At 70.5% G+C, this 57,671-nt stretch carries 44 protein-coding genes and 1 pseudogene (1 of these 45 running past the window's edge); 30 read left to right on the top strand and 15 right to left on the bottom strand.

The features are described from left to right. The 6 genes in view from AB0C20_RS06775 to AB0C20_RS06750 are tightly spaced (at most 41 nt apart) and all read right to left on the bottom strand, a layout consistent with a single transcriptional unit that may run on beyond the window. Positions 1-392, bottom strand: partial view of a TetR family transcriptional regulator gene (locus AB0C20_RS06775; RefSeq protein WP_357180068.1) — the 5' portion only. 229 nt of this gene lie to the left of the window's left edge; 392 of the gene's 621 nt are visible here — the first part of the coding sequence; it begins with the start codon at positions 390-392; the stop codon falls past the left edge of the window. Between the two features lie 41 nt (positions 393-433). Then, positions 434-1,294: an alpha/beta fold hydrolase gene (locus AB0C20_RS06770; RefSeq protein ID WP_357180071.1), complete on the bottom strand. Its 861-nt coding sequence runs from the start codon at positions 1,292-1,294 to the stop codon at positions 434-436. Next, positions 1,291-2,163 (bottom strand): SDR family oxidoreductase, encoded by an 873-nt coding sequence (locus AB0C20_RS06765; RefSeq protein WP_357180074.1) that lies wholly within the window; start codon positions 2,161-2,163, stop codon positions 1,291-1,293. Before AB0C20_RS06765 ends, AB0C20_RS06770 begins: the two co-directional genes overlap by 4 nt. After that, positions 2,153-3,646 carry an NAD(P)/FAD-dependent oxidoreductase gene (locus AB0C20_RS06760; protein ID WP_357180076.1) on the bottom strand — a complete coding sequence of 498 codons (1,494 nt, stop codon included), beginning with the start codon at positions 3,644-3,646 and terminating at the stop codon, positions 2,153-2,155. Before AB0C20_RS06760 ends, AB0C20_RS06765 begins: the two co-directional genes overlap by 11 nt. Beyond that, positions 3,647-3,946 carry a DUF4873 domain-containing protein gene (locus AB0C20_RS06755; RefSeq protein WP_357180079.1) on the bottom strand — a complete coding sequence of 100 codons (300 nt, stop codon included), beginning with the start codon at positions 3,944-3,946 and terminating at the stop codon, positions 3,647-3,649. Continuing rightward, the gene (locus AB0C20_RS06750; protein WP_357180082.1) at positions 3,943-4,671 is read right to left on the bottom strand and encodes a TetR/AcrR family transcriptional regulator; all 729 of its coding nucleotides are present in this window, start codon (positions 4,669-4,671) and stop codon (positions 3,943-3,945) included. Before AB0C20_RS06750 ends, AB0C20_RS06755 begins: the two co-directional genes overlap by 4 nt. 48 nt (positions 4,672-4,719) lie before the next feature. On the opposite strand from AB0C20_RS06750, the gene AB0C20_RS06745 reads away from it, so the two are divergent. After that, positions 4,720-5,610, top strand: a complete 891-nt coding sequence (locus AB0C20_RS06745) for a diiron oxygenase (RefSeq protein ID WP_357180085.1) — start codon at positions 4,720-4,722, stop codon at positions 5,608-5,610. A 69-nt stretch (positions 5,611-5,679) separates the two neighbouring features. Here the strand turns inward: AB0C20_RS06745 and AB0C20_RS06740 are convergent, their stop codons facing one another. Beyond that, positions 5,680-6,186, bottom strand: a complete 507-nt coding sequence (locus AB0C20_RS06740) for a VOC family protein (RefSeq protein ID WP_357567544.1) — start codon at positions 6,184-6,186, stop codon at positions 5,680-5,682. Positions 6,187-6,278: 92 nt separating this feature from the next. Further along, a complete protein-coding gene (locus tag AB0C20_RS06735; RefSeq protein WP_238682553.1) occupies positions 6,279-6,803 on the bottom strand; it encodes a winged helix-turn-helix domain-containing protein in 525 nt (174 codons plus the stop codon). Positions 6,804-7,044: 241 nt separating this feature from the next. On the opposite strand from AB0C20_RS06735, the gene AB0C20_RS06730 reads away from it, so the two are divergent. Beyond that, complete coding sequence (locus tag AB0C20_RS06730) at positions 7,045-11,469, top strand: S8 family serine peptidase (RefSeq protein ID WP_357567543.1); 4,425 nt, start codon at positions 7,045-7,047, stop codon at positions 11,467-11,469. A gap of 73 nt (positions 11,470-11,542) precedes the next feature. Here AB0C20_RS06730 and AB0C20_RS06725 read toward each other — a convergent pair whose 3' ends face one another. Further along, positions 11,543-12,049, bottom strand: a complete 507-nt coding sequence (locus AB0C20_RS06725) for a winged helix-turn-helix domain-containing protein (protein WP_357180093.1) — start codon at positions 12,047-12,049, stop codon at positions 11,543-11,545. Positions 12,050-12,318: 269 nt separating this feature from the next. Between AB0C20_RS06725 and AB0C20_RS06720 the strand changes: the two genes are divergently transcribed. Genes AB0C20_RS06720 through AB0C20_RS06705 form a run of 4 tightly spaced genes read left to right on the top strand, consistent with a single transcriptional unit; the run spans position 12,319 to position 15,962 of the window. Next, positions 12,319-13,296: a phosphatase PAP2 family protein gene (locus AB0C20_RS06720; RefSeq protein ID WP_357567542.1), complete on the top strand. Its 978-nt coding sequence runs from the start codon at positions 12,319-12,321 to the stop codon at positions 13,294-13,296. 16 nt (positions 13,297-13,312) lie between these two features. After that, the gene (locus AB0C20_RS06715) at positions 13,313-14,005 is read left to right on the top strand and encodes a response regulator transcription factor (protein ID WP_357567541.1); all 693 of its coding nucleotides are present in this window, start codon (positions 13,313-13,315) and stop codon (positions 14,003-14,005) included. Continuing rightward, entirely contained in the window at positions 14,002-15,462 is a 1,461-nt protein-coding gene (locus AB0C20_RS06710) for an ATP-binding protein (protein ID WP_357567540.1), read from the top strand. Before AB0C20_RS06715 ends, AB0C20_RS06710 begins: the two co-directional genes overlap by 4 nt. Further along, entirely contained in the window at positions 15,459-15,962 is a 504-nt protein-coding gene (locus tag AB0C20_RS06705) for a hypothetical protein (protein ID WP_357567539.1), read from the top strand. Before AB0C20_RS06710 ends, AB0C20_RS06705 begins: the two co-directional genes overlap by 4 nt. 18 nt (positions 15,963-15,980) lie before the next feature. Here AB0C20_RS06705 and AB0C20_RS06700 read toward each other — a convergent pair whose 3' ends face one another. The 3 genes from AB0C20_RS06700 to AB0C20_RS06690 are packed head-to-tail and all read right to left on the bottom strand — an operon-like array spanning position 15,981 to position 19,305. Then, a complete protein-coding gene (locus tag AB0C20_RS06700) occupies positions 15,981-17,006 on the bottom strand; it encodes a D-alanine--D-alanine ligase family protein (RefSeq protein WP_357180105.1) in 1,026 nt (341 codons plus the stop codon). After that, entirely contained in the window at positions 17,003-18,145 is a 1,143-nt protein-coding gene (alr, locus tag AB0C20_RS06695) for an alanine racemase (RefSeq protein ID WP_357567538.1), read from the bottom strand. Before alr ends, AB0C20_RS06700 begins: the two co-directional genes overlap by 4 nt. After that, complete coding sequence (locus AB0C20_RS06690) at positions 18,142-19,305, bottom strand: acyltransferase (protein WP_357567537.1); 1,164 nt, start codon at positions 19,303-19,305, stop codon at positions 18,142-18,144. The genes alr and AB0C20_RS06690 overlap by 4 nt, the downstream gene beginning before the upstream one ends. A gap of 149 nt (positions 19,306-19,454) precedes the next feature. On the opposite strand from AB0C20_RS06690, the gene AB0C20_RS06685 reads away from it, so the two are divergent. Both AB0C20_RS06685 and AB0C20_RS06680 read left to right on the top strand, forming a co-directional pair. Further along, positions 19,455-20,327 (top strand): LLM class F420-dependent oxidoreductase, encoded by an 873-nt coding sequence (locus tag AB0C20_RS06685; RefSeq protein ID WP_357180114.1) that lies wholly within the window; start codon positions 19,455-19,457, stop codon positions 20,325-20,327. A gap of 192 nt (positions 20,328-20,519) precedes the next feature. Continuing rightward, positions 20,520-22,556, top strand: a complete 2,037-nt coding sequence (locus AB0C20_RS06680; protein ID WP_357180715.1) for a serine/threonine protein kinase — start codon at positions 20,520-20,522, stop codon at positions 22,554-22,556. 65 nt (positions 22,557-22,621) lie between these two features. On the opposite strand, the gene AB0C20_RS06675 is transcribed toward AB0C20_RS06680, so the two are convergent. Next, positions 22,622-24,883, bottom strand: coding sequence for a catalase (locus AB0C20_RS06675; RefSeq protein ID WP_357180117.1), 2,262 nt, complete (start codon positions 24,881-24,883; stop codon positions 22,622-22,624). Between the two features lie 184 nt (positions 24,884-25,067). On the opposite strand from AB0C20_RS06675, the gene AB0C20_RS06670 reads away from it, so the two are divergent. From AB0C20_RS06670 to AB0C20_RS06610, 13 genes and pseudogenes are all read left to right on the top strand, one after another. Then, positions 25,068-25,967, top strand: coding sequence for an alpha/beta hydrolase (locus AB0C20_RS06670; RefSeq protein ID WP_357180120.1), 900 nt, complete (start codon positions 25,068-25,070; stop codon positions 25,965-25,967). 137 nt (positions 25,968-26,104) lie between these two features. Beyond that, positions 26,105-26,893 (top strand): ATP-binding cassette domain-containing protein, encoded by a 789-nt coding sequence (locus tag AB0C20_RS06665; RefSeq protein ID WP_357180123.1) that lies wholly within the window; start codon positions 26,105-26,107, stop codon positions 26,891-26,893. Further along, positions 26,890-27,612: an ABC transporter ATP-binding protein gene (locus AB0C20_RS06660; protein WP_238682540.1), complete on the top strand. Its 723-nt coding sequence runs from the start codon at positions 26,890-26,892 to the stop codon at positions 27,610-27,612. Before AB0C20_RS06665 ends, AB0C20_RS06660 begins: the two co-directional genes overlap by 4 nt. 30 nt (positions 27,613-27,642) lie before the next feature. Next, entirely contained in the window at positions 27,643-28,521 is an 879-nt protein-coding gene (locus AB0C20_RS06655; RefSeq protein WP_357180127.1) for a branched-chain amino acid ABC transporter permease, read from the top strand. Further along, positions 28,518-29,630: a branched-chain amino acid ABC transporter permease gene (locus AB0C20_RS06650; RefSeq protein WP_357180130.1), complete on the top strand. Its 1,113-nt coding sequence runs from the start codon at positions 28,518-28,520 to the stop codon at positions 29,628-29,630. The genes AB0C20_RS06655 and AB0C20_RS06650 overlap by 4 nt, the downstream gene beginning before the upstream one ends. Before the next feature lie 85 nt (positions 29,631-29,715). Continuing rightward, the gene (locus tag AB0C20_RS06645; protein ID WP_357180133.1) at positions 29,716-31,002 is read left to right on the top strand and encodes an ABC transporter substrate-binding protein; all 1,287 of its coding nucleotides are present in this window, start codon (positions 29,716-29,718) and stop codon (positions 31,000-31,002) included. A gap of 145 nt (positions 31,003-31,147) precedes the next feature. Continuing rightward, positions 31,148-31,915, top strand: a complete 768-nt coding sequence (locus tag AB0C20_RS06640; RefSeq protein WP_357180137.1) for an SDR family oxidoreductase — start codon at positions 31,148-31,150, stop codon at positions 31,913-31,915. A 94-nt stretch (positions 31,916-32,009) separates the two neighbouring features. Next, complete coding sequence (locus tag AB0C20_RS06635) at positions 32,010-32,621, top strand: TetR/AcrR family transcriptional regulator (RefSeq protein ID WP_357180140.1); 612 nt, start codon at positions 32,010-32,012, stop codon at positions 32,619-32,621. A 64-nt stretch (positions 32,622-32,685) separates the two neighbouring features. After that, positions 32,686-35,511, top strand: coding sequence for an AAA family ATPase (locus tag AB0C20_RS06630; RefSeq protein ID WP_357180143.1), 2,826 nt, complete (start codon positions 32,686-32,688; stop codon positions 35,509-35,511). A 46-nt stretch (positions 35,512-35,557) separates the two neighbouring features. Then, positions 35,558-36,025, top strand: a pseudogene (locus AB0C20_RS06625) (acyl-CoA dehydrogenase family protein); the annotation flags it as partial. An 85-nt stretch (positions 36,026-36,110) separates the two neighbouring features. Continuing rightward, on the top strand, positions 36,111-36,707 hold the full coding sequence (locus AB0C20_RS06620; protein WP_357567536.1) for an acyl-CoA dehydrogenase family protein: 597 nt from the start codon (positions 36,111-36,113) through the stop codon (positions 36,705-36,707). A gap of 20 nt (positions 36,708-36,727) precedes the next feature. Continuing rightward, entirely contained in the window at positions 36,728-37,192 is a 465-nt protein-coding gene (locus AB0C20_RS06615) for a MaoC family dehydratase (RefSeq protein WP_357180149.1), read from the top strand. A 432-nt stretch (positions 37,193-37,624) separates the two neighbouring features. Continuing rightward, positions 37,625-41,269, top strand: a complete 3,645-nt coding sequence (locus AB0C20_RS06610; protein ID WP_357567535.1) for a hypothetical protein — start codon at positions 37,625-37,627, stop codon at positions 41,267-41,269. A 19-nt stretch (positions 41,270-41,288) separates the two neighbouring features. Here the strand turns inward: AB0C20_RS06610 and AB0C20_RS06605 are convergent, their stop codons facing one another. After that, positions 41,289-42,287: an acetylxylan esterase gene (locus AB0C20_RS06605; protein ID WP_357567534.1), complete on the bottom strand. Its 999-nt coding sequence runs from the start codon at positions 42,285-42,287 to the stop codon at positions 41,289-41,291. Positions 42,288-42,308: 21 nt separating this feature from the next. After that, positions 42,309-43,346, bottom strand: coding sequence for a LacI family DNA-binding transcriptional regulator (locus tag AB0C20_RS06600; RefSeq protein WP_112698181.1), 1,038 nt, complete (start codon positions 43,344-43,346; stop codon positions 42,309-42,311). Between the two features lie 319 nt (positions 43,347-43,665). Here AB0C20_RS06600 and AB0C20_RS06595 point away from each other — a divergent pair, with 319 nt between their 5' ends. The 9 genes from AB0C20_RS06595 (at position 43,666) to AB0C20_RS06555 (ending at position 57,651) form a co-directional block, all read left to right on the top strand. Next, positions 43,666-46,029, top strand: a complete 2,364-nt coding sequence (locus AB0C20_RS06595; protein WP_357567533.1) for a glycoside hydrolase family 3 N-terminal domain-containing protein — start codon at positions 43,666-43,668, stop codon at positions 46,027-46,029. A 10-nt stretch (positions 46,030-46,039) separates the two neighbouring features. Continuing rightward, a complete protein-coding gene (locus AB0C20_RS06590) occupies positions 46,040-47,029 on the top strand; it encodes an ABC transporter permease subunit (protein ID WP_357180163.1) in 990 nt (329 codons plus the stop codon). Further along, positions 47,026-47,934 carry a carbohydrate ABC transporter permease gene (locus AB0C20_RS06585; RefSeq protein ID WP_357180166.1) on the top strand — a complete coding sequence of 303 codons (909 nt, stop codon included), beginning with the start codon at positions 47,026-47,028 and terminating at the stop codon, positions 47,932-47,934. The genes AB0C20_RS06590 and AB0C20_RS06585 overlap by 4 nt, the downstream gene beginning before the upstream one ends. Positions 47,935-47,987: 53 nt before the next feature. Further along, positions 47,988-49,625 carry an extracellular solute-binding protein gene (locus AB0C20_RS06580; protein WP_357567532.1) on the top strand — a complete coding sequence of 546 codons (1,638 nt, stop codon included), beginning with the start codon at positions 47,988-47,990 and terminating at the stop codon, positions 49,623-49,625. An 86-nt stretch (positions 49,626-49,711) separates the two neighbouring features. Continuing rightward, on the top strand, positions 49,712-50,401 hold the full coding sequence (locus AB0C20_RS06575) for a DUF624 domain-containing protein (RefSeq protein ID WP_357180172.1): 690 nt from the start codon (positions 49,712-49,714) through the stop codon (positions 50,399-50,401). Beyond that, positions 50,398-52,431 carry a beta-galactosidase gene (locus AB0C20_RS06570; RefSeq protein WP_357567531.1) on the top strand — a complete coding sequence of 678 codons (2,034 nt, stop codon included), beginning with the start codon at positions 50,398-50,400 and terminating at the stop codon, positions 52,429-52,431. Before AB0C20_RS06575 ends, AB0C20_RS06570 begins: the two co-directional genes overlap by 4 nt. Continuing rightward, the gene (locus tag AB0C20_RS06565; RefSeq protein WP_357180179.1) at positions 52,428-54,566 is read left to right on the top strand and encodes an alpha-glucuronidase; all 2,139 of its coding nucleotides are present in this window, start codon (positions 52,428-52,430) and stop codon (positions 54,564-54,566) included. The genes AB0C20_RS06570 and AB0C20_RS06565 overlap by 4 nt, the downstream gene beginning before the upstream one ends. Positions 54,567-54,875: 309 nt before the next feature. Further along, positions 54,876-56,216 (top strand): PHB depolymerase family esterase, encoded by a 1,341-nt coding sequence (locus tag AB0C20_RS06560; RefSeq protein WP_357567530.1) that lies wholly within the window; start codon positions 54,876-54,878, stop codon positions 56,214-56,216. Positions 56,217-56,256: 40 nt separating this feature from the next. Continuing rightward, positions 56,257-57,651 (top strand): endo-1,4-beta-xylanase, encoded by a 1,395-nt coding sequence (locus AB0C20_RS06555; protein ID WP_357180187.1) that lies wholly within the window; start codon positions 56,257-56,259, stop codon positions 57,649-57,651. Positions 57,652-57,671 lie beyond the last annotated feature (20 nt).

Below are 57,671 nucleotides of genomic sequence, written 5' to 3'. Positions count from 1 at the left end.
GCCACCAGCCGGGGCAGCAGTGCGGGGTTCTGGGCGATGACAGTCAGTCGCAGCCGCCACAACTCCCGGTCGGCCTGGATCGAGTCGATCGACTCGTCGAGGGCGACCCGCACCGCCTGCAACGCCGACACCTGCGCCGGGGCGGCTGCCAGTCGCGCCACGACCGGGTTGCCGTCGAGTGCAGGGTCGTCGGTGAGGGCCTCGTCCTTGCAGGTGAAGTAGTTGAAGAAGGTCCGTGAGGACACGTCCGCGGCCTCGCTGATCTCTTCCACAGTGACGTGCTCCAGGCCGCGTTCGGCGACCAGCCGCAGCGCGGCGGCGGTCAGCGCGGCCCGCGTCTGCGCCTTCTTGCGGTCGCGACGTCCGGGCGCAGCGTGGTCGGTGTCGGTCACGCCGGCGAGATTAGGAGCGAACTTGCACAGCCTGCAAGTTTTTAGAGTGTGAAGTGATCTTCCTGACTCGTGACCTGGACGCGTACCGACTGGTCCGGTCGCTCGGTGCGGGGCACGGCGCCGGTGGTCTCCAGGATGAGCGCGGCGACCAGGTCCGGGTCGTCGCTCATCGGCACGTGCCCGCAACGGGGAAGCGTCACGACCCGCGCCGCCGGCAGGCCGGCCCGGGCGCGCTCGGCCTGGTGGACGCCGAATATCCGGTCGCAGTCCCCCCAGCCGATGGTCACCGGCACCGTCGCGTCGGACAGCCGAGGGCAGTCGAAGCGATAGTCGCGGGCGGCCCGGGCCACGGCGTTGAAGCCGACGCCGCGTCGCAGGGCGAGCGCGTCGCCCAGCGCGCGCTCGACATCCAGCAGCGTCGGGCGGGCCATCAGCGGCGCGAAGCACAACGCCCGTAGGTACGCCGAGCGCAGTGCGACCCGCATGACCGTGGTGGGCAGGTGCGAGTTGGCCCGCAGCAGCCGGAGGATGGCCAGCGCCCGTCGGCGCTCCGCCGGTGTGAAGAAGCCGGCGGGGGAGAAGGCGGTGGCCGAGGCGACAGCCCCGGTGGCGGCAAGCTCCAGGGCGATCGCCCCGCCGAGGCTGTAGCCGGCGACGTGCGGACGCTCCAGCCCCCACTCGGTCAGCGCCGGCAGGACCCCGGCCACTGTGGCGGCCATGTCGGCGGGCATGCCGGTGCCGGGCACCGGGGAGTTCCCGAAGCCGGGCAGGTCCAGCGCGAACACCTCGTGGTGGGCGGTGAGCCGGTCGAACACCGGCTCCCACGCCTGATGGCGGTGACCGATGCCGTGGATGAGCACGAGCGGCTCTCCGCTGCCCGCACGTCGGAAATGAATGCTCATGACCGCTCTCCCACCGACGTCCTGCCAAAGGAACGCCCGAGCTGGCGTACCTCGTCTTCCATCTGGCCGACCATGGTCTGGCCGCCGAACCGGGTGATCAACGCGTCCGAGAGGCCGCTCAGCACCACCGGCCGCAGCGCCTGGACCAGGGCGAGCGACCGCGGCACGTACACCTTGCGCTTGCGGCGCTCGATGCCGCGGAGCAGGGCCTCGACGCACTGCTCGACGGGCACGACTGTGGACAGCGGCCACGGCAACCGGCGCAGCGCGGTGCGGAACGACGCCAGGTCGTCACGGATGTCGCGGACCAGGTCGGTGTCGATCCAGATCGGATGCACCGTGCCGACTGTGACGCCGCGTGAGCGTGTCTCCAGGCGCAGCACGTTGGCGAACTGCTCCACGCCGGCCTTGGACGCGCAGTAGGCGGCCATCCCGGGCATCGCCGTGAAAGCGGCAGCCGACGAGACGATCAGGACGTGGCCACGGGCGGCGGTGACGTGAGGCAGCGCCGCGCTGACAGTGCGGATCGCGCCACAGAGGTTCACCTCGACGGTACGGACCAGCGCGTCGACCGGCCCCACCGCGACGGTGCCGAGGTTCGCGATGCCCGCGTTGGCCACGACGACGTCGATGCCACCGAGATGGTCCACAGTGGAGGCGACAGCGGCATCCAACGCCGTTTGATCGGTGACGTCACACTCGTACCAGTGCGCGTCGAGGTCGGCGCTGAGCTGTTCGAGCAGCTCGCCCTCCAGACCGACGAGGGCGACCCGGGCCCCGCGGGCGACGGCCTCGCGGGCCAGTTGCGCCCCGATGCCGCGCGCCGCGCCGGTGATGAGCATGGTCTTGCCCGCCAGGTCATACCGCATCGGCGTGCTCCCGCTCCGATTCGTTGGGCGTGCTGCCGGTCGAGGCGATCTGATAGTCGGCCGGGCGGAACCGGCGTAGCCGCATGCGGAAACTGGTGGCGAAGCCCGGCCAGATGGTGGTGTTGCGGCCGGTGGCGTCGAGGTACCAGCTCGAACAGCCGGTCTGCCATACGGTTCCGGCCATCTTCTGGTCGACCCGCTCGGTCCAGCGTCGTTGCGCCCGCGCGGTGGGCTCGATGGCCTGGATGCCAGTGGCCCGCATGTGACGCAGGGCCGCGAGCACCAGATGCAGCTGCGCCTCGATCATCAGCACCACCGAGGTGTGCCCGAGCCCGGTGTTCGGGCCGAGCAGGAAGAACAGGTTGGGGAAGCCGGCGATGGTAGTGCCCCGGTACGCGTGCATGCTGGGGGTCCACGCGTCGCCCAGGCTACGCCCGCCCCGACCGTGGATGCGCCGTACGACGGGGGAGTCGGTGACGTGGAAGCCGGTTCCGAGGATGATCGTGTCCGCTCGGTGGTGGACGTCGTCGTCGGTGACGAGACCGTCCGGCACGATCCGGGCGATGCCGGCGGTGACCACGTCGACGTTCGCTCGGGTGAGCGACGGCCAGTAGTCGTTGGAGATCAACACCCGCTTGCAGCCCATCGCGTAGCGGGGGGTGAGCTTGTCCCGCAGGATCGGGTCGGGGACCTGACGCCGCAGCGTACGAACTGACAGGCGCGAGGCGAGGCGGTTGACCGCGGGGTGCAGGAAGCCCAGGCCCATGCTTTCGCGTACCAGATAGAGCCCCGCCCGGGCGGCCCGCTGCGCACCGGGCACGGTGCGGAACGCGGCCTGCTCGACAGCGCTGATCCGGCGCGACATCCTCGGCATGATCCAGGCGGGGGTGCGCTGGAAGAGCATCAGCTTCTCGACCGTCGGCTGAATCTGTGGCACGAACTGGATGGCTGATGCGCCGGTGCCGATCACCGCGACGCGCCGGTCGGTCAGGTCGTGGTCGTGCCGCCATCGGGCGGAGTGGAACACGGTGCCGGCGAACTCGTCGATCCCGGGCAGGTCGGGGACGGCCGGGTCGCTGAGCGGGCCGGCGGCACAGATCAGGACCCGGGCGCTGTGGTCGCCGCCCGAGGTGCGCAACAGCCAGCGTTGGCGCTGGTCGTCCCACAGCGCCTGCCGCACCTCGTGGCGCAACCGCAACCTCGGACGTATCCCGAAGCGGTCGACGCAGCCGCGTAGGTAGTCCCAGATCTCCGGCTGGCTGGAGAACGTGTTCGACCAGCCGGGGTTGGGGGCGAAGGAGAACGAGTAGAGGTGCGACGGGACATCGCAGGCGCAGCCCGGGTAGCTGTTGTCACGCCAGGTGCCGCCGACGTCCTCACCCCGGTCGAACACGAGGAAGTCGGTGAAGCCGGCCCGCTGGAGGCGGATGGCGGCGCCCAGGCCACCGAAGCCGGCGCCGATGATGGCAACGTCTGTCTCCATTCACTCCTCCGTGAAGTCGGGCGCGCGAGTCGTGTCGGCCACCGGCGGCCAGGGTGGATCGCCCACGCCGGTGATTCGTACGCCGCCCCACGGATCGACCTCGGCCAGTCGGGCCGCCCGGACGCGGTCGGCGATGCGCACCTCGACGTCGCGCCGGCCGGAGCGCAGCAGGTGGGCCACCCGTGGCTCGGGCTCGATTCGCCCGCCCCAGTGGAAGCGACCGTCGACCGGCTCCCACCGCCCGCTGAGGTGCACCCGGACTGCGCTGCCCTCGATACCCGCCGGGCCGTGGTAGCTCACGGCACGATCCGCTCGTGGGCGCGGGTGAGCTCGTGCGGCAGGTCGGCGCTGGCCCGCACCCCCTCGATGCCGCTCCACAGCAGGGCGGTCAGGTAGTCGGTGAGGGCGGCCCGGCTGATCGGCTGGCCGTGCGTGGTCCACCAGTCGCCGACCGCCTGCACGAAACCCACAAGGCCGTACGCCCAGGGCTCGGCGGGACCGGCGTCCAGGCCCAACGTGCGTAGTCGGTCGCCGATCACCCGGGCGAGCCCGGCGGCCACCTGCCGGCTGGTGCCGGCGATCACCTGGTGGATGCCGGGGTCGCCGGACTGGTGTATCAGGAACCGGTAGAGCCTCGGCTCCGACTCGATCACGCCCAGGTAGGCGTCGATCGTCGCTTCGACCAGGCCACGTTCTTCGCGGACCTGTTCGATCGCGGGCGCGATGGTGTCGACCATCCGGGCCGCCACCACCTCGCTGACCGCTACCCAGAGCTGCGACTTGTCGGCGAAGTAGCGGTACAGGACCGGTTTGCTGACGCCCGCGGCGGCGGCCACCTGTTCCATGTCGACCTCCGGCCCGTGCCGCAGCAGCGCCTGCACGGCGGCACCGACCAACTGCTGCCGTCGTTGCTCACGATGGTCTGCCCAGCGGTCTCGGCGGCCGTTGCCCTTCGCCTTCGGACTGCCGTCGGGGGGCGTGGCCGGCGGATCGGGCGCATTGACATCGGTGAGCGGCGATTGCATGCTACTACTCGTAACAGTTACTGGTCGTCACGTCAATATGGAGGAGCCATGGAGGCGGCGGAAACCGGGCGCGCGGCGGTCGCCGAGCGACTACTCACGTCCTCACTGCGGACCAGCTACGACCCCACCGTCGAGATCGACTGGAACGCCCCGCACACCCCCGGCGCCTACTGGCTCCCGCCAGAGCGCAGCAGCCTCTACGGCACGTCACTGTGGGAGCAGCTCAGCGAGGAGCAGCGCGTCGAGCTGACCAAGCAGGAGGTGGCCAGCGCGGCCAGCGCCGGGCTGTGGTTCGAGACGATCCTCATGCAGATGCTGATCCGTGAGTACTACCGCGCCGACCCGACCAGCAGGCAGGCCCAGTACGCGTTGACCGAGGTCGCCGACGAGTGCCGGCACTCCATCATGTTCGGCCGGCTCATCGAGGCGATGGGTTGTCCGGTGTACCGCGCCAGCACTGTGGACCACCACCTCGGACGCTTCCTCAAGGCCACTGCCAGCGGCCCTCGGATGTACGCCGCGATCCTCATCGCGGAGGAGATCCTCGACGCGTTCCAGCGCGAGATCATGGCGGACGAGTCGCTCCAGCCGCTCATCCGGATGGTCTCCCGCATCCACGTGGTGGAGGAGGCGCGACATGTCCGGTTCGCCCGCGAGGAACTGACCGCCGCGGTCGCGGCCACCGGTCCGGTGGGCATGGCGTACGCCCGGCTGTTGGTCGGTCGCGCCGCCTCCACGATCGCCAACCGCCTGATCCATCCCGACGTGTACACGGCGGTGGGCATTCCGCCCGCGGTCGGTCGGGCCGCTGCCCGCGCCAACCCGCACTGGCGTGCCACCCTCCGCTGGTCCGCGGCACGGGTACACGCCAACCTGGCGCACGTTGGCCTGGTGGCTGGGCCGGGGCGTCTGCTGTGGGCCCGCGCCGGGCTGATCTGACCCGTTGCCCCTCAGGGGGCGGCATGGGGTGGGCCGATCCCGGCCGGACCCCACGCCGCCCGTGTGGGCTCACTCGCTGCGGGCGAAGCCACCCTTCGGCGCGATGATCTCCAGGTTCGTCCCGTCCGGGTCGTTGAAGTACGCGACAGCGGTGCCGACCGCCGCCGGCGGCTCCACCTCGCCGGACGCGAACGTGTACGGCTGTCCGAGGAACTCGAACCCGGCCTCGCTCATCCGGTCGTAGACGGCGCGCACGTCGTCCACGTGGAAGCACAGGTGCATCGAGCCGGGCCGGTTGGCAGCCACCTGGGCGGCGTCGCCGACCGGCTCCTGGAACTGGATCAGGTCGATCCCGAGGTTGTCGAGGTTGAACGTGGCGTACCGCAGCTTCGTCGTCGGCAATCCCTGTGACTGCGCGAAACCGGCACCGTGCATGCTTTCGTCCCGAACGACCGGTTCCGCGCCGAGCAGGGCCTGATAGAACGCGACCGAGCGGTCGAGGTCACTCACCGCGATCCCGACGTGCGCGGCCCTCTTCAGCCCGATGGACACGGTCGAGGGATTGGGGAATGCCATCCTGACTCTCCTTACCAGCGCTCTTTGTCGCCTGTGTTGATGCTGATCTTCCTGGCGTACCCAGGGCGAGATCAGTTCATGCGACGTCGCCGTCAGGCCCGTTCGACCCGCGCCTGCTGGTGATCGGTCAGCCGCAGCCCCACGCCGCGCACGACATCGATGGTGGCCCCGGTGCCCAGGTCGTGCAGCTTGCGGCGCAGCCGCTTGACCAGCGACTGAACGTCCGCCTTGCGTTCGCGCCCCTCATCACCCCAGACCGACCGGTGCAGCTCGGCGTAGCTCCAGACCCGTGCCGGCTCGGTGATCAGGCAGGTCAGCAGGTCGTGTTCCAGGCGGGTGAGGTCGATCTCACGTTCCCCGCAGCGGGCGCTGGAGCGGGCCGAGTCGATCACCAGGGCGGCGACCGGCGTCGGTTCGGACGGGACGGCTACCTGCTGCGGGGCGGCGATCAGCCGGCGCAGCTCGTCGAGGTCGGCGACCAGCAGCAGCGGTGCGATGCCGTCGAGAAGCTCCGCGAGCCGGATGCGCTCGGCCGGCGACGGGGTCACCGCGATCAGCAGTGGGAACGGCTCGTCGGCCGGATCACCCCTGTTCACCGTTGCCTCGTCCTCGGCCACCGCACCACCCGGGATCGATGGGCATCCCTGCCCAGCTCTCGTCACGGTTCTGACAATGATTGGCAAGCGTGCCGCCAGCCAGGGCAACTCTTAGCGACAAGTTGCTCACGGCAAGTTCTTGATCGTCCGTTCTTCTCGATCATAGTGTCCACTCGGGCAACCGGCGTGACCCGCGCGGTGCATGGGGGAGGTCTCACCATGGCCCATTACACCCTGGGTCGTTCTGAGGGAGGCAGCACCGATGTTCAGACGTCCACAATGGCGGCGCGCGGCCAGATCACTGGTGAGCGCCGGCGCGGCGACGATCCTCGCCGCGACATGCTTGGCCACGATCAGCTCGGGCGCGCAGGCCGCGCCGGGCGGTGCGATGGGGGCGGGCGCCCAGACCGGGGACAAGATCCGACCGGAGCTCGCCAAGCAGCTCCAGGCCAAGAGTGAAGGGGACTTCTGGATTCGGTTCAAGGACCGGGCGGACCTGAGCAAGGCCAGCGCCATCACTGACTGGTCGAAGCGTGGTACGGCGGTGGCGGACGCGCTGCGCAAGACCGCCGCCGCGAGCCAGGGCAAGATCCGGGCCGACCTCGACAGCTCGGGCACCAAGTACCAGACCTTCTGGGCCACCAACGCCATCAAGGTGAACAGCGGTTCGCTGGCGATGGCCAAGAAGTTCGCCGGGCACTCGGAGGTCGAGGGCCTCTACGCGCCGGTCGCGTACAAGGTGCCGGAGACGACCAAGGGCACCGACGAGAAGACGGTGAACGCCTTGGAGTGGGGCATCGCCAACATCAACGCCGACGACGTCTGGTCCCAGTACGGCGTCAAGGGCGAGGGCATCACCGTCGCGAACATCGACACCGGGGTGCAGTTCAACCACCCGGCGCTGGTGAACTCCTACCGGGGCAACAACGGCGACGGGACGTTCGACCACAACTACAACTGGTTCAACGCCGCCAACGCCACCGGGGCCTGCGCCACCGCCCCCTGTGACGACGATGGCCACGGTACGCACACGATGGGCACCATGGCCGGCTCCGACGGCGCGAACCAGATCGGTGTCGCCCCCGGGGTCAAGTGGATCGCGGCGAACGGTTGCTGCCCCAGTGACGCCGCTCTGGTCGAATCCGGTCAGTGGATGCTCGAACCGCTGGACCTCAACGGTCAGAACGCGGACGCGAGCAAGCGCCCCAACGTCATCAACAACTCCTGGGGCACCCAGGACCCGTCCAACGAGCCGTTCATGGAGGACGTGACGAACGCCTGGGCCGCGTCCGGGATATTCGGCGCCTGGTCCAACGGCAACAGCGGGCCGGCCTGCCAGACCAGTGGCTCGCCGGGCAGCCTCGTCAGCAACTACTCGACCGGCGCGTACGACAGCAACAACAACGTCGCCGGCTTCTCCTCGCGCGGCGCCGGTCAGAACGGCGAGATCAAGCCCAACATCTCGGCCCCGGGCGTGAACGTCCGGTCGAGCATCCCGGGCAGCGCCTACGGCAGCATCAGCGGCACCTCGATGGCCTCACCGCACCTCGCGGGCGCGATCGCGCTGCTGTACTCGGCGGCACCGTCGCTGGTCGGCGACGTCAACGCGACCCGCGCGCTGCTCAACGGCGCCGCGATCGACAAGGCCGACGACCAGTGTGGTGGCACCGCCGCCGACAACAACGTCTACGGCGAAGGCCGACTGGACGCCCTCGCGTTGCTCAACGCCGCCCCGACCGGCGACATCGGCACGCTGGCCGGCACTGTCACCGACGCGACCTCCGGCGCCCCGATCGCCGGCGCGACACTGACGCTGACCGGCGCGTCCGATCGTGAGCTGACCACCGGTGCCGACGGCACGTTCTCCACCCAACTGCCCGTCGGCGACTACCAGGTCGCCGTCGCGGCGTTCGGGTACGCCAGCACCACCAGGACGGCAACGGTCGCGAAGGGTGCCACCACGACGCTCAACGTCGCCCTCACGGCGGTGCCGAGTGTCACCGTCAGCGGAGCGGTCACCGACGGCTCCGGCCACGGCTGGCCGTTGTACGCGAAGGTGACAGTGACGGGCGTGTCCGGTGTCTACGACTACACCACCCCGTCGAACGGTCGCTACAGCATCAAGCTGCCGGCCGGCCAGACGTACACCCTGAAGTACGAGCCGCAGTACCCGGGCTACCAGACCGTCACCAAGGAGGTCGTTGTCGGCTCGGGCAACGCCACCGCCAATGTCGCGGTGCCGGTGGACAGCAGCGTCTGCACCACCGCGCCGGGGTACACGACCGGCTCCGACGGTGAGTACGAGACCTTCGACGCCACTACCACGCCGGCCGGCTGGACCGTCGTTGACAACGCGGGCAGCGGTCAGGTCTGGAAGTTCACCGACGACGGCGACCGGGGCAACCTGACCGGCGGCACCGGCAACTTCGCGATGATCGACAGCGACAACTACGGTGCCGGCACCAGCCAGGACACCTCCCTGGTCAGCCCGGTGGTCGACCTGACCAGCGTCACGGCCCCGGTCATCCGGTTCAACCAGGACTTCAACCAGCTCAACGACGACACCGCCGACGTGGATCTGAGCATCGACGGCGGTGCCACCTGGACCAACGTGCTCCGGCAGGAGACCGACGTCCGGGGACCTAAGCTGACCGAGATTCCGATCCCGCAGGCGGCCGGCCAGGCGCAGGTGCAGGTTCGGTTCCACTACTACGACGCCTCGTACGAGTGGTGGTGGGAGGTCGACAACGTCCTGATCGGCAGCCAGGTCACCTGCGTGCCGGTCGACGGCGGTCTGGTCGTCGGCAACGTCCGCGACAAGAACGACGACAGCTACGTCAACGGCGCTACCGTCACCAGCAAGGACCGGCCCGCCGAGAAGGCCGTCACAGTGGCGACCCCGGACGACCCGGGGCTGGCGGACGGCTTCTACTGGCTCTACTCGTCGCTGACCGGCGAGCACCCGTTCACGGCGACCGCCGGCAACTACGTCAGCCAGACCAAGCCTGTCGACGTCGAGGCCGACTGGGCGACCACCGCGAACTTCCAGCTCGCGGCCGGTCGACTGGCGGTGACGCCGACGCAGCTGAGCGCGACGCTCCAGATGCCCAACGGCAAGACGAGTAAGACGTTCACGGTGACCAACACCGGCGGCGCGCCGGTCGAGGTCAAGTTCGGTGAGCGGGACAACGGGTTCGAACTCCTGCGGGCGGACGGTTCCACTGTCACCCGGCAGCAGGTGCTCGGGTCCAGCGGCGCGCCGGAGCAGCGGCTCACCGTACCGACGTCGTTCGCCGCCAAGGCGTCCGGCAAGGAGGCCAAGGCGGCTGCCGCGGCGGCCGGCCCGCAGGCGGCGCCGTGGACCGACATCGCCAACTACCCGGCCACGATCATGGACAACCGGGTGGTGAACCTGGACGGCAAGGTGTATTCGATCGGTGGCGGCGACGGTGAGGCCTCCACCACCAAGAACTACGCCTACGACCCGGCCGCGCAGACCTGGACGGCGATCGCCGACCTTCCCGGCGCGCGTAACGCAGTGACAGCGGGCGTGGTGAACGGCAAGATCATTGTCAGCGGTGGCTGGGGCGACGCCGGCCCGGACTCCGCCACCTGGTCGTACGACCCGGGGGCCAACACCTGGACGGAACTGGCCGACAACCCGGCACCGCGGGCCGCGGCCGGTCAGGCCGTCGTCGACGGCAAGCTGTACGCGGTCGGTGGCTGCACGACGGCGGCCTGTCTGCCGATGTCGAACAGCGTCGTCCGGTACGACCCGACCGGTGACAAGTGGGAGGCGATGGCCAACTACCCGAAGTCGGTGGCCTTCGCCTCCTGTGGCGGGATCGACGGCGTCCTCTACTGCACCGGCGGCAACGATGGTTCCGTCGCGCAGAAGTCCAGCTACGCCTTCGACCCGGGCGCCAACACCTGGACCGCCGTCGCCGACGCGCCGGCCGACAACTGGGCCAGCTCGTACGCCGTCGCCAGCGGCAAGCTCCTCGTCGTCGGTGGCTCGCAGGGTGGGGCCATCAGCAACGCCGGCTTCGCCTTCGACCCGGCCGCCGGTTCGTGGTCCAACCTGCCCAACGCCAACACCGCGCGGTACCGCGGCGGCGCGGCGTGCGGCTTCTACAAGATCGGCGGCTCGTCCGGCAGCTTCAACGCGGCTCCGGAGAGCGAGGTGCTCCCGGGCTTCGAGGGATGCTCCGAGTCGGCCGCCGACGTCAGCTGGATGACCATCGACAAGTCGGCGGTCACCCTCGCACCGGGTGCGAAGGTCACTGTCACCGTCGGTCTGACGGCGAACGTGGACCAGCCGGGCACCTACTCCGGCGCGGTCGCGATCTCCGAGAACACCCCGTACTCGGTGGCGCCGGTTGCGGTGACCATGACCGCGAACCCCCCGAAGACCTGGGGCAAGCTCATGGGTACGGTCACCGGCACCAGCTGCCAGGGTGCGACAGCGCCGCTCGCCGGCGCGGTCGTGCAGGTCGACTCGTGGGCGGCGTCGTACACCTTCGCCACCGACGCCGAGGGCAAGTACGCCTACTGGGTGGACCGCCGCAACAATCCGCTCACGATGATCGTGGCCAAGGACGGCTGGAAGCCGCAGACCCGTCAGACCAGGATCGACACCGCCGCTCCGACTGTGGAGAACTTCGGGTTGGCGCCCATCAAGTGCTGACGCCTGAGCACTAGCCGAAGAAGTCCGGCCCGCCTGGTCCCCGACCAGGCGGGCCGGACCGCGCCCGGGGTGATCAGACGGGAGCGAGCCGGAAGCCGACGCCGCGTACCGAGTGGATCGTCGCCGTGGCGTTGAGACTGGCGAGCTTGCCGCGCACCCGGCGGATCACCGAGTGCATGTCGGAGCCCCGGCCGAGGTGCCGGTTGCCCCAGACCTCGAGGTGCAGGCGCTCGTAGGTCCAGACCTGACCGGGCGCGTGCACCAGGCAGAGCAGGACGTCGTGCTCCAACCGGGTCAGGTCGATCTCCTGGTCGCGCCACCGCAGCACCCGGCGGTCGGAGTCCACGGCCAGATCCGGTGGTGGTGGCTGTGGGCTCGGCGCCACCTCGGCGAGCGCCACAGTGGTCGGGGGAGCCGAGGCGGCAGGCGCCTCGACCACCCCGAGGAACTCTCGTGCCTGGTCGACTGTCGAGACGATCAGGAAGGCGTCACTGCCGCCGAGCAGCCGGGCCAGATGTCGCCGCTCGGCCGGCGAGGATGCGATGCCGATGACCAGGCTGGCCACTGGAATTCCCTGCATGTGCCAACACCTTCCGGTTCCCCAACTCACTCCGGATGGATTTTTCGCGCCGCCGACCGAAATATCGATCGGCGTCCTGACCCTAGTGGTGGCTGATCTCGGCTGGGTAAAACATAGTTGCATGTAAGCATGTGAATCCCGCGGCGCCGTCCAGGTCCACCCGGCCCACCGCCGACGATCCGCTTTTCCGGAAGCGGTGGGAGTGGTTGTGACAGAACCAAGACAATTCGCGGACGGGGTACGGACCTGCCGAAGCGAGCATGGTCGCCATGTCCATCGGATCGTTGTACTCCGTCGGGCGGTCGACGCCCGGTCCGGCGCGACCGCTGCCCCACGCCCGCGCGGCGGTGCCACTGGGGCTTCGACTGCTCGCGGCGGCGCTGTCCGGTCTGGTTGCCCTGACCCTCACCGCCGCCGTCTTCGTGCGAACGTACCCCGGGCAGTGGCTGGACGGGGTGCTCCTGCCGCGCGCCGAGCGGGGCGGAGGGTACGAGCAGCAGACAGTGCTGGTCGGCCCGGCCAAGACCGTGCTGGCCACCTTCGGCAGCCCGAGCCTCATCGCGGCCCTGCTCGGCGTGGTGCTGCTGCTGGGTGTGCTCCGTCGCCGGCTGGTGGCGGGGGTCGTCGGCGTGGGCATGGTCGTCTGCGCGGTGCTGCTGGCCGGCGCCGTGAAATCGGAGCTGCCCCGCCCGGATCTACAGATCCTGAGCTCCACCACCCACAACAGCTTCCCCAGCGGCCATGTCGCGGCGGCGACCGCCCTGCTGCTGGCGTTCATGCTGGTCCTGCCCGGGTGGGCCCGGCGCTGGCTGGCGGCGCCGGGCGCGGCGGGTGTCTCGGTGATCGCCTCCGCCACGATGATCGCGGGCTGGCACCGGTTCAGCGACGTGCTCGGTGGCGTACTGCTGGGGGTGACACTGTTCTGCCTGGCCGCGGCGGCGTTGACGGCCTGGCCCGACGACCGCGACACGACCGGCGGTTCGGGCGGTGGCAGCCTCTGGCGCAGGCTGGCCGAAGCGGGAATCGGGCTGGTCGTGCTGGTCTGGGCGCTGCTGGTGGTCGTGCCCGGTCTGGCCGCGTCGGTGCAGCGCGGCTTGTTGATCGCCATCGTGACCACGGCCGCGTCGACGATGTTCCTGGTGGGCGCTGTGGTGTTCCTGGTGCGTTCGACGGGTTTCGCGGTGCCGCTCTCCCCGCGGAGCCCCGCGCAGGCAGCGCCAACGACCGAAACCCGAAAGATCTCATGATGGGATACTTGACGACATGTCCCAGGTGCTGTTGATCGAAGACCACCAGACGGTGCGTGACGGACTGCAGTTGGCGCTCACCCGGCAGGGCCACACAGTGCATGCCGTGGGCACCGGCGAGCAGGGGTTGGAGCGGCTGCGCACGACCCCGTCCGATGTCGTGGTCCTCGATCTCATGCTGCCCGGGATGGACGGGTTCGAGGTCTGCCGCCGGATCCGGCAGCTCGGCGACCTGCCGATCATCATGCTCACCGCCCGCAACGACGACATGGACGTGGTGGCCGGCCTGGAGGCCGGCGCCGACGACTACGTGGTCAAGCCCGTGCAGGCCCGGGTGCTGGAGGCGCGCATCCGCGCGGTGCTGCGACGGACCGGCGGCGACTCGCGACGAGGCGGCGACCGGACCGGCCTGGAACAGCACGGTGAGTTGACCATCGATCGGGCCGCGCTGGTGGTCAGCAAGGACGGGACGCCGGTCAGCCTCGCCCCGACGGAGCTGCGACTGCTGCTCGAACTCTCGCACACGCCGGGTCAGGTGCTCAGCCGCCAGCAGCTCCTGGAGGCCGTGTGGGAGCACGGCTATCTCGGCGACTCGCGACTCGTGGACGCGTGCGTCCAGCGGGTACGCGCCAAGATCGAGGCGGATTCGTCGGCACCGGTCTACATCCAGACCGTGCGTGGTTTCGGATACCGGTTCGGGCCGCTGTGACGCGGTGGCGCCGGGTCGGCGCGTGGGTCTCGGGTCTACGGGTCCGGCTCGTCCTGGCGTTCGCGCTGCTGGGCGTGACCACGACGGTGGCGGTGGCCGGTGGCAGCTACTTCCAGGCTCGGACCGTCATCCTCCAGCAGGCGCAGGACGCCGCGGTGATGTCGCTGACCGACCAGCTCACCAAGGTCTACCCGATCGCCCAGCTTCCGCCGACCCAGGACGACCTAGAACTGTTGGCCCAGCGCCTCAGTGACCGGGAGAGCTTCGCGGTGGTCGTCTACCGGGACATGCGGGCACAGGGCGGCGGCGAATTCGCCGACCCGCTCACCCCCGAGCTGCGGCAGAAGGTCCGTGACGGTCGCATCGCCTGGCAACGGGTCTCGCTCGCCGGACAACCCGCGCTGCTCATCGGTACCCAGTTGGCGCTGGAGCGCCCGGACGGCACGTCCCGCCCGTCCGGGGTGGAGGTCTACTCGGTGCGCAATCTCGTGCCCGAGCAGCAGAGCATCGACCAGCTCGCCACCAGGGCGTGGTGGACCGGCGGGTTGTCCCTGATCCTCGCCGTCCTGCTGGCCCTGCTGTCCGCCCGCGGCGTCCTGCGACCCGTCCGCGACCTCAGCCGGGCGGCGCGCCGCCTCGGTGAGGGCGACCTGAGCACCCGGCTGACGGTCCGGGGCGCCGACGAGCTGGCGGATGTGGCACGGACCTTCAACGACACCGCGGGCACGCTGGAGCGGCAGGTCGGCGAGCTGCGGCGGTTGGAATCCGACGCCCGGCGCTTCGTGGCCGACGTCTCGCACGAACTCCGGACGCCACTGGCCGCGATGACGGCGGTCACCGACGTGCTCGACGAGGAGGCGGAGCACCTGCCAGGGGACGCGGGCCGAGCCGCCCGGCTGGTCAGCCAGGAGACGCAGAACCTCACCCAACTGGTCAACGACCTCATCGAGATCAGCAGGTTCGACTCCGGCACCGCGCGGCTGGCCCTGGACGACGTGGACGTGGCCGCGGCGGTGACAGCGACCCTGCGGATCCGCGGCTGGCTGGGCCGGGTACGAACGGAGTTGCCACCCGGCATCGTGGCCCGACTCGACCCCCGCCGACTGGACGTCATCGTCGCCAACCTGGTCGGCAACGCCTTCCGGCACGGTGCCGAGCCGGTGTCGGTGCGACTCGGCGCCGACCCGGACTGGGTCACCATCGAGGTGGCCGACCGGGGGCCCGGACTGGACGCGGAGGTGTTGCCGCACGTCTTCGACCGCCTCTACAAGGCCGACACCGCGCGAACCCGCTCCGAGGGCAGCGGCCTCGGCCTCGCCATCTCCTGGGAGAACGCGCGGCTGCACCGCCACGGCGAGCGTCGGGGGAGTCTCGTCGCGAGCAACGGCACCCACGGCGGCGCGGTGTTCACCCTCCGCCTGCCCCGCGAAACGGCGGACACCGGAGGTGCCCGGTGACCGGCCGACGAACGGGCCGCGCACTGCTCGCCGGCGGACTGCTCCTGACGCTGCTCGCGGCGGGCTGTGGGGTACAACCCAGCGCTGTCATCACCGGCCGTCCGCCGATCAGCGGCCCCGCCCAGGGCAACTGGCTCTACCTGCTCGCGCACGGCGAACTGGTGCTGGTCCTCCGCCCGGTCAACGGGGACCCGTCGCCCGCCGCCGCGCTCTCGCTGCTCGCGGCCGGTCCGCAGGAGAACGAACGCGCCCAGGGTTTCACCAGCGACGTTCCGGCCGGCCTCGACCCGGTCACTGTGACGGCGGGAGCCGATCAGGCCGGTGACCTCACGGTGCGGGCGAACATCGCCGCGCAGGCGTTGTCAGCGCACGCGGTCGACCAGATCATCTGCACGACGGTCGCCGCCGCGGCGCAGGTCAGCGCGGCGAACACCGCCACCACCGTCACGATCGTCGGGTCGGACGGCGTCCAAGCGCCCCGGGCGTGCCCGATCAGGTGACCGGGCACGCCCGCCGACTCACACCAGATGGTCGACCGCGCGTTCCGGCCGGGGCAACCCGCTGTGGTGGCCGTGGTCCTCATCGGCCAGCGCGCCGGCGATCAGGATGTCGATCAGGGAGGCGAAGCCGATACCGGCCTGCTGCCAGATCTGCGGGAACTGGGACGCGGCGGTGAAGCCGGGGAACGTGTTGACCTCGTTGACGATGGGCTCGGGCGACCCCTCGGTGGGCAGGAAGAAGTCGACCCGCAGCAGCCCACGGCAGTCGAGGGCCTGGAAGGCGCGAATCGCACGGTCCTGAAGCACCTCGGTGGTCGCCGCGTCGAGCGGGGCGGGAATCTGGAAGATCGCCCCGCCGTCGTACTTCGCGTCGTAGTCGAAGAAGCCGGCGCCGGTCACGCTGATCTCCAGCGGCGGGCCGGCCTGTACCCGGCCGTCCGGGTGCTGGAGGACCGCCACGTCGATCTCCCGTCCCCGCGCCCCCTGCTCGACGAGCACCTTCGGGTCGACCTGGCGGGCCTGTTCCAGCGCGGCGGGAACTCCCGCCCAGTCGTCCACCCTGACGACGCCCAGGCTCGACCCGGCCCGGGCCGGCTTGACAAAGACCGGCAGTTCCAGCCGACGCTGGTCCTCGGGCGACAGGGCCTCACCTGGACGCAGGGTCACCCCCGGGCTGACCCGCAGGCCCTCCGCCGCGAGGAGCCGCTTGGTGACCCCCTTGTCCATGCCGGCGGCGCTGGCGAAGACACCGTTGCCGACGTACGGCACGCCGAGCCACTCCAGCAGCGACGACACGGTGCCGTCCTCGCCGTACGGGCCGTGCAGGGCCGGGAAGACCACGTCCTGGGCACGAAGGACGCGCAACGCCGCAGGCAGAGGCGTCGGTCGACCGCCGACGTGCCACCCGCCCTCGCGGTCGATGAGCACCTCGGTGACCTGGTACCGCTCACGGTCCAGGTGGGCGAGGATGCTCGCCGCCGAGCGACAGGACACCTCGTGCTCGCCGCTCTGCCCGCCGTACAGCACTGCCAGTCGGGTTGTCATGAGTTCCGTGCCCTTCCGTGGAGGTGCTCGCGGGCCACCCGGGCCCCGATGCCGGTCAAGATCTCGTGTGGGTTGGTGTCGGCCCAGCGGGCCCACTCGACGACCGTCGGAGGGTGCTGGTCGCCCTCGGCCGGGCCGAACACCACGACCGGGTCGCCGATCGTCACGGGAAGATCCCCGGCGTCGACCACACACTGGTCCATGGCGATGCGCCCGACGATCGGGCACCGCCGGCCGGCGAGCCACACCGAGGCGCGGCCACCCGCGGCCCGGGGCAGCCCGTCGGCGTAACCGAGCGGCAGCAGCGCCAGCGTGGTCGGTGCGCCGGTCACGTGCTCGGGCCCGTAGGAGACGCCGGTGCCGGCCGGCACCCGCTTGACGTTGACAACGCTCGTGCGCAGGGTCATCGCGGGGTGCAGCCCGAACTCGCCCGGACCGCTCACGCCGAACGGGTCCACACCGTAGAGGGCGATCCCGATCCGGCAGAGGTCGAATCGGGTCCGCGGTGCGGAGAGGGCGGCCGCCGAGTTGGCCAGGTGAACGAGATCAGGAGCCAGGCCGGCCGACCGTGCGGTCCGCAGCGCCTCCTCGAAGGTCGCCACCTGACGGGTGAGCGCGGGGGCGCCCGGCAGGTCGGCGTCGGCGAGGTGGGACCACACCCCGCGCACCCGGATCCCACCCTCTCGCTCGTACTTGCGGGCCCAACCGACCAACTCGGGCCAGTCGTCCCCGGCGGCCCCGTTGCGGGACAACCCGGTGTCCGCCTTGAGCTGCACCATCGCCGGTACGCCGAGCAGACGGGCCGCGTCGGCGACGGCGTGCAGGTGCGTCGTCGTGGACACGCCGACGTCGACGCCACTCTTGATCAACATACCGAAGTCGTCATCCGGGCCGTGCAGCCAGCTCAACGTGGGCGCTGTCACACCCTCCTCGCGCAGGGTCAGCGCCTCGGCCGTCGAGGTCACTCCCAGCCAGGAGGCGCCGGCGCGCAGCGCGGCCCGGGCCACCTGCGCCGCGCCGTGGCCGAACCCGTCGGCCTTCACCACGGCCATCAGTCCGGTGCCGGTGACCGACGCGATCGTCCGCACGTTGCTGGCGATCGCGTCCAGGTCGATCAGGGCTTCGGCGAGGGCGCTCATCCGGCCGCCTCCACCCGTCGCGAGCCGGGCAGCGCGAACAGCCAGCCCGCGCGAGCCGCCAGCAGCCCGCGGTGAACGGCCAGGCTCAGAGCGATCACCAGCCCGCTCAGCAGAATCGGATAACCGAGCACGATCAGGCCCTGAGCGGACCCACCCAGTCCGGAAACCGGTGCGAGCAACAGCCGGTGCAGCAGGGCCAGGACCGGCATGTGAATGACGTAGATCGGCAGGGTGATGCGGCCGAGCCTAGCCAGCGGTTCGCTGAGCGCCGAGCACCGCGACAGCCGGGCAGCGGCGGTTATGCCGAAGATCACTGCCACCACGGAGACCGCCGGCCATACCCCGAACCACTGCTGGGCGCCGGTTGCCGCCATCGCGGCGAGCGCCAGGACGTAGCCACCCGAGGTCAGTAACAGCCGGCGGCGGGTGGCGGTGGCGGCCCACTGCTGGATCTGCGGCCGCAGGTACAGGCCGGCGAGGAAGAAGATCAGATTCTGGTAGAGGCCGGCGCGGTTGCCCGGCGTGTCGAGCAGGCCGGCGGCGGCGACGGCGGACAGCGCGGCGGCGGGGACCAGGACCAGCGCCCGGGGCACCCGGCGGGTCAACTTGGCGATCGTGAAGTACAGCGCCAGGGCGTACAGGTACCAGAGGTTGGACGGCGTGATGGTGAACTGCTCCAGCAGGCCGAGCGCCGAGGTGGCCCGGTCGGTCGGCAGTTCCGGTGCGGCGGCGAGGACCACTGTGTGAATCAGCAGCCAGACGGCGTACAGGTAGAGGAACCCGGCGATCCGGCTGCGGGCGACGACCCGCCACGGCCGCTGGGCGGCGTTCGCCGCGAAGACGCCCGAGATGGTGAAGAACAACGGCATCCGCAGCGGAAGGAACTGCTCACCCAGCGTTCCCCAGAAGCCCGGCACCGGTACGCCGATGTGCCAGTCGATCTGGAGGTAGTCCTTCACGACGACGTGCCACAGGACGACGAGGATGATGCAGACGCCCTTCGCGGCATCGGCCCACTGCGCCCGGTGTGATCCGGCGGCGGGTGCGGTCGCGGAGGCAGAGGTGGGTCCGGTCCGTTGGCGGTGGCGGAACCGGACGCGTGGCGCGTCGGGCTCCGGCTCGGCGGGCCGGGATTCGGTGGGAGAGAGCTGTTGGATCACTCACCGAAAGCTGCCAGCCGGATATCCGCACGTGATCCACGAATTGTCATGGTCCGGTAATGGACGCCGTCGGACCCGATCCGTAGGCGGTTCCGAGCCGCCCCCGGCGGACGCCAGGCGGCACTAGGCTCGTTGCGGAGGTGTCGAACATGAAGCTCGGGCTGCACTACTGGAACTACTCGACTCCGGCCGACCCGGCCGCTATCGCACCGACCCTGGCGCAGACGGCGACAGTCGCCGAGCAGGCCGGCGTCGCGTCGTTCACTGTGATGGACCACTTCTTCCAGATGGACGCGGTGTTCGCGGCCGACGAGCCGATGCTGGAGGCGTACACCACGCTCGGCTACGTCGCGGCCATGACCCAGCGGATGACGCTGGGCGTACTGGTCACCGGCGTGATGTACCGCTACCCGGGGTTGCTCGCCAAGACCGTGACGACCCTCGACGTGCTCTCCGGCGGCCGGGCCCGCCTCGGCATCGGCGCCTCCTGGTACGAGCGGGAGCAGCTCGGGTTGGGTGTGCCGGTCGTCCCGGTGGCCGAGCGGTTCGAGCGGTTGGAGGAGACGCTGCGCATCTGCCTTCAGATGTGGAGTGCCGACGACGGCCCGTTCAACGGGAAGCACTACCAGCTCGCCGAGACCATCAACTCGCCGCAGCCGTTGAGCCGCCCGCGACCGCCCATCATGATCGGTGGTGGCGGCGAGAAGAAGACCCTGCTGCTGGTGGCCCGGTACGCCGACGCCTGCAACCTGTTCGGCCGCAGCGGTAGCGACGACATCGCGCGCAAGCTGGATGTGCTGCGCGGGCACTGCGCCGCCGAGGGTCGCGACTACGACACCATCGAGAAGACGGTGGTCGCCGCCCAGGCGCCGCTGGACGACACCGACGCGTTCCTCGCCGAGGTGTCCGAGTACGCCGCGCTCGGGGTGAGCGAGGTGCAGGTGACGCCGGATCGGGACCCGATCGAGTTCGCCCGGCGGCTCGGCGACGAGGTGCTGCCCCGGCTGGCCGACATCGGTTGATTCCGCCTCGACCGGTGTGGGTGCCATCGTGAACAAATAGCCAATTCCTGGTGGCTCAACGGCGCGCCCACACCGTCTGTGGCTCCACAAACGACGTCGTCGGCGCGAATGAGCCGAATCACATCCGGTGGTTCGCTTCGACTGCCGGAAATTGTTCGACGACGTGCCAGGTAGCCTCTCCGGGTGTCGCAGATGTTGCCGCTTCTTGTTACCGATCGGTATGACGTCGTCGAGCTCATCGGCCAGGGTGGAATGGGTCGAGTGTGGAAAGCCCGCGACCGAATGCTGCAACGGGACGTCGCCATCAAGGAAATCGTTCCGCCCCCTGGTCTGACCATTGAGGCGCGACAGGAATTGCGGGTCCGGTCACTTCGGGAGGCACGGGCAATCGCGCAACTCGACCACGTCAACGTCGTCCGGGTCTTCGATGTGCTGTTGAGCGCCGACGGTGACCCGCAGATCGTGATGGAGTACGTGCCGTCCCGTTCGCTGCACGACACGATCACCACCGACGGTCCCGTCCCGCCGGTGCGGGCGGCCGAGATCGGGCTGGCCGTGCTCGGCGCGCTACGCGCCGCCCACCGCGCCGGGATCATGCACCGCGACGTCAAACCGGCGAACATCCTCGTCGGTGCGGACGACCGGATCGTGCTCACCGACTTCGGCCTGGCCACCGCCGTCGAGGACGTGAACCTCACCCTCAGCGGTGTGGTGCTCGGCTCGCCCGCGTACGTCTCTCCCGAACGGGCCATGCGGGGCACTGTGGGTCCGGAGGGGGATTTCTGGTCGCTCGGCGCGACCCTGTACGCCGCCGTCGAGGGCCAGTCGCCGTACGCCCGGCCGTCGAGTCTGATGAGCCTCACCGCCCTGGTCACCGAGCCGCCGCCCGCGGCGCGACGGGCGGGACCGCTCGCGCCGGTGCTGGCCGGTCTGCTGCGCAAGGACCCGGCCGAGCGGATGGACGCGGACGCGGCCGAGCAGTTGCTCCGGACGGCGCTGGACGGCACACCCCGGCCGCCCATAGCGGTGACGTGGCGTCCGGCGCCCGCCGCGTCAACGGCGATCACGGCCCATCCGGTCGACACTCCCGACGTACCCCGGTCGTCGGCCCCGGTGGCCGCGGATCGTGCCGGTCGGGGACCGGCCCGCCGACGGCGGACCTGGCTTCTCGGTGGCCTCGCGGCAGTGGTCGCACTCGGCCTGGCGGTCGGGGTTCCGCTGGCCACCCGCCGTGCGTCGCGGCCGGCCGGGGGAGGGGCCGAGTTGGTGGACGCCGCAGTGCCGGGTGCGCCGTCGACGCCCGCTGCCGCACCGACGACCGCTGCGCTCCGACCGATCTCGTGGTCGGTCTACCGGGACAGCAGCGGCTTCTCGATGCCGGCGCCGCGCGACTGGCAGATCGTCCGGCGCGGGCAGCGGGTCGAACTGCACGAGCCGGGCGGCGAACGGATGCTGGTCGTCAGCCAGACCGACTCGCCGCGCAACGACCCGTTGGCCGAACTGGCCGGCCCGGCCGTCGGTGAGCGGTACCGCGACTACCGCCGGGTCGAGCTGCTCGCCGTCAACTACCAGCTCAAGGCAGCCGACCTGGAGTGGGTTTACACCAGCGAGGCGGGTACCGCGATGCGCGGGCGCCAGCGCACCTTCACGACGGAGAAGCGTCAGGGTTACCGCATCGCCTGGTTGACACCCGAGTCCGCCTGGGAGGTCGCCGGGACGGACGCGTTCCGGGAGATCACCGCGGGCTTCCGGCCGGCGTCGACGGCGGGTGGGGCCACCCCGTCGGCCACGCCGGACCGTCGAGTGTCACCGACCCCGAGCGTGCCCCCGGCGCGGTCGGGCAACCGGCTCGTCGGGGTGGCGAGCAAGCGGTGCCTGGACGTGAGCGCGCCGGAATCACCCGACCCGGTCCGGCTCGGGATCTGGGACTGCCGGGACGCCCGCGCCTCCCACCAGCTCTGGGCGATGCGCTCGGACCGGAGCGTGCAGTTGGGTGGGCGTTGCCTGGACGTGCTCTCCGCGTCCAGCGACGCCGGAGCGGCGATCCAGCTCACCACCTGCAACACGACCCCGGCGCAACAGTTCACACTGAACGAGGCCGGGCAACTCGTCAACGCGCACAGCGGACTGTGCCTGGGCACTGTCGGTCAGAGCACCGCGAACGGCGCGATGATCGAGCAGCGCAGCTGTAGTGCCGGCACGAGCCAACTGCAGTGGACCCGGCGATAGCGCCAGGACGCCGACGAGGGCCCTCCTCCCGGTGCTGCGGAGGACGGCCCTCGTCGGTGGTGGGGTCAGGCGACCGCTGCGGGGAATCGTTCCCAGACCCGGTGCGCGGCCATCAACTGCTGCACAGCGGTCAGCGCCTCGGCGCCCGAGCCCGCCGCCACGACGCCCGGGGTGCCGGCGACGCCGGCCTGCTCCAGCACTGTGACGCCGGCGCCCCAGGCGCCGATCGCCTTGGCGTGCCGCCAGCACTCCTCGACGAGCAGCAGCACGCGGGGGTCGACGGTTGCCGGGTCTGGCGTGCCCGCCTTGGCGTCGCGGGCGGGCAGGGCGTCCGGTGCGGGCGCCGGTGCTCCGGCCAGCAGGACCGCGTCGAACTCGACCGACCGGCCGGTGGCGAAGGTGCGCTGCACCGGCAGGTCACCCACCAGGCCGCCGTGCGGGGCGATCAGCAGCGGCACCATACCCGCGCTGAACACCGCCTGGCGGACCTCGTCGACGCCGTCCAGGTCGCCGTCGGGGTCGACGACGATCCCGACGGTGCGGCCATCGCTCGGCCACTCCCGACCGACCTGCGACAGCGCCGGGCTGGGCGTGACGTCGGGGAGCGGCACTGTCGGCTGGGGTGCGGGCAGGCCCAGGCCGGCGGCTACCTGCTCGCACAGCACCGGGTCGATGTTGGCGAGGCTCTGCAGCTGGCGCTCCTTGATCGCCTGGTGGTAGCACTTGCCCAGCTCGAAGGTGTACGCCCGGATGATGTGTTCCTTCTCGACCGGCGACATGCTCAGCCAGAACAGACGGACCTGGCTGTAGTGGTCGTCGAACGAGGCGGGGTTGGCGCGTACCTTCGGTGCCTGCGCGACAGTGACCGGCACGTCGACGAAGGCGTGCTCGGCGTCCCCGGCGGGGAACGGGTTGCCGCCGTCGAGCGAGTTCGGTCGGTACGGTGCGACGCCGCCGTGCACGGCGTGCTGGTGGAAGCCGTCGCGCAGCATGTCGTTCACGTCGGCGTGCGGGCGGTTGATCGGGATCTGCGTGAAGTTCGGCCCGCCCAGCCGGGTGAGCTGCGTATCGAGGTACGAGAAGAGCCGGCCCTGCAACAGCGGGTCGTTGGTGACGTCGATGCCTGGGGGCAGGTGACCGAGGTGGAAGGCGACCTGTTCGGTCTCGGCGAAGAAGTTCGTGGGCGTCCGGTTGAGCACCAGCTTCCCGATGGGCTGCACCTCGGCCAGCTCCTCCGGCACGATCTTCGTCGGGTCGAGCAGGTCGATCCCGTCGAAGGTCTCCTCGGGGGTGTCCGGGAAGACCTGGATGCCCAGCTCCCACTCGGGGTACGCGCCGGCCTCGATGGCGTCGTAGAGGTCGCGTCGGTGGAAGTCCGGGTCGATGCCGCCGAGCAGCTGGGCCTCCTCCCAGGTCAGTGAGTGCACGCCCAGCTTCGGCTTCCAGTGGAACTTGGCCAGCACCGTCTCCCCAGCCTCGTTGACGAGGCGGAAGGTGTGCACGCCGAAGCCCTCCATCGTCCGGTACGAACGCGGAATGCCCCGGTCGGACATGTTCCAGATGGTGTGGTGCTGCGCCTCGGTGTGCAGCGACACGAAGTCCCAGAAGGTGTCGTGGGCGCTCTGCGCCTGCGGGATCTCCCGGTCGGGGTGCGGCTTGCCGGCGTGGATGATGTCCGGGAACTTGATCGCGTCCTGGATGAAGAAGACCGGCATGTTGTTGCCGACCAGGTCGAAGGTGCCCTCGTCGGTGTAGAACTTCGTGGCGAAGCCACGGGTGTCGCGGACCGTGTCGGCCGAACCCCGCGAACCGAGCACCGTGGAGAACCTGACGAAGACGTCGGTCTCACGGCCCTTCTTGAGGAAGCCGGCACGGGTGACCGCCTCGGCGGTGCCGTACGCGGTGAAGACACCGTGCGCGCCGGCGCCCCGGGCGTGCACCACGCGCTCCGGAATGCGTTCGTGGTCGAAGTGCGTGATCTTCTCGCGGAGGTGGTGGTCCTGGAGGAGCACCGGGCCGCGCGGGCCGGCCTTGAGCGAGTGGTCGGTGTCGCGCAGCCGTGCCCCGTTCGCTGTCGTGAGGTAGGCCCCCTGCTGACCGTTCGCGATCGTCGGCGCGCCGGTCTCCGCGCCGGTCGGCGTGCGCGTCTGCGGTGCCCCCTGTTCCGGCTTCGGCGGCAGCGGGTCGTGCGGCGTCGTCGGCTCCTCGATCGGTGGCGGCGCGCTCCCCGGCGCACCGGGGATGTCGGGGGTGAGGGCGTCGGCGATCTTTCCTGAGGCGGTCTTCACGACGTTCTTGACCGCCTCGGCGGGCTTGCTGGAATCCACTGAATGAACCTCTCCATGGCGCGTGTGCGGGCCGGCGCCTGCCCTGCTACCCCAGGTCAGAGGGTCGAAACACGACTCATCTCGGCATCCTGCGCCGGGACTGGTGATTTCGCCGATGCCGGGATCGGCCAGGCAGCCAAAACTGACATACGTCGATATCCCTCGACTTTAGGGAGTGCCCGACGTGTCCTCACCAACCACCACCCGTCCCCGTTCCGTCGCAGCCCGTGCCACCCGGCTCGCCTTGGCCGCCGTCCTGGCCGCCGGCGGCGTCGTGGCCGGATCGTCCGGCGCCGCCCAGGCCGCCGGCCCGTACGAGCGAGGCCCCGCCCCGACCACAGCGATCCTGGAGGCGAGCCGCGGCCCGTTCGCGACGTCCTCGCAGAGCGTGTCCTCGCTGAGCGTCACCGGCTTCGGCGGCGGCGTCATCTACTACCCGACCAGCACCAGCGAGGGCACCTTCGGCGCCATCGCCATCTCGCCCGGTTACACCGCCGCCTGGTCCAGCATCAGCTGGCTCGGACCACGCATCGCCTCGCACGGTTTCGTGGTGATCGGCATCGAGACCAACAGTCGCCTGGACCAGCCGGACAGCCGGGGCCGGCAGTTGCTCGCCGCGCTGGACTACCTGACCCAGCGCAGTTCGGTGCGCACCCGGATCGACAGCAGTCGACTCGCTGTGGCCGGTCACTCCATGGGTGGCGGGGGCAGCCTGGAGGCGGCCTCGTCGCGGCCGTCGTTGCAGGCCGCGGTGCCGCTGGCACCGTGGAACCTGGACAAGAGCTGGTCCGAGCTACGGGTGCCCACGCTGATCGTCGGTGGGGAGAGCGACAGCGTCGCGCCGGTCTCGTCGCACTCGGTGCCCTTCTACAACAGCATCCCGGCGTCCGCCGAGAAGGCGTACCTGGAGCTGAACGGGGCGAGCCACTTCTTCCCGCAGACCACCAACACGCCGACCGCGCGGCAGATGGTGGCCTGGTTGAAGCGGTTCGTCGACGACGACACCCGCTACGAGCAGTTCCTCTGCCCCGGCCCGAGCGGCTCGCAGATCCAGGAGTACCGCAACACCTGTCCCAGCGCCTGACGGCGGTCACGGGGCGGTCGCCGCTGGCGGCCGCCCCGTCCACGTGCGTAAAGGGGGCATTGAAGGTCTTGACGCCAAACCCGAGAAACGTACACTGCGAGTGTAAATAAACACCCGCCACGACAGAGGGATGGGTGATGGAGCGCGGCCTCGAACTGCACCACATCGGCGTCCGTTTCGGCGGCCTCACCGCCCTCGACGACGTGTCCCTGCGGGTGCCACCCAACCGGGTGGTGGGCGTCATCGGACCCAACGGAGCCGGCAAGACCACGCTGTTCAACGTGATCTGCGGCTTCGTCGCACCGGAGACGGGCTCACTCACCCTCGACGGCCGGCCGCTGCGGCCACGGCCGCACCGGCTGACCCGGCTCGGCATCGCCCGGACCCTCCAGGGCACCGGGCTCTTCGCCGGGCTGAGCGTGCTGGAGAACGTGATGACCGGCGCTTCGCACACCGCCCGTGCCGGCTTCGTCCCGGCGCTGCTCGGGCTGCCGGCCAGCGACCGCGACGAGCGCCGGCTGCGCGCGGACGCCCTGGCCATCCTCGACGAGCTGGGCATCGCCGAGCACGCGGGGGCCGCGCCGGCCACCCTGCCCTTCGCCGTACGCCAGCGGGTCGCCCTGGCCCGCGCGCTCGCCGCCCGGCCCCGGCTGCTCCTGCTCGACGAGCCGGCCGGTGGCCTCGGGGCGGACGACATCGCCGAGCTGGCGGAGCTGGTCCGGCAACTGCCCCGACGGGACACCGACCCCTGCGCCGTGCTCCTGGTCGAGCACCACATGGACCTGGTGATGGCCGTCTGCGACGAGCTCGTGGTCCTCGACTTCGGTCGGGTCATCGCCGCCGGCGCCCCGGACGAGATCCGCGACGACCCGGCGGTCACCGACGCGTACCTCGGTGCCACCGTCGAGGAAGAGGTCTCCCCATGAGCGGCACCGATCTGCTGGTCGTGCGGGGGCTGGTCGCCGGTTACGGCGCCGCGCCCGTGTTGCGGGCCATCGACCTCACCATCCCGGCCGGCACGATCGCCGCTGTCGTCGGCGCCAACGGCGCCGGCAAGACCACCCTCCTGCGCGCGCTCTCCGGCATGATCCGCCCGGCCGCAGGTCAGGTCCTGCTGGCCGGGGAGGACCTTCGCGGTACGCCGGTGGAGCAGCTCGTCCGACGCGGCATGGCGCACGTCCCGGAGGGCCGGGGCGTGATCAGCGAGCTGACCGTCGACGAGAACCTGCGGCTGGGCGGGCTGTGGCGACGCGACCGGGCCGACGCCGGGCGGGCGCTCGACGAGGTCTACCAGCTCTTCGAGCCGCTGGCCCGACGCCGCCGGCACCTCGGTCACCAGCTCTCCGGCGGGGAGCGGCAGATGCTCGCGCTCGGTCGGGCCCTGGTCGGCCGGCCCCGTCTGCTGTTGCTGGACGAGCCGTCGCTCGGCCTGGCGCCACGGGTGGTCGCCCGGACCATGGCCCTGCTCCGCCAACTGCGCGACCGCACCGGGCTGACCGTCCTGCTGGTCGAGCAGAACGTGCGCAGCGCGCTCGCCGTCGCCGACCAGGGCGTCGTGATGTCCCTCGGTCGGGTGGTGATCGCCGCCCCGGCGGTGCAGCTACGCGACGACGTCGACCTGCGCCACGCCTACCTCGGTTTCTGACCACCACCTCGTCCCCCGGAGGGAGAACTGTTGGACCGCTTCGTCTTCCTCACCGTCGACGGCCTGTCCCGGGGCGCGGTGTATGCCGCGTTCGCACTGGCCCTGGTGCTCATCTGGCGGGCGGCGCGGGTCGTCAACTTCGCCCAGGGAGCGATGGCCGTCGCCGCCGCGTACGTCGCCTACACGGTCAGCACCGCCACCGGTTCCTACTGGCTGGGCTTCGTTGTCGCGATCGTCACCGGCCTGCTGCTCGGTGCGCTGGTGGACCGGGTGGTGATGCGGCACGTCGATCACGCCTCACCGCTCAACCCGGTGATCGTCGCGCTCGGGCTGGTGCTGCTGATCCAGGCCGTGCTGGGCATGGTGTACGGCAGCGAGTTCCGCCCCGCCGAGGCCCCGTTCAGCCGCTCCGCCCTCACTGTGGGCGGGGTCGCCGTGCTGTCCCCGTACGACCTGTTCGTCTTCGCCACGATCGGCGTGGTGGTCAGTGGCCTGGCCTGGATGTTCGCGCGTACCCCGGTGGGGTTGCGGATGCGCGCGGCGGCCTTCGCTCCGGAGGTCTCCCGGCTGCTCGGGGTCAACGTCGGTGGGATGCTGACCCTCGGCTGGGCGCTCGCCTCCGGGGTGGGCGCGCTGGCCGCCATGCTGGTCCTGCCGACCGAGTTGGGCCTGCACCCGCACGCCATGGACCTGGTGTTCGTCTCGGCGTTCACGGCGGCGGTGGTCGGCGGGCTGGACAGTCCACCGGGGGCGGTGGTCGGTGGGCTGGTGGTGGGGCTGCTGCTCTCCTACGTGAGCGGCTACGCCGGCAGTGACCTCACCCCGCTCGCGGTGCTGGTCCTGCTGCTGGCGGTGCTGCTGGTCCGGCCCGGTGGGCTGTTCGCCCCGGTCGCGGCGAGGCGGGTGTGAGCGCCACGAAGGCGGCAGTGCCGCCGACGGAGCAGCTCGACGACCCGGGCGGCCGACCGGTCGACCGGCGACGCGGCTCCACACTGCTGCGCCACCTCGCGGTGGTGCTGGCCGCAGGGTTGCTGCTGGTGGCGCTCAGCTACTCCGTCGAGCCGTTCCGCAACTTCCAGCTCGCCACAGTGGCCGCCTACCTCTGCGCGACCGCGGGGCTGACCGTCCTCACCGGGCTCAACGGTCAACTGTCGCTCGGGCACGGCGCGCTGATGGCCACCGGGGCGTACACGGTGGCGCTGTGCCAGACCGCGTTCGCCGACCGGGGGATGACCGGCGGCTGGCTGTTGCCGCTGTCGTTGGCCGCGGCGATCGTCAGCACCGTCGCGGTCGGCGCTGTGGTCGGTGTGGCCGCGGCCCGCCTGCGCGGCCCCTATCTGGCCGGGGTCACCCTCGCGGTGGCAGTGGTGGTGCCGGCGCTGGCTGTCACCTTCGACGGCGTGTTCAACGGCGAGCAGGGGCTGTCGGTGCCGGTGGAGCCGCCGCCGCTGTCGCTCGGCCCGTACTTCCCGTACGAGCGGTGGCAGCTCTGGGTCACCGGCGCGGCCACCCTGCTCGCGTTGCTGCTGTTGGCGAATCTGGTCCGCAGCCGGTACGGGCGTACCTTCCGGGCGGTCCGCGACGACGAGGTGGCGGCCCGCCTCGCCGGCATCCACGTGGCCCGCACCCAGGTCCTCGCGTTCGTGGTCAGCGCGGCCACCGCCGGGCTCGGCGGCGCGCTGCTGGCGGTGCTCGCGCAGAGCGTCTCACCCGGCGCGTTCTCGCTGACCCTGTCGCTGTTCCTGCTGATGGCCGTGGTGATCGGTGGCCTGGGTCGACTGACCGGCGCGTTGTGGGGGGCCGTCCTGCTGGTCGCCCTGCCCGATCTGACCCACTCGGTGACCGAGATGCTCACGCTCTCGCCCGCTGTGGCGCAGCGGCTGGAGGGCAACCTCCCCCTGGCGATCTTCGGTCTCACCCTGATCGTCGTCATGATCGCCGCCCCCGGCGGTGTGCAGGGTCTGCTGTCGCGTCTCGGCCGGGCGTTGCTGGCCAGGCGGCCGACCCGGCGTTCCTGAGCTGTCCTCGGTCCGGCCTCGGCCGGGCGCCCCACCACCACACCGTTCCCACAGACAACCGGACCGAGAAAGGTCGGTGTTTCCCATGCACCGTAAAGCGCATCGCGGCCTCGCGATCGCCAGCACCCTTGCCCTGCTCATCACCGCAGCCGGCTGTAGCGGCGACGACGGCCCCGGCTCCGGCGGGGCGTCGGTGCCGGGCGTCACCGACACCGAGATCGTCGTCGGCACCCACATGCCGCTGACCGGTCCGGCCTCGGCCGGCTACTCGAAGATCGCTCCGGCGACGAAGGCGTACTTCGACTACGTCAACGCCAACGGCGGAGTGCACGGCCGCAAGATCACCTACAAGATCATGGACGACGGCTACAACCCGGCGAACACCCAGCAGGTGGTCCGTCAGCTCGTCCTCCAGGACAAGGTCTTCGCCGTCCTCAATGGTCTGGGCACGCCGACGCACACCGGTGTGCTCGACTTCCTCAAGAGCAACCGGGTGCCAGACCTCTTCGTCGCCTCCGGTAGCCGCAGCTGGGACCAGCCGGACAAGTATCCGGGCACGTTCGGGTTCAACCCGGACTACACCGTCGAGGGCAAGATCCTCGCCAACTACGCGAAGGCGAACCTGGCCGGCCAGAAGGTCTGCTTCCTCGGTCAGGACGACGACTTCGGCCGGGACAGCCTGGCCGGCGTGGAGAAGGTGCTCGGCGCCGGTGCCGTGGCGGTCAAGCAGACGTACGTCACCAGCAACACCAACGTGGCGCCGCAGATCGGCGCGTTCAAGGCGGCCGGTTGCCAGGTCGTCGTGCTCGCCACAGTGCCCGGCTTCACAGCGCTCTCCGTCGGCACGGCGGCACGGCTGGGCTTCAAGCCGCAGTGGCTGGTCTCCAACGTCGGCGCCGACCACCCGACCCTGGCCAAGCAGCTCGGCGCCGCCGCGCCGCTGCTGGAGGGGATGGTCGGCACCAACTACCTGCCGATGCAGAACGACACGGCGAACCCGTGGATCCAGCTCTTCACGAAGGTCAACAAGGAGCACAACGGGGACGCGCCGTTCGACGGCAACACCGTCTACGGCATGTCGGTCGGCTATCTCTTCGTGCAGACGCTGCTCGCCGCCGGCAAGGACCTCACCCGGGAGAAGGTGCTGGGGGCAGTGCAGAAGGGCGGCTTCCAGGGCCCCGGGCTGGTGCCGCTGCGCTTCTCGGCCACTGATCACTCCGGGTACGGCGGCCAGCGGTTGAGCCGGGTGAGCGGGGGAGTGCAGACCTACTTCGGGCCGGCGTACGAGACGGACGAGGCGGACGGGGCGGTCAACGAGTACACCGTCGCCCCGGCCGCGCCGCCGGCGAACGGGGTGCCGACCGTCTCCTGAGGCCCCGCAGCCCCGACGTCCGACCGGGCGTGGTTTCCCCCGACCACGCCCGGTCGGACTGCTGCGCGCGTGCTGCCGGAGCGGCCTGTCGACCAATCGTCGAAGGCGTTGACCGATACCGATCGACGCTCCTACTATCTGCACCGTGAATGCATATTCGGGCCGACTCGCGGATAGGGTCGCCATCGTCACCGGCGCCAGTCGGGGGATCGGTCTGGCCATCGCCCAACGCCTCGTCGCCGAGGGCGCGCGGGTGGGTCTGACCGCCCGCCGTCCCGAAGGGCTGGCCGAGGCGGTCGCCACCCTGGGCGGTTCGGCACACGCCCTCGCGGTGCCGGGTCGGGCCGACGATCCCGAGCATCGGGCCGCCGCGGTGAGCCAGGTGAGCGCGGCGTTCGGGCCGGTGGATCTGCTGGTCAACAACACCGGCATCAACCCGGTGCACGGCCCGCTGGTCGAGCTGGACCTGGCCGCGGCCCGCAAGATCCTCGACGTGAACGTGGTCGCCGCGCTCGGCTGGGTGCAGGAGGTCTGCGCCGCCGGCATGAGCGAGCGCGGTGGCTGCGTCGTCAACGTCTCGTCGATCGCCGGGCTCGGCCCGTCGCCCGGCATCGCCTGCTACGGGGTCAGCAAGGCCGCGCTCAACCACCTCACCGCCAGCCTCGCCGTGGAGCTGGGGCCGACGGTCCGGGTCAACGCGGTCGCCCCCGGCGTGGTGAAGACCCGCTTCGCCGCCGCCCTCTACGACGGGCGGGAGGCCGAGGTCGCCGCGCGGTACCCGCTCGGGCGCCTCGGTCTGCCGTCGGACGTGGCCGGCGCGGTCGCCTTCCTGGCCTCCGACGACGCCAGTTGGATCACCGGGCAGACCATCGTCTGCGACGGCGGCGTCTCGCTGACCGGCCGGGCCGGATGACGGCGTCGGCGGAGCGTCCGGAGCCGCTGATCAACGGCTGTCTAGACTCGGCGGTGCGTCGGGGGACGTCGTGGCGGTGAGGGGGCGAGGGCGGATGGACGCAGTCGATGTGGCGGGCCGGGTCGACGGGCGCACCGCCCGCGCCGAGCGGACCCGCGCCGCCATCGTCGAGGCGCACCTCGCGCTCATCTCCGAGGGTGACCTCCGCCCGACCGGGGAACGCATCGCCGAGCGGGCCGGCATCTCGCTGCGCACCCTCTGGACCAACTTCAAGGACATGGAGACGCTCTTCGAGGCCAGCGGCGCGGAGGTGCTCCGCCAGCAGGACGCCGCCTACCGGCCGATCTCACCGGGGCTGCCATTGGCGAAGCGGGTCGACGCGTACTGCCGGCAGCGGGCTCGACTGCTCCAGCTCATCGCGTCGTCGGCGCGGGCCGCGCAGATGCGTGAGCCGGTCTCCGAACAGCTGCACCGCAACCGTCTCAAGCACATCGAACGGGTCCGCGACGAGGTCGAGGAGCTCTTCGCCGTCGAGCTGGCCGAGGCCGGGCCGGGGCGCGAGCAGTTGCTCAACGCCCTGGTGGCGGCGAGCACCTGGCAGGCCTGGTCGATGCTGCGTTACGGGCTCGGTCTCGGCGTGGACCAGGCCCGCGCGGTGATGGCCCGGACCGTGGGCGCCCTGCTGGCCGAGGTCGCGCCCGACTGATTCCGGCCCGGCCCGATATCGCCCCCTCTTTCCATTCGGTTTCCGATGGGTAACACTGGCAGGCATGGTTACTGCATCAAGAGTGCAACTAACCGTGCTGCGTGGCCGGGACGACGAGTGCCGGGCTGTCCGGAGCCTGCTCGACGGCATGACCAACGCCGGCGGTGCCCTGCTGTTGCGCGGAGAGCCCGGATCGGGCCGGACAGCGCTTCTCGGCTACGCCCATCGGCACGCCGAGGGTGGCTGCACAGTGCTGGCCGGCAGCGGGCTCGCCGAGGAGGCCGCCCTGCCGTACGCCGGCCTGCAACGTCTGGTCGACCCGGTGCTCGACCGGGCCGCCTCGCTCCCTGGGGAGCAGCGGCAACTGCTGCGGCGGGCACTGGCCGGGGAGAGCTGCCCGGCCGACAGGCAGTTGACCCTGTCGATGGCGGTGCTCGGGCTGCTCGCCGCCGCCGCCCGGGACCGGCCGTTGCTCGCCACCATGGACGACATCGACCGAGGTGACCCGCAGACCGCGCAGGTGCTGGCGTTCGTGGCCCGCCGACTGCGGCACCTACCGCTCGCCGTCCTGCTCACCGCGGACGTCACCGCCAACCTCGACGGGATACCGGCACACCGACTGCGCGCGCTGACCGAGCACGAGAGCAGCGCCGTCCTCACCGATCGACTCGACCGGCTGACCGGGCGTGAGGGCGTCGACCGGCTCCCCGACCGGCCAGCCGCGTCGGCCCTTACCGCGTTGGCCACGATCGGCGGCGGCAACCCGCAGGCCCTGGTGGACCTCGCCGAGGTGCTCACCGCGGGGCAGTGGCGGGGCGAGGAGTCGCTGCCCGCCGCGCCACCGGCGGATGGAGCGCTGGGTCGCGCGTACCGCGCCCGGCTGGACCGGCTGCCCCCGGAGACCCGACGGGTGCTGTTGCTCGCCGCGCTCGACGAGGACGGCGAGCCGGGCACCCTGATCCGGGCCGCGTCGGCCGCCGGCGCCGAGGTCGAGGCGCTCGCACCGGCGGAGGTCGCCGGCCTGGTCCGCGTCGAGCAACGAGGTGTCACCTTTCCGCAGCCGCTGGTGCGCACGATGATCGCGGCCAGCGCGCCGCTCGCCGAGCGGCGCGCGGCGCACCGACTGCTCGCCGAGGTGCTGGTAGCGGACGGGCAGCGGCTCCGCCGGGCGATGCACCTCGCCGCCGCGACGGCGGGTGCCGATCCGGTCCTCGCCGCCGAGCTGGAACAGGCGGCGGTCGGCGGATCCGACGGTTGGGCCGCCGCTTCGGTGGCCCTGCGGTGGGCCGCCGAACTGAGCGACCAGCCGAGGCTGACCGTCACCCGTCTGCTGACCGCCGCCCGGTACGCCTGGGCCGGGGGGCAACCCGACGAGGCCCGGCTGCTGCTCGACCGCCTCCGCGCGGTCTGCGTCGACCCGGTCGTTCGAAGCCGCGCCGACCTGCTCCGCGGTGAGCTGGAGCTGCGCTGCGGCACCGCGTCGAGTGCGTCGGCCACGCTGCTGGCCTCCGCCGCGGCGGTGGACGGCACCGACCGTGCCCTGGCGTTGACCGGGCTGGTGCGGGCCGGTGAGGCGGTCTGCTTCACCGGCGACCAGTACCGGTACGCCGAGGTCGGCCGCCGGGCGCTGGCGTTGCGGCGCCCGGACGACCCGCCGGCCCTGGAGGTCATGGGCTGTCTGATCGCCGGGGTGGCGGCGACTCTGCGGGGCGACCACGAGCGAGCCGGGCCCGCGCTGCGCCGCGCCGTGGTGCTGGGCGACCGGCTGACCGGTTGGGCGTTGACCCCCACCGCGCTCAGCTGCGCCGCGGCGGCCGGGCTGCTGGTGGCCGTGGACGGCGCGGCCCACCGGCTCGCCGAACGCGCCGTCGAGCTGGCCCGGGAACGAGGTGAGCTGTCCATGCTGTCGCGGGCGTTGGAGCTGCGGGCGGTCGCCGAGTACTGGCTGGGTCGACACGAGGCGGCGGCGGAGACCTCCCGCGACGGGTTGCGCGTCGCTCGGGCAACCGGGCAGGTCAACTGCGCCAACGTCCATCTGGGCATGCTCGCCGTCCTCGCCGCGATCCGGGCCGATCGGGAGACCAGCCTGCGGCGGATCCGCGAGATCGGCGAGTCGCCGACGCCGGGCAGCCGCCCGCACGCGCTCGCCGCGTGGGCCCTGGCGGTGCTCGACCTGGTCGACGGCCGGCACGCCGAGGCCGCGGAACGGTTGGCGTCGCTGGCCCGGCTCGGCACGCGTCGAGGTCAGGTCCTGGTGCAGGTGATGGCGACCCCGTACCTGGTGGAGGCGGCGGCGCACCTGGCGCACCGGCCGGCGGCGACGGCCGCGCTCGCCGCGTTCGACAGGTGGGCCAGCAGCACGGCGAGCCCGTTGCGCCGGGCCCTGTCCGCGCGGTGTCACGCACTGCTCGCCCCTCGGGGCGGCGCCGATGCGGAACGGGACTTCCGGGCGGCGCTGCGCCTGCACCCGACCGAGGCCGGCACGTTCGAGCGGGCCCGCACCGAACTGCTCTTCGGCCAGGAGTTGCGCCGCAGTCGACGCCCTCGCGACGCGCGGACGCACCTGCACCAGGCCCGCGAGATGTTCAGCCTGCTCGGGGTGGAGTGCTGGGCCGAGCAGGCCACCACGGAGCTGCGGGCGGCCGGGGAGTCGATCGGTCCGCCGGACCTGCCCGCGGCGCGGTTGTTGACCGGCCAGCAACTGCGGATCGCCGAGTTGGTCGCCGAGGGCGCCACCAACCGGGAGATCGCCGCCCGGATGTTCCTCTCCACCCGTACTGTCGATCACCACCTGCGCAACGTGTTCCACCGGCTGGGCATCCGTTCGCGGACCGAGCTGGCCCGCGCGTTCACCGCCGAGCGGCACGTCGGTCTGGCCTCCGACCGGTGAACGTCCGGTCTGGACGCGTTTAACTATCACCGCTAGTTTGAGCGTCATGGACCTCACCCTCTCCGCCGAGCAGGCGGCGGTCCGCCAGCTGGCCGCCGAGTTCGCCGACCGCGAGCTGCTGCCGCACGCGGCCGCCTGGGATCGCCGCGAATCGGTCGACCCCGCCATCGTCGGCATGCTCGGTGACCTGGGCTTCCTGGGGCTGACCATCGCCGAGACCGACGGAGGTTCCGGCGGCGACCACCTCGCGTACTGCCTGGTCCTGGAGGAACTGGGCCGGGGCGACTCGGCGGTGCGCGGCATCGTCTCGGTCTCCCTCGGCCTGGTCGCGAAGTCGATCGCCGCGCACGGGAGCGCGGAACAGCGCGCCGAGTGGCTACCGAGGCTCTGTGCCGGCAGCGCACTCGGCTGCTTCGCGCTGACCGAGCCGGACAGCGGCTCGGACGCGGCCGCCCTGCGCACCCGTGCGGTCCGCGACGGCACCGACTGGCTGCTCACCGGCACCAAGACGTTCATCACCAACGGCACCACCGCCGACGTCGCGCTGGTCTTCGCCCGCACCGGCGGCCCCCGGGCACCGAGGAATCAGCGCTTTCCTGGTGCCCACCGACAGCCCGGGGCTGACCCGGCGGGAGATCCACGGCAAGCTCGGCCTGCGTGGTCAGGCCACCGGCGAGCTGGGCTTCGACGAGGTGCGCGTACCCGACACGGCCCGCCTCGGCGCCGAGGGCGCCGGATTCCGGCTGGCCCTGGCCACCCTCGCCAAGGGTCGGATGTCGGTGGCCGCCGGATGCGTCGGCATCGCCCAGGGTTGCCTCGACGCGGCGGTCGCTTACGCCGGGCAGCGCACCCAGTTCGGCAAGCCGATCGCCGGACACCAACTCGTCCAACAACTGCTCGCCGCGATCGCTGTCGACACCGCTGCGGCCCGGCTGCTGGTGTGGCAGGTGGCCGACCTGATCGACAGCGACCAGCCGTTCGCCACCGAGGCGTCGATGGCCAAGCTCTTCGCCAGTGAGGCCGCCGTCCGCGCGGCCAACAACGCGGTCCAGGTCTTCGGCGGGTACGGCTACATCGACGAGTATCCGGTCGGCAAGTATCTACGCGATGCCCGGGTGGCCACGCTCTACGAGGGCACCAGCCAGATTCAGCAACTCCTCATCGGACGCGCGCTCACCGGCGTCAACGCCTTCTAGTAGCTGTAGGGAGATCCGGCATGAGAGTCTTCACCTCGTTCGAGGAGTTGGCCGCCGCGACCGGCGAGAGCTTCGGGCCTGGTCCGTGGCAGCGCATCGAGCAGAGCCGCGTCGACCTCTTCGCCGACGCCACCGACGACCACCAGTGGATCCATCTCGACCCGGTCCGAGCCGCGGCGGGGCCGTTCGGCGGGACGATCGCCCACGGGTACCTCACCCTGTCGCTGTTGCCGGCGTTGGCGGGCGGGCTCTACCGGGTCGAGGGGGTGGCGATGGGCGTCAACTACGGGCTGAACCGGGTGCGCTTCCCCGCGCCGCTGCGGGTCGGCGCCGCCGTACGCGCCACCGCCACCATCGCCGACGTGTCGCCGGTCAGCGGCGGCGTGCAGTTGGTCGTGACGGTCACAGTGGAGAGCGACAGCGGCGGCAAGCCCGTCTGCGTGGCCGAGACCGTGAGCCGGCTCTACCGTGCCGTGGAGCGGTGACCGCGCCTCCGCGAGCTGACGGGGCGCCGACGGATTCCGTCGCCGCCCCGTCGCCGCACCGCACTGGCAGTCGATGCGGACCGAACTGGTCTTGTTACTTGCGCTGGTCGCCAGAGTGATAGGGAAATCGTAATCGAATAGAATCCCCCTCGCCAATCCGGGATTGCGTGACACCCCCCGATTCCAGGACGACGATCAGTGCTGCGGGTAACAACACCGATGCCGTTTCTGGTGTGCATCACACACCCCCTCCCAGTCCTCCTCCGTGTCGTCGATCGCGTCGGGTCGTCGAACGTTGCCGCACGCCTAGTCGCGCTGTGGCTGCTACCCGACACTCGCCGATCGGCGTCCACGGAACTAGATATAGTCCTCCATGGATTGTTTGCCAATCATGTCGCCAGGCTGACAAACAACTCCGTGACGGGGGACATCGTGGGCAGACCTGAGCGGCCGCTCGACCCGGAGGCAGGCGAGCTGGAGCGGTTCGCGCTCGACCTGCGCCAGTTGCGGACGAAGGCAGGTTCGCCGACCTACCGTCAACTGGCCAGACGCGCGCACTTCTCGGTGACCACCCTGGCGAAGGCGGCCAGCGGGGAGACCGTGCCGAGCCTTCAGGTGACGCTGGCGTACGTGGCCGCCTGCGAGGGCGATCCGGCTGAATGGACCGAACGGTGGCACAGCCTGATCGCCAGCGTGACGTCCGCCGGGACGGCGGGGGGCAGCCGCGGGCCGTACTGGGGGATGGCAGCGTTCCAGCCGCAAGACTCGGAATGGTTCTTCGGACGCGAGCGCCTGGTGGCTCAGCTCTGTGAAATGCTCACCCGCCTCCGATTCGTCGCGGTTTTCGCCCCGTCCGGTGCGGGCAAGTCATCCCTGCTACGAGCGGGTCTGATAGCGGCCGTGGTCGAGAATCCGGTGAAGGGTCAGCCGGCCTGGGCCACGGTGCTGATGACGCCCGGCGAACATCCCATCGAAGAACTCGCGTTTCAGCTCGTCAAGGAACAGGACCTGGCTCGTGAAACGGTCCAGCGTCAGTTGGCCGATGACCCGGCCAGCATTCGCGCGACGCTCGAGCACATTCTTGACGCCCGTCCATCGGTGGCGAACATGCTCATCGTGGTGGACCAGTTCGAGGAGCTCTTCACCCTCTGTCGCGACGAAGAGGAGCGGTCGGGGTTCATCGCCGCGCTGCTCGCCGCGGCGGAGGTCCCCAGGGTCCGCGTGGTGCTGGGAGTGCGAGCCGACTTCTATGGTCGGTGTGCCGCCCATCCGGCCTTGGTGGCCGCTCTCCACGAGCACCAACTGTTGATCGGCCCGATGGACGGTGCGGATCTGCGTCGAACCATCACCGGCCCCGCCGAGCGCGCCGGGCTGCTTGTCGATCCGGCGTTGGTGGAGATGGCCGTGGCGGACGTCGGCGGTCAGACGAGTGCGCTGCCGCTGCTGTCCCACGCGCTGTTGGAGACGTCGCGCCTGCGGCAGGGCAAGCGGATCACACTGGCCCACTACCGCGAATCGGGCGGGGTGAATGGCGCCATCACCCGTACCGCTGAGGGGGTGTACGCGCAGTTCGATGAGGGGCAGCGAGCGCTGGCCCGGGACATCTTCCTGCGCCTGACGGCCCTCGGTGACGGCACCGAGGACACCCGACGCCGGGCACCCCTGGCCGAGTTGGTGGGCGGGGCAGACCCATTGGCCGCGGCTGAGGTGGTGGGCAGGTTGACGGCCGCGCGGCTGGTCACCGCAGACGAAAAGGGCGTCATGGTGGCCCACGAGGCACTGATCCAGGAGTGGCCCCGGCTGCGTCGCTGGCTGACCGAAGATCGGGAGCTGCTGCGCTCCCACCGCAGGCTGACGGAGGCTGCCGCCGAGTGGGATCGGCACGACCGCGTGGACGGATTCCTGTATCGGGGGGTCCAGTTGGCGCTCTGGGGAACGCAGCAGGTGATGGACCTCAGTGACCTGGAACGGGACTTTCTGGAGACCAGCCGTGCACGAGAGAGCCGACGCCGGGCAGCCCGACGGCGGCGGACCAGCATGGCGTTGACCGGGCTCGCGGCAACCGTTGTCGTGGTGAGCGTCCTCGCGGCAGTGGCACTGGTGCAGGCGAACCGGGCGGCCGCCGAACGAGACCTCGCTGTTTCCCGGCAGCTGACGGTCGAGGCCAACAACCAACTGCAGATCGATCCGCAGCAGGCGCAGCGCCTCGCCCGACGCGCTCTGACCACCCGCCCGACCGTCGGCGCGGAGATGGTGCTCCGCCAGGCTGCCGTGGATGACCGACTGCAGGCGATTGTGCCGATGAGCAGCCAGAAGGCATTGGGCGTGGCGTTCAGTCCGGACGGAAGGCGGGTGGCGGCCACCGGGACGGACGGCGAGGTGCGGGTGTGGACCTGGGCCGGCCACGGCGTCTCTGGACCGGGACTGGCTCTCACCGGCGGGCCCGAGGGGCAGGTCTGGAGCCCGATGTTCAGCCCGGACGGGAAGCGACTGGTCACCGCCGGCTCGGACGGCACCGTCCGGATCTGGCAGGTCGATGGAAACGCCGGGCCCATCGTCCTACGCGGGCACGTGGGCCCGGTCTGGGGAGTGGCCTTCAGCCCCGACGGACTGTTGGTCGCCAGTGCCGGCGAGGACACCACCGTTCGGGTCTGGGATGCCCGCGGCGACGACCTACCGGTGGTGCTGCGTGGGCACAGCAAGGTGGCGGTCGGCGTGGCCTTCAGCCCCGACGGGCGCCAGTTGGCCAGCAGCGGCCACGACGCGACGGTACGCCTCTGGGACCTGGCCGCGCGATCCACCAGGACGATTCTCACCGGGCCACGCGAGGCCACCAGGACGTTGGTGTTCAGCCAGGACGGCACCCGTCTGGCCTGCTCCAGCGCCGACGGCACGGCCTGGGTGTGGCCGCTGACCGGGTCGGCGGCCCCGGTGGTGCTGCGTGGGCATGAGGGCACTGTGGAAGGGCTCGCGCTGAGCCCGGACGAGCAGTGGCTCGCGACCACCAGTGACGATCTGACCGTACGGATCTGGAACGCCAGCGGCACCGGTGACCCGTTGGTGCTGCGTGGCCACACCAACCGGGTCTGGGCGTTGGCGTTCAGCCCGGACGGATCCCGGCTGGTGAGCGCGGCCGATGATGGGACGCTACGGGTCTGGGACCCGGGCAGCGATCGTCTGATCCTGCGGGGCCACGAGAAGGCCACCTGGTCCGCCGCGTTCACCCCGGACGGGCGGCGGGTGGTCAGTGGCGGCGAGGACGGCACGGTACGGGTCTGGAACCTGGCCACACCGGCCGAGCCGCGGGTACTCGGCCGCCACGACGGCGACGTCTACGGTCTCACTGTGAGTCCGGACGGGACGAGTGTGGCCACCGGCGGCCGCGACGGCAGCGTACGCGTCTGGGACCTCGCCGGCAGACAGGATCCCGTGGTACTTCGCGGGCACGAGAAGCAGGCGTGGATCGCCGACTTCAGCCCTGACGGCCGTCGCCTGGCCAGCGTCAGCAACGACAGGAGCCTGCGAATCTGGGACCTCACCGGTCAGAGTGCCCCGGTGGTCCATCGAGCCGCCGAAGAGATCCGGTACGCCGCCTTCAGCCCGGACGGCAGGAAGGTTGCCACAGCTGGTGCGGAGGGCACCCTACGGATCTGGGACGCCTCCGGCACTGCCGAACCACTGCTACTTCCCGGTCACGAGGGACTGGTATGGGCAGTGGCCTTCAGCCCGGACGGACAACGGGTCGTGAGTGCCGGCTTCGACGGCACCGTGCAGATCCATTCCGTCACGAGCGGCAGCGCGCCAATGGTGTTGCGAGGACACGAGGGTCCCGTCTGGCACGTGTCGTTCAGCCCGGATGGGCAATGGGTGCTCAGTTCTGGAAAGGACGGCACCGCCCGGCTGTGGCACGCGTCGGAGGCCGCCCAGTCCGTGACCTTCGGCGGATTCGGCGCCTCCGTGGAGACCGTCGACTTCAGCCCGGACGGCGAGCGGCTCGTCTCGACGCATGACGACGGCACCGTACGCGTCTGGTCCTGCCGCGCGTGTGCCCCGGTCAAGAGCCTGCTGGAGCCGTGACCAGGAAGGGGTGGACCGTTCAGGCCCGCGCTGTATTTATCACCGAGCCCAGCCAGCGCAGCTGACGCCGCACGTGCACGGCCTCCCCACCCTCATGGCCGTTGAACGGGTAGACGTGCATCTCCCGCTCGGGCGGGACCGGCCTCCCGTTCGCGGCTCCGTATTGGTTGTAGGCGGCGAAGGCGGTTCGCGGCGGGCAGACGGTGTCGCGTCCGCCGACCCCGAAGTGCGCCGGCGCCGTCGCCCGACGCGCGAAGCTCACCCCGTCGACATAGGACAATGTGTGCCACACCGCCTCCTCGGCCTCCCGGTGCACCGCCAGGTACCGTGCGATCTCGCCGTACGGCGCGAGGTCGGTGAGCGCGACGGCCCGGCGCATGTCGCACAGGAACGGGGCGGTGGTCAGCACCGCGCTGAGTTCCTCGACGAGACCCGCCACCGCCAGGGCGATGCCACCGCCCTGGCTGTTGCCGACCACGGTGACCCGGTCACCCTCGACCCCCGGTAGGGCGCGGACCGCCTCGACCGCCCGCACCGCGTCGGTGATCAGGCGGCGGTAGTGGTAGGTGCGCGGATCGAGAATCCCCCAGGTGACCGGCCAGGGCCCGCCGGGCGCGCCGTGCGGGTCGGGGGTGTCCCCGGCGCCGTGCTGCCCCGCCTGGCCCCGGTTGTCCATCAGCAGGTGCGCGTACCCGGCCACCGCCCAGGTCGGCCGCTCGTGGGGCAGGCCGCGCCCGCGTCCGTAGCCGGCGTACTCGACCACCGCCGGCAGCGGCTCTCGGACCCCGGCCGGGCGGGTGTACCAGGCGCGGACCGGGTCACCACCGAAGCCGGCGAACGTGACGTCCCAGGAGTCGAGCAGCCGTAGGTCGGTGGGTTCGGGGCGGACGTCGACGAGCACCGGTACGGCGGCAGCCTCGGCGAGCGTGGCTCGCCAGAACTCGTCGAAGTCGTCGGGTTCGGCGACCTCGGGTGCGTACCGCTGAAGGTCGTCGACGGTGGAGGCGGAGTGGGGCACGGGTCCTCGCAGGGGCCGGGGTCAGTGCGGGTGGGCGGGGGGCGCGGTGCTCTCCCGGACGACCAGCTCGGTCACCAGGTCGATCCGGCTGGTCGCCGGCTCGTTCCCCCTGGTCAGGTCGAGCAACATCTGGGTGGCGATGCCGGCCATGTCGCGCAACGGCTGGTTGATCGTGGTGAGCGCCGGGTCGGTCCAGGCGGAGACCGGCAGGTTGTCGTACCCGATCACCGAGAGGTCCTCGGGCACTCGCAGGCCGCACTGGCGGGCGGCCCGGAGCACCCCCATGGCCTGGATGTCCGACCCGGCGAAGATCGCCGTGGGCCGGTCCGGCCGCTGGAGCAGTTGCAGCCCGTGGGCGTGCCCCGCTCCGGCGGAGAAACTGCCGTAGCGGATCAGCTCGCGGTCGACCACGATCCCGGCTTCGTCGTGGGCCGACTGGAAGCCGGCGGCGCGGGCGCGGCTGCACAGCACGTCGGGCGGCCCGGAGATGATGGCGATCCGTCGGTGCCCCAGCTCCAGCAGGTGCCGGGCGGCGAGCAGGCCGCCGTTCCAGTTGTTCGACCCGACTGTCGGCACGGATGCCGAGGTGGCGCTGTCGGTGTCGACGACGACGAACGGTATGCCCTGTCGGCGCAGGTGCTGCTGCTGGGCCTCGGCCAGGTGGGAGAGGACGAACACCACGCCCAGGGGGCGGTCGGCGAGTAACGCCTCCAGCCATCGTGCCGGCGGGCGGTGCGCGCCGTCGAGTTGGGCGATCGACAGCCCGATGCCGGCCGCGGAGGTCACCGCCTCGACGCCGCGCAGGATCTCCATCGCCCAACCCGTGTCGAACTCGTGGAACACGAGGTCCACACGGCCGCCGCTTGTCGCGTGTCGACGTGCGCGGCGCTGGTACTGGTGGCGGTCGAGGCTCGCCTCCACCCGGGCTCTGGTGCCGGGGGCGACATCGCCGCGTCCGTTGAGGACCTTGGAAACGGTCGCGACCGAGACGCCGACATCGTTGGCGATGGTCGCGATGGTGGTGGAGGCGGGTGGGTCGAGCGGGCGGTGCTCTGTCATCGCGGCCTCATACAACATCCGAAAGTTTCGGGCGACTTTAACATGATGAGACATTCACGCCAGTGGGTGCCGCAGTCGGGCTGCGCAATCCCGGGACACCGTGCGGCTTGTTGGCGACGGAGCGCCGATCGTGGGGTCACGGTGTGCAGGAAACACCCCCTGGTGGTCCGATTGAGACTCTTGACAGGCATCGATGGGGCACTTAGGTTGCCGAAAAGGTTACGCAGGCTTCCGGAAAGTTTCGGATCGTGGGAAACGTCCGCCACAGAGCTGGTTCCACCAGGGCGCGGGGATGTGGCCGGAGCTAAGGGGTCAGGGCATGAGAAGTCAGTCGCTCGGGGACGGCGGCGCCGCGCCGTGGCGTGATCAGCGGCTGTCGCCGACCGAGCGGGTCGAGGCGCTTCTGCCATTGATGTCCCTCGAAGAGAAAATCGCCCAGCTCGTCGGGGTCTGGGTCGGTGCCGACGCCAGTGGCGAGGGCGTCGCACCGCACCAGTCGGACATGATCAGCGAGTTGCCGCCGTGGAGCACTGTCATCCAGTACGGGTTGGGCCAGTTGACCCGCCCGTTCGGCACCGCCCCGGTCGACCCGGTCCTCGGGGCCCGGTCGCTGGCGGCCTCCCAGGCGCAGATCGTGGCCGCCAGTCGGTTCGGCATTCCGGCGCAGGTGCACGAGGAGTGCCTCACCGGGTTCGCGGCGTGGCGGGCCACCGTCTACCCGACTCCGCTGAGCTGGGGCGCGTCCTTCGACCCCGAACTGGTCGAGGCGATGGCCGACCGGATCGGGCGGTCGATGCGCGCAGCCGGTGTGCACCAGGGTCTCGCCCCGGTGCTGGACGTCACCCGGGACTACCGCTGGGGCCGTACCGAGGAGACGATCGGCGAGGACCCCTACCTGGTCGGTACGACAGGTGCCGCCTACGTGCGGGGCCTGGAGCGGGCCGGCGTGGTGGCCACGCTGAAACACTTCGCCGGCTACTCCGCCTCCCGAGGCGGACGCAATCTCGCGCCGGTGCCGATGGGTCGCCGCGAGCTGGCCGACGTCATTCTGCCGCCGTTCGAGATGGCGCTGCGCCTCGGCGGCGCCCGCTCGGTGATGAACTCCTACGCCGAGATCGACGGCCTGCCCGTCGCGGCCGACAGTGGGCTGCTGACCGGGTTGTTGCGTGACGAGTGGGGCTTCACCGGCACCGTGGTGGCCGACTACTTCGCCGTACGGTTCCTCCAGACCCTGCACGGAGTCGCAGGGGATGCCGCCGACGCGGCCCGGCTCGCCCTGCGGGCCGGAATCGACGTCGAGCTGCCCACGGTGGACACCTTCGGCGAGCCGTTGGTGGAGGCGGCTCGCCGCGGTGAGGTCGATGAGGCGCTGATCGACCGCGCGCTGCGTCGGGTGCTGATCCAGAAGATCGAGCTCGGTCTGCTCGACGAGGGCTGGCAGGAACTGCCCGACGACGTCGCGTCCCTGCGTTTCGACGACGAGGCCAGCCAGGACATCGCCCTGCGTCTGGCCCGGGAGTCAGTCGTCCTGGTGCGCAACACCGGCGTTCTCCCGCTGCCCATGGGTAGCCGGGTCGCCCTCGTCGGTCCGGTCGCAGACGACCCGATGGCCATGCTCGGCTGCTACTCGTTCCCCAACCACGTGGGCGTCAACCACAGCGACTTCGGGCTCGGCCTGGACATCCCCACCCTGCGCGACGAGTTGGCCCGACGCGTCCCGCTGCTCACCCACGAGCCGGGCTGCGCCATCACCGGCGAGGACACCTCGGGCATCCCGGCCGCTGTCGCCGCGGCGGCCGCCGCCGACGTGTGCGTGCTCGCCGTCGGCGACCGGGCGGGAATGTTCGGCCGGGGCACCTCCGGTGAGGGCTGCGACGCCGTCGACCTGCGACTACCCGGCGTGCAAAGCGACCTCGTCCGCGCCGTCCTGGCCACCGGCACCCCGGTCGTCCTGGTGTCGATGGCCGGCCGCCCGTACGCGCTCGGCCCGGAGTTCGACGACGCGGCGGCCGTGGTGCAGGCGTTCTTCCTCGGTCAGCTCGGTGGGCAGGCGCTCGCCGAGGTGCTCACCGGCGCGGTCGACCCCTCCGGGCGGTTGCCGGTCAGCGTTGCCCGCGACGCCGGCGGGCTGCCGAGCACCTACCTGGCGCCACCGCTCGGCCGGCGTAACAAGGTCTCCTCGATCGACCCGACCCCGGCGTACCCGTTCGGCCACGGGCTGAGCTACACCACCTTCGAGTGGTCCGACGCGACGGTGGTCGAACCGCGCGAAGATCCGACTGCCTGGCCGGTCGACGGCGAGGTGCGGGTGCGGATCACCGTCGCCAACACCGGTGAGCGGGGGGGCACCGAGGTCGTGCAGCTCTACCTGCACGACCCGGTCGCGCAGACCACCCGTCCGGTGGTCCGGCTGATCGGCTACACCCGGCTGCCGTTGGCACCCGGTGAGGTGGCGCACGTGACGTTCGGCGTACCTGCCGACGTGGCGTCGTTCACCGGGCTGACCGGCCAACGGATCGTCGAGCCCGGCGACGTCGAGCTGCGCTTCGGCCGGTCGAGCGGCGATGTGGCGGCGGCCCTACCGCTGCGACTGGTCGGCGCCGAGCGCCAGGTCGGTTTCGAGCGGGAACTGCTCACCTCGGTACGGGTCGAGCCCCTCGTGGCCGTTCCACAGTCGGCATAGGAGGCCACGGATGACATCCACCCTGCGGCCACCACCGCCGGCGCCGCCGAGTTCTCCGCAGCAGGCGCAGAGCCCTGCCCCGCGCTCGCCACGACGCCGTCGCAGTTGGCGGCAGGCGCTGCGTCGAGACTGGCAGCTCTACTCGCTCGCCATCCTGCCGCTGCTGTTCTTCCTGGTCTTCCGGTACCTGCCCATGATCGGCAACATCATCGCGTTCCGTCGGTTCAAGCCGGGCGGCAGCATCTTCGGTGAGTACTGGGTCGGGCTGCGCTACTTCCGGATGTTCCTCAGCGACCCGACGTTCTGGGAGGTGTTCACCAACACCCTGGTGCTGGGGACGCTGACCCTGCTGTTCTGCTTCCCGCTGCCGATCGTGCTGGCGCTGCTGCTCAACGAGGTCCGGGCCCGCCGCTTCAAGCGGTTCGTCCAGTCCGTCTCCTACCTGCCGCACTTCCTGTCGATCGTGATCGTGGCGGCGATGGTCATGCAGTTGACCTCGATCGAGGGCACGGCCAACCAGATCGTCAGCTTGTTCGGTGGCGACCCGGTGGCGTTCCTGCAGAAACCGGAGTGGTTCCGCACCATCTACGTCTCGTCCGAGGTCTGGCAGACCGTCGGGTGGGGCACGATCCTCTACCTCGCCGCCCTCACCACCGTCGACGAGGACCTGTACGAGGCCGCCCGGATCGACGGCGCCGGCCGGCTGCGGCAGACCTGGCACGTCACGTTGCCCGGCATCCGTCCGACGATGGTGACCCTGCTGATCCTCAACATCGGCAGCTTCCTGGCGGTCGGGTTCGAGAAGATCCTGCTGCTCTACAACCCGTTGACGTATCCGACAGCCGACGTGGTCTCCACCTATCTGTTCCGGATGGGCTTCCAGTCGAGCAACTTCAGCTACGCGGCCGCCATCGGCCTCTTCGAGGCGGTGATCGGGCTGATCCTCGTCCTGTCGGCGAACGTCATCTCCCGTCGCACTGTGGGGACGAGCCTGTGGTGACCCTCGGTACGAAGATCGACGCCCCGAAGACGCGCGGGCCGGTGGACAGCCGGGGTTACCGGATCTTCCGGGTGGTCAACACCGTCGTCCTGCTCGGCGTCGTGGTCGTGACGCTGTACCCGTTCCTCAACATCGTGGCCCGCTCGCTCAGCGAAGAGGCGTACATCATCGCCGGCGAGGTGACCATCGTCCCGCGTGGCTTCGACCTGACCGCGTACAAGCTGCTGATGTCGGACGCGATGTTCTGGACGAACTACCGCAACACAGTGGTGTACACGGTGGTCGCCACGCTCATCTCGATCGTGCTGACCACGTGTTACGCGTACGTGCTGTCGAAGCCGCAGCTCAAGGGGCGCCCGTTCCTCATCGGTGTCGCACTGTTCACCATGTTCTTCTCCGGTGGCCTGATCCCCAACTACGTGCTGGTCACCAGCCTGGGCATGAAGAACACCATCTGGGCCGTGGTGATCCCCAATGCCATCAGTGTGTTCAACCTGCTGGTGATGAAGGCGTTCTTCGAGAGTCTGCCGAGCGAGTTGGAGGAGGCCGCGGCCGTCGACGGGCTGAACACGTACGGCACCCTCCTGCGGATCGTGCTGCCGCTGTCGAAGGCGATCATCGCGACGATGGTGCTCTTCTACGCGGTGTCCTTCTGGAACTCGTGGTTCGCCGCGTTCCTCTACATGGACCGGCAGGACCTGCTGCCGGTAACCGTCTACCTGCGCAACCTCATCGCGGGAGCCACCAGCGCCGAGTCCGCCGCCGCCGACGCCGACAAGGTCCAGGCCGCGGCCACCCTCCAGGCCGTGACGATCGTGCTGACCACACTGCCGATCCTGGCGGTCTACCCCTTCGTCCAACGCTACTTCGTCCGCGGCGTGATGCTCGGCGCGGTCAAGGGGTGACGTCGACGCCGCACCGTTCCACATTCGAATCCCCACCACCGAAAGGACGAGCCATGCTCCACAAGACGTGGCGCCGCGTGGCATTGACCACAGCGGGTCTGCTCGCGCTCTCCCTTGCCACCGCCTGTTCTGAGGACCCCGGTGAGTCGACCGACCTCTCGGAGAACAAGGTCGGCGCGATGGCCAACTACGGCGTCGGCGACCAGTTCAAGGCCACCGAGGCGCTCTCCTTCACCACCCTCTACAACAACCACACGTTCTACCCGCTCAAGGAAGACTGGCTGTTCTGGTCGGAGCTCACCAAGCGGACCAACGTCAAGATCGAACCGGTGGCCGTGCCGCTGAGTGACTACGAGCAGAAGCGCAGCCTGCTGATCGGCGCCGGAGACGCTCCGCTGATCATCCCGAAGACGTACCACCCGCAGGAGGACGCGTTCGTGTCCTCCGGGGCGATTCTCCCGGTGAGCGACTACCTGGATCTGATGCCGAACCTCAAGGAAAAGATCACCAAGTGGAACCTCAAGCCGGAGATCGACAACCTGCGGCAGTCCGACGGTAAGTTCTACCTGCTGCCCGGCGTCCACGAGAAGCCCACCCAGGACTACACGGTGCTGGTGCGCACCGACATCATGCAGGAGCTCAACCTGCCCGTCCCGAAGACCTGGGACGACCTGTACGCCGTGATGAAGGCGATGAAGGCGAAGTACCCGAACGTCTACCCGTACTCGGACCTCTTCAGCAAGCCCAATCCGACCGGCGCGCTGCTGAACCTCCTCGGCTCGGCCCACGGCACCTACGCGGGCTGGGACTTCCAGCACGCCACCTGGGACCCGGCAGCGAAGAAGTTCAACTACACCGGCTCGTCCGACCAGTACAAGCAGATGGTCACGTTCCTGCACAAGCTCGTCGCCGAGGGTCTGCTCGACCCGGAGAGCTTCACCCAGACCGATGACCAGGCACGGCAGAAGCTGGCCAACGGGAAGTCCTTCATGGTCACCGGCAACGCGCAGACGCTCGTCAACAACCACCGGCCCGACCTGGCCAAGACCCTGCCGAACGCGAAGATGGCCAAGATCCCGCTGCCGATCGGCCCGGCCGGCGAGATCAACCCGTTCCCCCGGCTGGAGAACGGCATCATGATCTCCTCGAAGGCCCGGGAGAGCAAGAACTTCGTGGCCATGATGCAGTTCATCGACTGGCTCTGGTATTCCGACGCCGGCATGGAGTTCGCCCGCTGGGGCATCGAGGGCACCACCTTCACCAAGGACGCGTCCGGCAAGCGCTCGCTCACCGCCGACGTCGATTTCCTCGGGCTCCACCCGAAGGCGCCCAAGCACCTGCAGAAGGAGTTCGGCTTCCAGAACGGCGTCTTCGCCTACGGCGGCACCCCCGACCTGGTTCGTGGGTTCTTCTCCCCGGAGGAGTTGGAGTTCCAGAAGGTGATGGACGCCCGCAAGCCGAGGGAGGTCCCCCCGCCGCGCCCGTTGACCGACGAGGAACGCGAGCAGGTGTCGCTCTGGGAGACCCCGCTGAAGGACTTCGTCACTCAGAACACGCTGAAGTTCGCCCTGGGGCAGCGTCCGCTCAGCGAGTGGGACGCGTACGTGGCCGAGCTGAAGGCCAAGAACTCCGACCAGTACATCGACCTGGTCAACAAGGCGTACGAGCGGTTCCAGAAGAACAACGGCTGATCAGCGGAGTCCGGTCGGGCGGCCTGTCGCGGCCCGACCGGACTCCGACGACCACGGATCGGCCACGTCGACCGGAGGGAGCGAGCGTGAGTGGCGCGACTCAGACCCGGCGACAGTTCGGCGACGGACCACTGTCGCGGATCACCTCACGCGTCTACATCCTGCTCGCGGTCGAGCTGCTCCTGCTGCTCGTCACAGTGCCCGCCCTGCTCCCGCTGCTGGTGCTGGGCCGCGACCCCAGCAACCTGCCGCTGGCCGCGCTTCTCCTGGTACCGGTCGGCCCGGCTGTCTCCGCCGCCCTGTACGCCCTGCGCCACCAGCGAGCCGACCTGACCGACCTGCGCCCGGCTGCCCTGTTCTGGCGAGGCTACCGGGCCAACGGGCTCGGCGTGCTGCGCGTCTGGGTCCCGACGCTGCTGTGGCTGACAGTGCTCGCCGTGAACCTCGCCTACTCCGGTGCGGTCGGCCTGTCGAGCTGGTGGGCGGTGCCACTGGTGCTGATCGGAGTGGGAGTGACGCTCTGCGCGGCAAACGCCCTGGTGATCACGTCACTGTTCGACTTCCGCACCCGCGACGTGCTCCGGCTGGCCGTGCACTTCCTCGTGCGTACCCCAGGTGTCTCCGTCGGCAACGCCCTGCTGCTGGCCGCGGCGGCCGGGATCACAGCGGTCTTCTCCGATGCGGTGCTGATGCTGCTCGCGTCGATCGCGGTGCTGGCGTACCTGCGCATCAGCGAACCGATGATCCACTTGATCCGGAAGGAGTTCACCTCATGAGCCTGCCCCTCAGCGCCAAGGTGCCCTTCGGGGGCGACTACAACCCGGAACAGTGGCCGGAGGACGTGTGGAAGCAGGACTACCGTCTCTTCGACAGCGCACGGATCGACCTGGTCACCCTCGGGGTGTTTGACTGGGCGCTCACCCAACCCGCCGAGGACACCTACGACTTCGCGTTGCTGGACAGGATCGTCGAGCGGGCCAGTGCCGAGGGACGCGGGATCTGCCTGGCCACCGGCACCGGAGCCCACCCGCCGTGGTTGGCGAAGGCGTACCCCGAGGTGACCCGGACCGACTTCGAGGGCCGTAAGCACCGGTTCGGGCAGCGACACAACTCCTGCCCCAGCTCGCCGGTCTTCCGCCGGCTCTCGACCGAGCTGGCCCGCCGGGTCGCCCGCCGCTACGCCGACACCCCGGCGGTGCTGGCCTGGCATGTCGGCAACGAGTACGGCGGCGCCTGTTACTGCGCACTGTGCGCGTCCGGCTTCCGGAGCTGGTTGCGCCACCGCTACGGCACCCTCGACGAGCTGAACGAGGCCTGGTACACCACCTTCTGGTCGCACACCTTCACCGACTGGGACGAGATCGAGCCGCCGTCGGCGCTGACCGAGCACTGGCGCGGCCCGGACCACACCGCGTTCCCGGGCATCACAGTGGACTACCTGCGGTTCACCTCCGACGCGATGCTGACCAACTTCCGCGACGAGAAGGCGGCCATCCGGGAGTCCAGCCCGACGCTGCCGGTGACCACGAACTTCATGGGCATGTACCGGCCGATCGACTACCACCGCTGGGCTCCTCATCTGGACTTCGTCTCCTGGGACAACTACCCGCCCGACGACGAGTCGGCGGCCCGGATGGCGCTGACCCACGACCTGATGCGCGGGCTCAAGGACGGCCAGCCGTTCTGGCTGATGGAACAGACCCCGAGCTTCACCGCGTGCCGTGACGTCAACCCGTTGAAGCGCCCCGGGCTGATGCGGCTGTGGAGTTGGCAGGCCGTGGCGCACGGTGCCGACGCTGTGCTCTTCTTCCAGCTGCGTGCCTCCCGTGGGGCCAGCGAGAAGTACCACGGTGCGGTCATCGGGCACGCCGGTCGCTCCGACACCCGGGTGTTCCGGGAGGTAGCCGAGCTGGGCGCCGAACTGGAACGGCTCGGCCCGGCATCGCTGGGCGCGCGCACCCCGGCCCGGGTGGCGTTGCTGTTCGACTGGGACAGCTGGTGGGCGTTGGAGCTGTCCGACGGCCCGTCCCGGCTGATCCGCTACCAGCAGGTAGTGCTCGCGTACCACAGGGCGCTCTGGGACGCCGGTGTGGACCTGGACGTCGTCGCGGTGACCGCCGACCTGTCCGGCTACGACGTGGTAGTGGCCCCGGCCCTGCACCTGCTCAAGGGTGACCTGCCGCAGCGGCTGGAGGCGGTGGCGACGCGCGGCGGGTCGGTGCTGACCACCTACCTGTCCGGCCGGGTGGACGAGAACGACCAGGCGTTCCTGATGGACGTACCGGGCCCGCTCGGGCAGCTCATGGGCGTCCGGATCGACGAGTGGGACGCCCGCGGCCCTGAGGTGGTCAACAGGGTCCGCCTCGGCGACGGCGTGGATCAGGTCGACGTCGACGCGCGACTGCTGTTCGAGCTGGTGATTCCGCAGGGCGCGCAGGTCGTCGGCACCTACCAGGCCGACTTCTACGCGGGCACGCCGGCGGTGACGCGCAACTCCTTCGGTGCCGGCGACGGCTGGTACGTGGCCGCCGGACTGGACCAGACCGGGGTGTCCTGGGTGGTGCGGCAGGTGCTCGCCCGGCACGACCTGCTCGGGCCCTACCCGGACGTGCCGGACCTGGAGTCCGCCGTGCGGGTCGCGGCGGACGGGTCGCGGCTGCTGTTTCTGCTCAACCACCGCGCCGAGCCGGTCGAGGTGACCGCCCGGGCCGGCGGCGTCGACCTGCTCACCGGCGACCGTACGGCGGCCGGCGGTGCCCTGCGGCTGCCGGCGTACGGGGTTGTCGTGCTGGAGGAGGACCGGTGAACGCCGAAGAGTCGGTGGAGTTGGAGCAGCTGATGTTCGTCGAGGAGCCGATGGACGGTGACGAGCCGCGCGTCCACCCGGCCTGGCTGCCCCCGGAGGCGTTCCGGTCGCTCGGCGCGCGCCGCATCCTCCTGCACGGCGAGGGGTTGCTCGTCGACACCGTCCTCAACGAGGTCTCGCGCGCGTGCGCGCGTTACGGCGGACGGGTGTGGCACTCCCCGTCCTGGGATGTCGACGTCGACCTGGTGCTCGCCCTGCGCGATGCCACTGAGCTGCCCAACCCGGCGGTGGAGGCGGCGCGCGCCGCCGGTGAAGCGGCGCTGGTCGAGCTGGGCGACGGCGGGACGCTCGGCGACGAGGGTTTCGTGCTGGCGCGGGCCGGCGACGTGACAGCGGTGCTGGCCGACGCTCCCGCCGGCCTGCTGTACGGGCTCTTCCACGTGGTCCGGCTCTGCGCTGCGGCCTTCGACCCGGCCCGACCCCCGGAGCGGCACCGGCCGGCGCTACGCCGACGAATGCTGAACCACTGGGACAACGTGGCCGTGCACCCGGTGATGGGCCAGGTCGAACGGGGGTACGCGGGCGGCTCGATCTTCTGGCAGGACGGCCGTCCGCGCGGCGACCTGGCCCGGGTGCGGGAGTACGGGCGGCTGCTGGCCTCCTGCGGGGTCAACGCGATATCGGTGAACAACGTCAACGTGGCCCGTACCGAGGCGCTGCTGCTCACCGAACGGCTCGGCGACGTGGCCGAGATCGCCGACGCGCTGCGCCCGTACGGCATCCGGGTGCACCTGTCGGTCAGCTTCGCCGCGCCGGTGGTCCTCGGTGGCCTGCCGACCGCCGACCCTCTGGACGAGGCCGTGCGGGTCTGGTGGTCCGCTACCACCCGGCGGGTGTACGACCGCATCCCGGACTTCGGCGGCTACCTGGTGAAGGCCGACTCGGAGGGGCAACCAGGCCCGTTCACGTACGACCGTGACCACGCCGACGGGGCGAACCTGCTGGCCGAGGCGCTCGCCCCGCACGGGGGAGTGGTGCACTGGAGGGCGTTCGTCTACAACCACCACCAGGACTGGCGGGACCGGTCCACCGACCGGGCTCGGGCCGCGTACGACCACTTCGCCCCGCTCGACGGGCGGTTCCGCACCAACGTGGTCGTCCAGGTGAAGTTCGGCCCGGTGGACTTCCAGACCCGCGAGCCGGTCTCGCCGGTGCTCGCCGCGATGCCGGCGACCCGGCTGGCGGTGGAGTTGCAGGTCACCCAGGAGTACACGGGCCAACAGCGGCACGTCTGCCACCTCGGCCCGTGGTGGAGTGAGGTGCTTGGCTTCGCCCCCTGGGGGCCGGGCGGGCGGACGATCGCCGACGTGGTCACGGGGGAGTCGGCGGCGGGCGGCGGGATGGTCGCCGTCGCCAACGTCGGCGACGACCTCTTCTGGACCGGGCATCCGTTGGCACAGGCCAACCTGTACACGTTCGGCCGGCTGGCCTGGGACCCTCGGCGGGACCCGACGGCGATCCTCGACGAGTGGATCACGCTGACCTTTCCGCCGTCGGCGACCGCCGACGCGGAACTGGTGCGGCGGACCCTGCACGAGATCATGGACGACTCGTGGCGCACGTACGAGCGCTACACCGCCCCGCTGGGCGTCGGCTTCATGGTCAACCCCGGCGACCACTACGGCCCCGGCGTCGACGGATACGAGTACACGCGGTGGGGCACCTACCACTTCGCCGACCGCGACGGCGTCGGCGTGGACCGCAGCCGCGCGTCGGGCACCGGCTTCGCCGGCCAGTACCCGCCGTACTGGGCGCAGGTGTACGAGTCACTGGAGACCTGCCCCGACGAGCTGCTGCTCTTCTTCCACCACGTGCCGTACGGGCATGTGCTGCACAGCGGCTCGACAGTCATCCAGCACATCTACGACACCCACTTCGCGGGGGTCGAGGAGGTGACGGTGATGCGACGGAAGTGGCAGACGTTGACCGGCATGATCGACCCGAGTGTGTACGAGCGGGTCGCCGAACGCCTCGACGAGCAGGTGCGCTGCGCCACCGAGTGGCGCGACCAGATCAACACGTACTTCTTCCGCAAGTCCGGGGTGCCGGACGAGCGAGGGCGGGACATCTACTGAGCGGCGGTGAGGCGCGGCTCGGCCATCCGGTCGGGCCGCCCTCGTGCCGTGCGCCTCAGTGGCCTGGCAGCTTCCGAAAACGTCCCGATAATTTATCGCGACCCGTCGGCGCTGACCATGTCCGCCGATGCCCATTTCTGCGCAGGTGACCACCGGAACCGTTGCGGCGAAAGGTTTCCGGAAGTCTTGACAATCGAGTGTGCTCGATCGAAGCTGACATGGTCACGCGAGCCGCGGTCAAGGTCGGGCGAAGGGCAGTCCTCGACTTAAGTCCCCTTCCACGCGCCTTTTTCGCAAGGGATCGCGACGATGACACTGAAGACGAGAATGCTTGGCGTCGTCATGGCGGCCGTTTCGCTGGCCGCCGCCGCGTTGACGTTCGCCACCCCCGCGTCGGCGGCGACGCTCACGCAGGTGACCAACTTCGGCACCAACCCCACCAACCTGCAAATGCACCTGTACGTCCCGGACCGGGTGGCGACCCGACCGGCGATTCTCCTGGCCATGCACTACTGCACCGGGACGGGCCCCGCGTTCCACTCGGGCACCCAGTACGCCTCACTCGCCGACCGGTACGGCTTCATCGTGATCTACCCGTCGGCGACCCGCAGCAGCAAGTGCTGGGATGTCTACTCGCCGCAGGCGTTACGCCGTGGCGGCGGCAGCGACCCGGTCGGGCTCATGTCGATGGTCGACTACGTGCGGCAGCGCTACTCCGCCGACCCCGCGCGGATCTTCGCCACCGGCACCTCTTCCGGGGCGATGATGACCAACGTCATGCTGGGCGTCTACCCGGACGTGTTCGCGGCGGGCGCCTCGTTCGCCGGGGTGCCGTTCGCCTGCTTTGCCACCGGCGGCACCTCGGAGTGGAACAGTCAGTGCGCCAACGGGCAACTGATCCGTACCGCGCAGCAGTGGGGTGATCTGGTCCGGGAGGCGTACCCGGGCTACACCGGCCAACGGCCCCGGATGCAGATCTGGCACGGCACCAACGACGAGACGCTGCGCTACCCGAACTTCGGTGAGCAGGTCAAGCAGTGGACCAACGTGCACGGGCTGAGTCAGACCCCGACGTACACCGACACCCCGCAGTCCGGCTACACCCGCACCCGGTACGGCGGCAGCGGCCCGATGGCACCGGTCGAGGCGATCAGCATGCAGGGTGTCACGCACAACCTGCCTGTCGACGCCGCGCAGGTGATCCGCTTCTTCGGGCTGGACGGCACCGCGCCGCCGACCACGCCGCCGCCGACGACTCCACCCCCGACCACTCCACCCCCGACCACTCCGCCCCCGACCACTCCGCCCCCGACGACACCGCCCCCGACCGAGGGCGCCTGCCGGGTCGGTTACACGGTCAACGCCTGGAACAGCGGCCTCACCGCGAGCGTGGCCATCACCAACACCGGTGCCACCGCCGTGAGTGGCTGGGCGCTGACCTTCGCGCTGCCCAGCGGACAGCGCATCACCAGCGGCTGGAACGCGCAGTACGCCCCGGCGAGCGGTGCGGTGACCGCCCGCAACGTCTCCTACAACAACACCATCGCCCCGAACGCGTCGGTCGAGATCGGCTTCCAGGCCACGCACGAGGGCGGCACCGGCAAGCCCACCTCGTTCGCCCTCAACGGTGCCGCCTGTTCGGTGTCCTGATGTCCCTTCCCACCCCACCACCCTCAGAAGGAGTCACACGATGAGAAGTACGAGATGGAAGGCGGCATCCAGAGCCGCCATCGCGCTGGCCGGCGCGGGTGCCCTCGCCGCCGGCATGGCGCTGTTCTCGACGGCACCCGCGGCCGCCGGGACGACGCTCGGCGCGTCCGCCGCCGAGAAGGGTCGGTACTTCGGCACGGCGGTTGCCGGATTCAAGCTCTCCGACAGTGCGTACACCACGATTTTGAACCGTGAGTTCAACATGGTGACCGCCGAGAACGAAATGAAGATGAACGCCACCGAGCCGCAGCAGAATCAGTTCAGCTACGGGGCGGCGGACCAGATCGTCAACCACGCGCGCAGCCGTGGGATGAGCGTGCGGGGTCACACGCTGGCGTGGCACTCGCAGCAGCCCGGCTGGATGGAGAGCATGAGCGGCAGCGCGCTGCGGCAGGCGATGCTCAACCACGTCACGCAGGTGGCCACCCACTTCCGCGGTCAGGTCGTGGCGTGGGACGTGGTGAACGAGGCGTTCGCCGACGGCAGCTCCGGCGGCCGGCGCGACTCCAACCTCCAGCGCACCGGCAACGACTGGATCGAGGCGGCGTTCCGGGCGGCGCGTGCCGCGGATCCGGGCGCGAAGCTCTGCTACAACGACTACAACACCGACAACTGGACGCACGCCAAGACCCAGGGCGTCTACAACATGGTGCGTGACTTCAAGGCCCGTGGCGTGCCGATCGACTGCGTGGGCTTCCAGTCGCACTTCAACAACGAATCCCCGTACGTGAGCAACTACCGCACCACGCTGTCGAGCTTCGCGGCGCTCGGTGTGGACGTGCAGATCACCGAGTTGGACATCCAGGGCGCGTCGGCGAACACGTACCGCAGCGTCGTGGAGGACTGCCTGGCCGTGGCCCGCTGCAACGGCATCACCGTGTGGGGCATCCGCGACAGTGACTCCTGGCGAGCTTCGCAGACCCCGCTGCTGTTCAACAGCAACGGCTCGAAGAAGCCGGCGTACGACGCGGTTCTCGCCGCCCTGAACAACGGCACCACGCCCACGGACCCGCCCACGGATCCGCCCACGGATCCGCCGACCGACCCGCCGACCGACCCGCCCACGACTCCGCCTCCGGGCACGGGCGGCTGCACAGCGACGGTGTCGGTGAACCAGTGGACAGGTGGCTTCGTGGCCACTGTGAAGGTGACGGCCGGTTCGTCGGCCATCAGAGGCTGGACGGTCGGCATCGGCCTCCCGTCCGGCGCGACGGTCACCAACGCGTGGAACGCCAACCGCAGCGGTAACACCGGCACGACGAACTGGACGAACGTGGCGTACAACGGCCAGGTCGGCGCCGGACAGTCCACCGAGTACGGCTTCCAGGCCAACGGCACCGCCGGAAGCCTCAGCCCCACCTGCTCAGCAAGCTAAAGCCCGACCGGCCGGTGCGG

Origin of the sequence: Micromonospora sp. NPDC048843, from assembly GCF_040649965.1 — a bacterium.
In the GTDB taxonomy this organism is placed as follows: Bacteria; Actinomycetota; Actinomycetes; order Mycobacteriales; family Micromonosporaceae; genus Micromonospora; species Micromonospora hortensis.
Note: the sequence above shows the minus strand (reverse complement) of the source record. Positions and strands in the feature narration are given on the sequence as shown.

Coding starts and splice junctions, on each gene's coding strand:
- AB0C20_RS06770 (WP_357180071.1), bottom strand. CDS start 1,294: ATGAGCATTCATTTCCGACGTGCGGGCAGCGGAGAGCCGCTCGTGCTC.
- AB0C20_RS06765 (WP_357180074.1), bottom strand. CDS start 2,163: ATGCGGTATGACCTGGCGGGCAAGACCATGCTCATCACCGGCGCGGCG.
- AB0C20_RS06760 (WP_357180076.1), bottom strand. CDS start 3,646: ATGGAGACAGACGTTGCCATCATCGGCGCCGGCTTCGGTGGCCTGGGC.
- AB0C20_RS06750 (WP_357180082.1), bottom strand. CDS start 4,671: ATGCAATCGCCGCTCACCGATGTCAATGCGCCCGATCCGCCGGCCACG.
- AB0C20_RS06745 (WP_357180085.1), top strand. CDS start 4,720: ATGGAGGCGGCGGAAACCGGGCGCGCGGCGGTCGCCGAGCGACTACTC.
- AB0C20_RS06740 (WP_357567544.1), bottom strand. CDS start 6,186: ATGGCATTCCCCAATCCCTCGACCGTGTCCATCGGGCTGAAGAGGGCC.
- AB0C20_RS06730 (WP_357567543.1), top strand. CDS start 7,045: ATGTTCAGACGTCCACAATGGCGGCGCGCGGCCAGATCACTGGTGAGC.
- AB0C20_RS06725 (WP_357180093.1), bottom strand. CDS start 12,049: ATGCAGGGAATTCCAGTGGCCAGCCTGGTCATCGGCATCGCATCCTCG.
- AB0C20_RS06720 (WP_357567542.1), top strand. CDS start 12,319: ATGTCCATCGGATCGTTGTACTCCGTCGGGCGGTCGACGCCCGGTCCG.
- AB0C20_RS06715 (WP_357567541.1), top strand. CDS start 13,313: ATGTCCCAGGTGCTGTTGATCGAAGACCACCAGACGGTGCGTGACGGA.
- AB0C20_RS06700 (WP_357180105.1), bottom strand. CDS start 17,006: ATGACAACCCGACTGGCAGTGCTGTACGGCGGGCAGAGCGGCGAGCAC.
- alr (WP_357567538.1), bottom strand. CDS start 18,145: ATGAGCGCCCTCGCCGAAGCCCTGATCGACCTGGACGCGATCGCCAGC.
- AB0C20_RS06685 (WP_357180114.1), top strand. CDS start 19,455: ATGAAGCTCGGGCTGCACTACTGGAACTACTCGACTCCGGCCGACCCG.
- AB0C20_RS06680 (WP_357180715.1), top strand. CDS start 20,520: ATGTTGCCGCTTCTTGTTACCGATCGGTATGACGTCGTCGAGCTCATC.
- AB0C20_RS06665 (WP_357180123.1), top strand. CDS start 26,105: ATGGAGCGCGGCCTCGAACTGCACCACATCGGCGTCCGTTTCGGCGGC.
- AB0C20_RS06660 (WP_238682540.1), top strand. CDS start 26,890: ATGAGCGGCACCGATCTGCTGGTCGTGCGGGGGCTGGTCGCCGGTTAC.
- AB0C20_RS06645 (WP_357180133.1), top strand. CDS start 29,716: ATGCACCGTAAAGCGCATCGCGGCCTCGCGATCGCCAGCACCCTTGCC.
- AB0C20_RS06635 (WP_357180140.1), top strand. CDS start 32,010: ATGGACGCAGTCGATGTGGCGGGCCGGGTCGACGGGCGCACCGCCCGC.
- AB0C20_RS06630 (WP_357180143.1), top strand. CDS start 32,686: ATGGTTACTGCATCAAGAGTGCAACTAACCGTGCTGCGTGGCCGGGAC.
- AB0C20_RS06615 (WP_357180149.1), top strand. CDS start 36,728: ATGAGAGTCTTCACCTCGTTCGAGGAGTTGGCCGCCGCGACCGGCGAG.
- AB0C20_RS06600 (WP_112698181.1), bottom strand. CDS start 43,346: ATGACAGAGCACCGCCCGCTCGACCCACCCGCCTCCACCACCATCGCG.
- AB0C20_RS06595 (WP_357567533.1), top strand. CDS start 43,666: ATGAGAAGTCAGTCGCTCGGGGACGGCGGCGCCGCGCCGTGGCGTGAT.
- AB0C20_RS06590 (WP_357180163.1), top strand. CDS start 46,040: ATGACATCCACCCTGCGGCCACCACCGCCGGCGCCGCCGAGTTCTCCG.
- AB0C20_RS06580 (WP_357567532.1), top strand. CDS start 47,988: ATGCTCCACAAGACGTGGCGCCGCGTGGCATTGACCACAGCGGGTCTG.
- AB0C20_RS06570 (WP_357567531.1), top strand. CDS start 50,398: ATGAGCCTGCCCCTCAGCGCCAAGGTGCCCTTCGGGGGCGACTACAAC.
- AB0C20_RS06560 (WP_357567530.1), top strand. CDS start 54,876: ATGACACTGAAGACGAGAATGCTTGGCGTCGTCATGGCGGCCGTTTCG.
- AB0C20_RS06555 (WP_357180187.1), top strand. CDS start 56,257: ATGAGAAGTACGAGATGGAAGGCGGCATCCAGAGCCGCCATCGCGCTG.